This is a genomic window from Alteribacter natronophilus, from assembly GCF_006007885.1.
GTDB lineage: Bacteria > Bacillota > Bacilli > Bacillales > Salisediminibacteriaceae > Alteribacter > Alteribacter natronophilus.
The window spans coordinates 189,445-242,459 of sequence record NZ_VCRO01000006.1 but is presented as its reverse complement, the minus strand read 5'-3'; the positions used below and the strand labels follow the sequence as shown (position 1 = coordinate 242,459).

At 48.6% G+C, this 53,015-nt stretch carries 40 protein-coding genes (1 of these 40 running past the window's edge); 35 read left to right on the top strand and 5 right to left on the bottom strand.

The window, feature by feature from the left end:
• The first annotated feature begins 283 nt into the window (after positions 1-283).
• From FGB90_RS17535 to FGB90_RS17510, 6 genes are all read left to right on the top strand, one after another.
• A complete protein-coding gene (locus FGB90_RS17535; RefSeq protein ID WP_246056240.1) occupies positions 284-1,816 on the top strand; it encodes an AbgT family transporter in 1,533 nt (510 codons plus the stop codon).
• A 140-nt stretch (positions 1,817-1,956) separates the two neighbouring features.
• Positions 1,957-3,162, top strand: coding sequence for a M20 metallopeptidase family protein (locus FGB90_RS17530; protein WP_138812159.1), 1,206 nt, complete (start codon positions 1,957-1,959; stop codon positions 3,160-3,162).
• Positions 3,159-4,493 (top strand): amidohydrolase, encoded by a 1,335-nt coding sequence (locus FGB90_RS17525; RefSeq protein WP_246056238.1) that lies wholly within the window; start codon positions 3,159-3,161, stop codon positions 4,491-4,493. Before FGB90_RS17530 ends, FGB90_RS17525 begins: the two co-directional genes overlap by 4 nt.
• Entirely contained in the window at positions 4,490-5,740 is a 1,251-nt protein-coding gene (locus FGB90_RS17520) for a M20 family metallo-hydrolase (RefSeq protein ID WP_138812158.1), read from the top strand. Before FGB90_RS17525 ends, FGB90_RS17520 begins: the two co-directional genes overlap by 4 nt.
• A 3-nt stretch (positions 5,741-5,743) precedes the next feature.
• Entirely contained in the window at positions 5,744-7,051 is a 1,308-nt protein-coding gene (locus FGB90_RS17515) for a helix-turn-helix domain-containing protein (RefSeq protein WP_138812157.1), read from the top strand.
• A 478-nt stretch (positions 7,052-7,529) separates the two neighbouring features.
• Positions 7,530-9,173: a glutathione ABC transporter substrate-binding protein gene (locus tag FGB90_RS17510; protein WP_138812156.1), complete on the top strand. Its 1,644-nt coding sequence runs from the start codon at positions 7,530-7,532 to the stop codon at positions 9,171-9,173.
• Positions 9,174-9,346: 173 nt separating this feature from the next.
• Here FGB90_RS17510 and FGB90_RS17505 read toward each other — a convergent pair whose 3' ends face one another.
• Positions 9,347-9,799 carry a hypothetical protein gene (locus FGB90_RS17505; protein ID WP_138812155.1) on the bottom strand — a complete coding sequence of 151 codons (453 nt, stop codon included), beginning with the start codon at positions 9,797-9,799 and terminating at the stop codon, positions 9,347-9,349.
• Positions 9,800-9,983: 184 nt separating this feature from the next.
• On the opposite strand from FGB90_RS17505, the gene FGB90_RS17500 reads away from it, so the two are divergent.
• Together FGB90_RS17500 and FGB90_RS17495 are read left to right on the top strand one after the other, a co-directional pair.
• Complete coding sequence (locus FGB90_RS17500; RefSeq protein WP_246056236.1) at positions 9,984-10,601, top strand: YpjP family protein; 618 nt, start codon at positions 9,984-9,986, stop codon at positions 10,599-10,601.
• Positions 10,602-11,338: 737 nt separating this feature from the next.
• Entirely contained in the window at positions 11,339-12,457 is a 1,119-nt protein-coding gene (locus tag FGB90_RS17495; RefSeq protein ID WP_138812154.1) for an NAD(P)/FAD-dependent oxidoreductase, read from the top strand.
• Between the two features lie 283 nt (positions 12,458-12,740).
• Here the strand turns inward: FGB90_RS17495 and FGB90_RS17490 are convergent, their stop codons facing one another.
• Complete coding sequence (locus FGB90_RS17490; RefSeq protein WP_171051900.1) at positions 12,741-14,036, bottom strand: acyl-CoA thioester hydrolase/BAAT C-terminal domain-containing protein; 1,296 nt, start codon at positions 14,034-14,036, stop codon at positions 12,741-12,743.
• Positions 14,037-14,473: 437 nt separating this feature from the next.
• On the opposite strand from FGB90_RS17490, the gene FGB90_RS17485 reads away from it, so the two are divergent.
• The 4 genes from FGB90_RS17485 (at position 14,474) to FGB90_RS17470 (ending at position 18,638) form a co-directional block, all read left to right on the top strand.
• Positions 14,474-14,779: an antibiotic biosynthesis monooxygenase family protein gene (locus FGB90_RS17485; protein WP_138812152.1), complete on the top strand. Its 306-nt coding sequence runs from the start codon at positions 14,474-14,476 to the stop codon at positions 14,777-14,779.
• A 293-nt stretch (positions 14,780-15,072) separates the two neighbouring features.
• The gene (locus FGB90_RS17480) at positions 15,073-16,968 is read left to right on the top strand and encodes a PrkA family serine protein kinase (protein ID WP_138812151.1); all 1,896 of its coding nucleotides are present in this window, start codon (positions 15,073-15,075) and stop codon (positions 16,966-16,968) included.
• Positions 16,969-17,526: 558 nt separating this feature from the next.
• Positions 17,527-18,126: a signal peptidase I gene (lepB, locus tag FGB90_RS17475; protein WP_246056234.1), complete on the top strand. Its 600-nt coding sequence runs from the start codon at positions 17,527-17,529 to the stop codon at positions 18,124-18,126.
• A 167-nt stretch (positions 18,127-18,293) separates the two neighbouring features.
• Positions 18,294-18,638, top strand: a complete 345-nt coding sequence (locus FGB90_RS17470; RefSeq protein ID WP_138812150.1) for a CHY zinc finger protein — start codon at positions 18,294-18,296, stop codon at positions 18,636-18,638.
• 145 nt (positions 18,639-18,783) lie between these two features.
• Here FGB90_RS17470 and FGB90_RS17465 read toward each other — a convergent pair whose 3' ends face one another.
• On the bottom strand, positions 18,784-20,286 hold the full coding sequence (locus tag FGB90_RS17465; RefSeq protein WP_138812149.1) for a BCCT family transporter: 1,503 nt from the start codon (positions 20,284-20,286) through the stop codon (positions 18,784-18,786).
• Positions 20,287-20,884: 598 nt separating this feature from the next.
• On the opposite strand from FGB90_RS17465, the gene yhbH reads away from it, so the two are divergent.
• From yhbH to FGB90_RS17420, 9 genes are all read left to right on the top strand, one after another.
• Positions 20,885-22,048, top strand: a complete 1,164-nt coding sequence (gene yhbH / locus FGB90_RS17460; protein ID WP_138812148.1) for a sporulation protein YhbH — start codon at positions 20,885-20,887, stop codon at positions 22,046-22,048.
• Positions 22,049-22,519: 471 nt separating this feature from the next.
• Positions 22,520-23,491: a phosphate/phosphite/phosphonate ABC transporter substrate-binding protein gene (locus FGB90_RS17455; RefSeq protein ID WP_138812147.1), complete on the top strand. Its 972-nt coding sequence runs from the start codon at positions 22,520-22,522 to the stop codon at positions 23,489-23,491.
• A gap of 419 nt (positions 23,492-23,910) precedes the next feature.
• Complete coding sequence (phnC, locus tag FGB90_RS17450; protein ID WP_138812146.1) at positions 23,911-24,684, top strand: phosphonate ABC transporter ATP-binding protein; 774 nt, start codon at positions 23,911-23,913, stop codon at positions 24,682-24,684.
• A complete protein-coding gene (gene phnE / locus FGB90_RS17445; RefSeq protein WP_138812145.1) occupies positions 24,684-25,499 on the top strand; it encodes a phosphonate ABC transporter, permease protein PhnE in 816 nt (271 codons plus the stop codon). Before phnC ends, phnE (FGB90_RS17445) begins: the two co-directional genes overlap by 1 nt.
• Positions 25,499-26,302, top strand: a complete 804-nt coding sequence (gene phnE, locus FGB90_RS17440; RefSeq protein WP_138812144.1) for a phosphonate ABC transporter, permease protein PhnE — start codon at positions 25,499-25,501, stop codon at positions 26,300-26,302. Before phnE (FGB90_RS17445) ends, phnE (FGB90_RS17440) begins: the two co-directional genes overlap by 1 nt.
• A 126-nt stretch (positions 26,303-26,428) precedes the next feature.
• On the top strand, positions 26,429-27,229 hold the full coding sequence (locus tag FGB90_RS17435) for an inositol monophosphatase family protein (protein WP_138812143.1): 801 nt from the start codon (positions 26,429-26,431) through the stop codon (positions 27,227-27,229).
• Positions 27,230-27,248: 19 nt separating this feature from the next.
• Positions 27,249-27,974, top strand: a complete 726-nt coding sequence (locus tag FGB90_RS17430; RefSeq protein ID WP_171051899.1) for a GntR family transcriptional regulator — start codon at positions 27,249-27,251, stop codon at positions 27,972-27,974.
• 98 nt (positions 27,975-28,072) lie between these two features.
• Positions 28,073-28,435 (top strand): DUF2188 domain-containing protein, encoded by a 363-nt coding sequence (locus FGB90_RS17425; RefSeq protein WP_138812141.1) that lies wholly within the window; start codon positions 28,073-28,075, stop codon positions 28,433-28,435.
• A 299-nt stretch (positions 28,436-28,734) separates the two neighbouring features.
• Positions 28,735-29,271 (top strand): LOG family protein, encoded by a 537-nt coding sequence (locus FGB90_RS17420; protein ID WP_138812140.1) that lies wholly within the window; start codon positions 28,735-28,737, stop codon positions 29,269-29,271.
• Between the two features lie 280 nt (positions 29,272-29,551).
• On the opposite strand, the gene FGB90_RS17415 is transcribed toward FGB90_RS17420, so the two are convergent.
• Together FGB90_RS17415 and FGB90_RS17410 are read right to left on the bottom strand one after the other, a co-directional pair.
• The gene (locus tag FGB90_RS17415) at positions 29,552-29,782 is read right to left on the bottom strand and encodes a hypothetical protein (RefSeq protein ID WP_138812139.1); all 231 of its coding nucleotides are present in this window, start codon (positions 29,780-29,782) and stop codon (positions 29,552-29,554) included.
• A gap of 125 nt (positions 29,783-29,907) precedes the next feature.
• Positions 29,908-30,564 (bottom strand): SDR family oxidoreductase, encoded by a 657-nt coding sequence (locus FGB90_RS17410; protein WP_138812138.1) that lies wholly within the window; start codon positions 30,562-30,564, stop codon positions 29,908-29,910.
• A gap of 140 nt (positions 30,565-30,704) precedes the next feature.
• On the opposite strand from FGB90_RS17410, the gene FGB90_RS17405 reads away from it, so the two are divergent.
• The 14 genes from FGB90_RS17405 to FGB90_RS17345 form a co-directional block, all read left to right on the top strand.
• Positions 30,705-31,598, top strand: coding sequence for a DUF1028 domain-containing protein (locus FGB90_RS17405; protein WP_138812137.1), 894 nt, complete (start codon positions 30,705-30,707; stop codon positions 31,596-31,598).
• Positions 31,599-31,825: 227 nt separating this feature from the next.
• The gene (locus tag FGB90_RS19785) at positions 31,826-32,002 is read left to right on the top strand and encodes a hypothetical protein (RefSeq protein ID WP_171051898.1); all 177 of its coding nucleotides are present in this window, start codon (positions 31,826-31,828) and stop codon (positions 32,000-32,002) included.
• A 147-nt stretch (positions 32,003-32,149) separates the two neighbouring features.
• Complete coding sequence (locus tag FGB90_RS17400; protein WP_138812136.1) at positions 32,150-32,710, top strand: hypothetical protein; 561 nt, start codon at positions 32,150-32,152, stop codon at positions 32,708-32,710.
• Positions 32,711-32,820: 110 nt separating this feature from the next.
• Positions 32,821-33,531: a DNA/RNA nuclease SfsA gene (gene sfsA, locus FGB90_RS17395; RefSeq protein WP_246056247.1), complete on the top strand. Its 711-nt coding sequence runs from the start codon at positions 32,821-32,823 to the stop codon at positions 33,529-33,531.
• 133 nt (positions 33,532-33,664) lie between these two features.
• Positions 33,665-34,612: a polysaccharide deacetylase family protein gene (locus FGB90_RS17390; protein WP_138812134.1), complete on the top strand. Its 948-nt coding sequence runs from the start codon at positions 33,665-33,667 to the stop codon at positions 34,610-34,612.
• Between the two features lie 218 nt (positions 34,613-34,830).
• Positions 34,831-36,162, top strand: a complete 1,332-nt coding sequence (locus FGB90_RS17385) for a short-chain fatty acid transporter (protein ID WP_138812174.1) — start codon at positions 34,831-34,833, stop codon at positions 36,160-36,162.
• Between the two features lie 495 nt (positions 36,163-36,657).
• The gene (locus FGB90_RS17380) at positions 36,658-37,557 is read left to right on the top strand and encodes a manganese catalase family protein (RefSeq protein ID WP_138812133.1); all 900 of its coding nucleotides are present in this window, start codon (positions 36,658-36,660) and stop codon (positions 37,555-37,557) included.
• Between the two features lie 381 nt (positions 37,558-37,938).
• Positions 37,939-39,771, top strand: coding sequence for a PAS domain-containing sensor histidine kinase (locus FGB90_RS17375; RefSeq protein WP_138812132.1), 1,833 nt, complete (start codon positions 37,939-37,941; stop codon positions 39,769-39,771).
• 106 nt (positions 39,772-39,877) lie between these two features.
• Positions 39,878-40,339 (top strand): hypothetical protein, encoded by a 462-nt coding sequence (locus tag FGB90_RS17370; RefSeq protein WP_138812131.1) that lies wholly within the window; start codon positions 39,878-39,880, stop codon positions 40,337-40,339.
• Between the two features lie 293 nt (positions 40,340-40,632).
• On the top strand, positions 40,633-41,058 hold the full coding sequence (locus FGB90_RS17365; protein ID WP_138812130.1) for a hypothetical protein: 426 nt from the start codon (positions 40,633-40,635) through the stop codon (positions 41,056-41,058).
• 515 nt (positions 41,059-41,573) lie between these two features.
• The gene (locus FGB90_RS17360; RefSeq protein WP_138812129.1) at positions 41,574-43,667 is read left to right on the top strand and encodes a hypothetical protein; all 2,094 of its coding nucleotides are present in this window, start codon (positions 41,574-41,576) and stop codon (positions 43,665-43,667) included.
• Positions 43,668-43,684: 17 nt separating this feature from the next.
• On the top strand, positions 43,685-47,056 hold the full coding sequence (locus FGB90_RS17355; protein ID WP_138812128.1) for a tubulin-like doman-containing protein: 3,372 nt from the start codon (positions 43,685-43,687) through the stop codon (positions 47,054-47,056).
• A gap of 18 nt (positions 47,057-47,074) precedes the next feature.
• Positions 47,075-49,225 carry a hypothetical protein gene (locus FGB90_RS17350; protein WP_138812127.1) on the top strand — a complete coding sequence of 717 codons (2,151 nt, stop codon included), beginning with the start codon at positions 47,075-47,077 and terminating at the stop codon, positions 49,223-49,225.
• Positions 49,222-53,015 carry the 5' portion of a hypothetical protein gene (locus tag FGB90_RS17345; protein ID WP_138812126.1) on the top strand. The gene runs 76 nt beyond the window's last position, so the window shows 3,794 of its 3,870 coding nt (coding positions 1-3,794); the start codon lies at positions 49,222-49,224; its stop codon lies off the right edge, out of view. The genes FGB90_RS17350 and FGB90_RS17345 overlap by 4 nt, the downstream gene beginning before the upstream one ends.

Below are 53,015 nucleotides of genomic sequence, written 5' to 3'. Positions count from 1 at the left end.
CATGGTCCCAGAGGCTGGTCGGCCTTTCTTCACTTCTACTATAAAAAAATAGTAGCACAGACCATGGCCTTGGTCTGTGCTACTAATGTTAGTATGTTTTTTCTGTCAGGATCAAAAGAATGGCGATTTGTTTCCTTCAGGGGAGCGGTTACATATCTGAAAACTGAATCTAGTAATAAAATTTCCTGTTTACTTTCCTCTCTGTTGATGATAGATTTCTAATACGGAACATAAATGGCCAATGTCCGAAAAATACAGCCAGATTAGACAGGGAGTGATTACATTGTCCGTTTCAAATGATACGACAAATAAGAAAACCATTTTTTCGAAATTTCTTGATTTTGTAGAGAAAGCCGGTAACAAACTTCCGCATCCATTTATGCTGTTTGTTTACCTTGCTGTCGGGATTATCGGTCTGTCCTGGGTTATCAGCGCTTTTAACGTTACTTTTACAGACCCTGAGACAGGGGAAACGGAAGCGGTTCGCAGTATGCTCTCGGCGGACGGTGTAGAGTTTATCATTTCCTCGATGCTCGATAACTTCACTGGTTTTGCACCGCTCGGACTTGTTCTTGTTATGATGTTCGGGATTGGGCTTGCCCAGAAAGTCGGCCTTATAGAAACATTCATGAAAAAAACGATTCTTAAGGCGCCGAAAAGTCTCGTCACTTATGCGGTTATTGCCACGGGTATTATCGGAAACCTTGCATCAGACGCTGCCTTTGTTATTGTACCGCCGCTTGCAGCGATGGTCTTTTACGCACTCGGCCGTCATCCGCTTGCCGGTATTGCTGCCGGTTTTGCCGGGGTTGGTGCCGGATTTACGGCTAACGTAATTATTACCGGGACGGATGCACTCCTGTCGGGAATTACAACGGAAGTAGCCCGCGGAGTTATGGTTACACCGGTTGATAACTGGTATTTCATGCTGTTTTCTGTACTGATGCTTATGTTTATCGGTACGTGGATTACGGAAAAGATTGTTGAGCCCCGTCTTGGAAAGTTCGATCCTTCCAACGCTGAGGAAGGTGTGGTCGATCAGGAGCTTGAGGCGATTACACCTGAGAAAAACAGAGGACTCCGGAATGCAGGGATCGCTGGTGCCATCTACCTGGCCCTTGTCAGTCTGCTCATTGTACCGGGGAACGCAATACTGCGCGGTGATGAAGGTCAGATCGTGCCGTCACCGTTTCTTTCCAACATCGTTCCGATCATTCTGTTCTTCTTTATTGTCGTTGCGATCGCCTACGGTCTAACCGTGCAGGCAATTAAATCCACGAGGGATGTGCCTGAATTCATGGCAGAAGCCATGAAGGATATGTCAGGTTACATTGTTCTGATTTTCGCCGCGTCCCAGTTCATTGCCTACTTTGACTGGACAAACATCGGCTCCCTCATTGCGGTCAGCGGAGCGGAGACACTGACAAATATTAACTTTACAGGTCTTCCTGTCATCGTTGCCTTTATTCTGCTGGCAGCAGTTCTGAATATGTTCATTTTCAGCGGCTCAGCCCAGTGGGTACTCATGGCCCCGATTTTTGTACCGATGTTTATGGCACTTGACTACAATCCGGCTTTTGTTCAGCTTGCCTACCGGATTGCGGACTCGTCCACAAACATCATTACACCGCTCAACCCGTACGTGCCGATGGTACTTGCGTTTATGAAGCGGTATGACAGGAATGCAGGATTTGGTACGCTGTTTGCGATCATGCTTCCTTACAGCTTGATATTCCTCGGCGTATGGATTGTGATCCTGATTGCGTGGACCCTCATTGGTCTCCCAATTGGACCTGGAGTGGGTATGCACCTGTAATGGTATAATTTCGGGAAAAGGAAGTTGCATGATGCAGCTTCTCTTTTCTCGTTGACAGGAAAAACCCTGACTATGTACATCAAAAAAGAAAATAAGTATGTGGAAATCCAATTTGCCTTTAATAGGGAGGAGAAATACTTATGACTATTAGCGTTAAAGGAAAAGCACAGAAGCTTGAGGACATGCTCATCGGCTACCGCCGTCATTTTCACCAGAACCCGGAACTGAGCCGGGAAGAGGAACAGACATCCCGCACCATTCAGGAGTTCCTTAAAGAGGAGGGAATCCCTTATGAATCCGGTTTTGCCACGCACGGTGTACTCGGCGTGATCGAAGGGGGAAAGCCGGGGAGTACGGTTGCCCTTCGTGCAGACATTGATGCTCTTCCGATCCGTGAAAAAAATGATGTACCATATAAGTCCGGAACAGAAGGAAAAATGCACGCCTGCGGCCATGATGCCCATACGGCGATGCTGATGGGAACTGCTAAACTGCTGAATGAAATAAGAGAAGACATTCCGGGGAAAGTGCTGCTCGTTTTCCAGCCCGCTGAAGAGCTTGCTCCGGTTGGCGGTGCGGCAGATATGATGAAGGACGGCGTGTTTGAAAAACACAGACCTGATGTCATCTTTGCCCAGCATATGTGGCCTGATCTGCCTGTAGGCCAGCTTGGTGTGATTAACGGACCCGTGATGGGCAACTCGGACCGTTTCAGCGTTACGATCGAAGGAGCGGGCGGACACGCCAGCATGCCGCACCAGGGAAAAGACGCCATCGTCATCGCGGCACAGGTGATCAGCCATCTGCAGACAGTTGTCAGCAGAAACGTGGACCCGATGGAATCGGCGGTCATTACGTTCGGGGAAATCAAGGGTGGAGACCGGTACAACGTAATCGCAAGCAGCGTGACAATTGAAGGCACGGTACGCACAAACAAGGATTCTGTGAAGAAGAAAGTCAAGCACCGTCTCAGGACAACTCTCGAAGGTCTTGCTGACGCAAATGAAGTTACAATTACACTTGATTACAAGGACGGTTACCCGGCGACAGTCAACTCCCCGGAGTGGGTCGATACAGTAACGGAAACGGCTCATGACCTTCTTGGAAAAGAGTCGACTCCACTTGTAAATCCAAGCCTTGGCGGAGAGGATTTTGGCCGTTTTCTCCTTGAATATCCGGGTTTTTATTACTGGCTGGGAACAGCCATTCCCGAACGGGAAACACAGAAGCCTCTTCACGATGCGGAGTTTGATATCAACGAGAAATCGCTTGTAATCGGAACCGAAACGATGGCGCAGCTGGCCCTCAATGCCATTGAGCGTCTGAACAGGGAGCACAGTGAATGATGAGGGGAAAACAGAAGTCACTGGACACGTATGCAGATGACCTCTTTCCGAAAATGAGGGAATGGCGCCGGGATTTACACCGGCATCCTGAAACCGGGTGGACGGAATACAGAACAACGTGGAAGATCCATGAGGAACTGAAGCCTCTTTCTTTTACCCTTTATACAGGAGAGGAGGCTTTGTGCGCCGAATCACGGATGGGCGTACCTGGTGATGACGAGCTGAAGCAGGCAGAGAAACTGGCATCGGAAGCAGGTGTCCCGGGGGAATTTCTGAGCAGGATCAGCGGCGGGATGACCGGCGTTGCTGCTGTCATGGATACGGGGAGACCCGGTCCTGAGACAGCCATGCGTTTTGATATTGATGCGCTCCCCGTAGAGGAATCCGATCAGCCGGACCACCTTCCGGTTAAAGAACAGTTCCGCAGCTGTGAAGACGGCAGGATGCATGCGTGTGCCCATGATGGGCACACCGCCATCGGTCTGGCGGTAGCGCATTTTCTGCACGATCACCAAAAAGAGCTTACAGGAAAATACGTACTCCTGTTTCAGCCTGCCGAGGAAGGAAGCCGCGGGGCTGCTGCCATGGTGGAAAAGGGATGGCTTGATAGTACGGATTACTTCCTGGGTGGCCATATCGGCATTGAAAATCTTCCTGTGGGGACCATCAGTGCCGGATCGGACCGGTTTCTGGCTACCTCAAAGTTTGATATTACTTTCACAGGTACAGCTGCACACGCCGGTAAAAGGCCTGAAGAAGGGAAGAACGCCCTGCTCGCAGCCGCTTCGTTTATCCAGAGTTCAGCGGGGGTAGCCCCCCATTCAGGCGGTGCAACAAGGCTGAATATCGGTCAGCTTAAAGCCGGATCGGGAAGAAATATTGTACCTGACCGGGCTGTTCTGTCCGGTGAGACGAGGGGAGAAAATGATCGTCTGAACCGTTATATGCTCGAGGAAACAGAAAGGATGAGCCGGGCTGCGGCGTTCATGCATGATGTGAAGGTTGAGTTTTCGACAGTTGGAAACGGAACCACCGCCGGCTGCGATCATGATCTGAAAACGATCGTTACCGGTGCGGCAGAAAACACAGCCGCGATCTGCGAGGTACTGGACTCTGTTTCCCTTGGTGCTTCGGAGGATGTGACCCATATGATTAATCGTGTCCAGAGCTGCGGAGGAAAAGCAACCTACATGATTTTCGGTACTCCTCTTACAGCAGGACATCATCATCCGGCGTTTGATTATGACGAACTGGTGCTCAAAACCGGATTTCTCGCATTTGCAGCAGCAGTTACAGAGATCAGCAGAATAAACGAGGAGAGATACAGATGAGAGAATGGCTTGAGCGGACGTTAAAAGAGCTGAATCTGACTGAGACTATGAATCCAGCTGAAGGGTTTACCCGTCTCAGCTACACAGATGAAGAGTGGGCCGCGCTCGCCTGCTTCAAGGAAAAAGCAGAAGAGCTTGGACTGAGCGTCAGACAGGATGAAGCGGGGAACGTCATTGCCAGATGGGAGCCCGAGCGGGATGAAGAGCGGCGTCTCCCTGCCGTGGCAACAGGTTCCCATCTCGATACGGTTGCAAACGGCGGTGGATATGACGGGGCAGCGGGAGTTCTCTGTGCTCTTGGTGCCGTAAAAAAACTGCGTGATTCCGGGTTTTCCCCAAGGCGCCCAATCGAAGTAATCTGTTTTGCATCAGAGGAATCCGCACGTTTTGGCGTATCAACGATAGGAAGTAAGGCGATGTCAGGACTTCTTGATGCCCTCAGCCTTAAAGATGTTACGGATAGAGACGGTGTAACGGTTAAGGAAGCGGTCGAATCGAGAGGGCTGAACTGGGACGGTATAGGTTCTGCTGAGCGCGCCCGGGATGAAATTGCGTCCTTTCTCGAACTTCATATCGAACAGGGAATGCGGGTGGAAGAGGCCGGTGCACACTTTGGGGCCGTGACTGCGATCGCCTGTCCGATCCGTCTTCATGTAAACATTTCGGGAAAAGCGGGGCATACGGGTACAACCCCGATGAACCGGCGTCAGGATGCTTTTGCCGCAGCAGCGCCACTGGTTACGTTTGTTTATGAACGTGCAGGTGAGCTGTCTGAGCAGAATGAACTGCCGATTGTGGCTACATGCAGCACAGTGGATGTTACCCCAAATGTGATGAACGTGATTCCCGGCAAAGCCGATATCGGGGTGGATATCAGAAGCGTGGATGACAGCATTAAGGAACAGCTGGAAGGGGAAATCCGCAACAAGTGTGCGGAGATCGAGCAGTCCTACGATGTAGGCATAGCAGTGGAAAAGCTCGTTCACAATCCGTCTGTTTTTCTGGACGCTGATGTGCACGGAAAAATTCTCGCTGCAGGAGAAGAGACAGGCCTCACACCATACGTGCTGGAGAGCGGGGCCGGCCATGATGTCATGAACATGCAGGCAAAATGGCCATCCGGTATGATCTTTATACCGTGCCGGGATGGACTCAGTCACCACCCTGATGAACATGCAGATCCCGATGATCTTTTAAAGGGTGTAAAACTGATTTCCGCTTATTTAGTGAAAGAAACAGGTGAGTAAGCAATGATAATCAGACTTGGGGCTATAGGCCCCCGTGATTCAATTGAAAAGATTAAGCGTGAAGCCGCTTCTTTTGAGGATATTGATCTTCAGACGTTTCCCTATGAACAGACAGAGGAAACAAAAGAGATTCTTGATCAGAACAGGGGGAAAGTGGACTACTGGCTTTTTTCCGGTCAGGCTCCCTACCACTATGCCATTTCCCGGGGGCTTGTGAGCGAACAGGAAGCCGGATATCCGCCCCTGTACGGCTCCAGTCTGCTCGGGAAGCTGCTCAAAGCCCAGTACAGACACGGCAATATTCTTCCTGCTGTGAGTCTTGATACGATCAGCGATGCAGAAGTGGCTTCGTTTAAGAAGATGTTTTCACTTGAGGAGCTGACGATCTACAACCTGCCTTATGAAGGCTATCTCCCTGCAGATGAGTTGACCCGCTTCCATGAAGATCTGTATAACGAAGGAAAGGTTAATGCTGTTTTTACGGGTCTCCGCTCTGTATACCTGGAACTTAAGGAACGGGGCATCCCGTGTTACAGAATTACACCGACGGAGCTGGCGATTCAGCTTACCATCAAGTATCTGCGGGAGCGGATTCACTCTGCCTTTTACCGTAAATCTCAGATTGCCATTGTCGGAGTGGAGCGGGTGCTCGCTCTGGGGCATGCAGATGAGGAATATTACTCGTTTAAGACGAAGCATCTCGATCTGGATCTTAAGAGGCTTATTCTGCAGTATGCGGAAAAAGTGCACGGCTCCTTCGTACAGATCGGGGACGGTCTGTTCTTTATCTATACTACACTCGGTGAGCTTGAGCTGCAGTCTTATCATCCGCTGTTTGACCTCCTGTCACAATCGGAGCTCCAGACGGGGCTCGCTCTGAGGACAGTGGTCGGGTATGGACGTACCGCTATTGAGGCCGAGGAGCATGTGAGGATGGCACTCAGAGAGGCGATGGCCCGCAAAGACCGGGTTATTGTTACTGTGGACGAGGACCAGGCTGTAAAGGAAATCAGGGAAACAGAAGAGGTGCTTTCCGTTAATCAGCGTGAGTGGGGACCGGAATGGGCGGACCGCTTCAAAGAAGCCCACATCAGCCCGGCGATTGTATCAAGAATTTCCTCCATCTCCCGTTATTACGATCAGACAACAGTGACGGCTAAGGATATCGCCACCTGGCTTAACAGCTCTGACCGGAATGCCCGCAGAATTTTAAACGCGCTGGAAGAAGTGGGAATAGCAAGCGTCTATGGTGAGGAACAGCCGGGACAGAGAGGGAGACCCCGTAAAATCTATAATCTGCGTTTTCCCTGACCGGCAGCGGAGGCTGGGACCGGCCCAGCCTGCCTGCCGTCTTAAGTAAAGGGGGGGATTTCCTGAAATATGCATGAAGAAAATACTGGTGGGTTCAAAATTACATTATTTACATATAGTAAATGAGTTATAGTCAAAGAAATTGTATAAAAGTGGGAAATAACTTTGAGAAAGATTGTTTAATTGTGTGTTTTTTTGGAATTTTGATATGGGTAAAAGGTATTGGTTCCTCAGTTTAAATAGTGATAAAAGTGCGAAAAATAAAATGTTAAAATAATTTTCCTCTTTACAAAAACTCAAACCTATAGTAGTTTTATACGTACAGTTTTCGCGGGAGATTTGCCGGGGGAACGGGGACTTTCTGCAGTTAAATTTCTGACTATTTGAAATGTATGGTATTTATTGAATTTACTATTAATAGTCGCTTCTGCAGAAAAATGCCTGAATATTATAACGATTGCCAAGGGGGACTTTTTACATGTTTAAGAGCAGAACATTGAAAACAGCTGCTGTTTCTGTTGCCTTGACCGCTGCGCTTGCAGCCTGTGCAGCAGAGCCGGACGAAGACGCCGGAACTGACGCTGATACCGGTGATGGTGGAACAGATACCGGAGAGGAAGATGACGAAGCAGCCGGAGAAGAAGGCGGAGAAGAAGGCGGAGACCTCGTTATTGGGGTAAACTCGGACCTTAACTCACTGGATCCACATACGTCTAATGACGTGCCGTCCGGGCAGATGCAGACACAGATTTACGAAACGCTTGCGAAATTTGATGAAGACATGGAGCTTCAGCCGTACCTTGCCGAAAGCTGGGAGGACGTTGAAGAGGACGTCTGGCGCTTTAACCTTGTAGAAGGGGTTACGTTCCACGACGGGTCTGAATTTAATGCTGAGGTTGTGGCAGCAAACGTGGAACGGATTCTTGATGAGGAAATCGGCTCACCGCGTGCGATTCTTTTTGATGTAATCGAGGAAGTGAACGTGGTGGACGACTACACAGTCGAGTTCCGTACGGAGGTTCCTTTCGCTCCGCTTCCATCTCACTTTGCACATTATGCGGCAAGCATGATTTCAAAAGAATCCATTGAAGGCGACTATGAAGCAATGGAAGAAGGCGCGCAGCCAGGTGAATACATTAATGATCACCCATACGGGACAGGCTATTTTGAATTTGAAGAATGGGTGAGCGGAGACTACTCCCGGGCTGTTAATTTCGAAGACTACTGGGGTGAGAATGCGAAAGTGGACAGTGTTGAGCTTCGCGTCATGCCTGAGTCCTCCTCCCGTATCGGTGAGCTGACAACCGGCGGTATCCACATTGGTGACCCGCTTGAAGCAACTGATATTAACCGAATTGAGGGTACTGACGATGTTGGCTACTTTATGACTGAAGGTGCAAGTATTTCCTACCTCGGATTCAACATGCAGAAAGAGCCATTTGATGATGCGCGCGTGCGTAGGGCTCTGAGTCTTGCTCTTGATACCGGGTCCATGGTCGACAGTATCCTTGAAGGTACAGGAGAGCGTGCCAACGGTCCGATCAACCAGACTCAGTTCGGCTACACCGAAGACATTCCGGTAGTGGAGCAGAATCTTGAAGAAGCCCGTGAACTTCTTGCCGAAGCAGGCTATGAAGACGGCTTTGAGACGACTCTCTGGACAAACGACTCTGCTGAACGTGAGCAGATCGCCCAGGTTGCCCAGGCAAACTTTGAGGAGATTGGAGTAGATGTAAATATCGAGGTTGTAGAATGGGGCGCGTACCTTGATGCAACAGGTGCCGGGGAACACGATATGTTTATCCTTGGACTGTCTCTCGGTACTGGTGACGCAGACTATCCGATGCACATGCTCTTCCATTCTGAGAACGTAGGTTCAACAGGAAACCGTTCGTTCATGGAAGACGAAACATTTGACGACATTCTTTACCAGGCACGTACCGAGCAGGATGAAGACCAGCGTGCCGAGCTTTACAAGGAAGCTGTAGAATATCTGCAGGAGGAAGCACCAATGGCCTTCCTTTACCACCCGGCACAGATTATGGGTGTCCATGACAGCGTGCAGGGGTACTGGGCTGACGGATCCGGACTCTATCAGCTTCAGGACGTAACAATTAACTAAAAATCTGACACATTCTCCTCGGATCGGAATAGAATAACAAAATAACTAACGTGCCGGGCACTGCAGATGCTGTGTCCGGCACGTTTTCTGTGTTCAGGAGAATGAGGTGCGGGCTAGGGGACTGGTCTGCCGGTACAAAAAAGCGCGCTGCCGGTAAGCAGCGCGTCTTTAAGTTATATCCTTGAAAAACCCTCTTCCTCGAGGTAATTGGCAGCCTCACCGTAGGAGTTAAACGTACCGTCCAGACCGGTATCAGCGTAGACATTCCAGTTCTCTCCTTCACGGATAAGAGAGAGGGTGTGGGAGTCCCTGTTGATCCAGAACTCTTCCTCCTCGTCAGTTTCCAGAGCCGGAGACAGGGAGGATATCGACTTTTCAATGACCGAGCGAAGCGCCCTCTCGGTAAAATTCCGGATGTTCACCATACCTTTATCGTTCACCTCATAACCGGTCAGTTCACCGGCATAGACAAAGCCGTTCCCGTTCGGGTGAAGATGATATACAACGTTTTTTTTATCTTTTACACTGCCGGGGAAATGAAAGTTCACTCTGCCGAGAGACACATCGTGACGTTCCAGTTCAGGAAAGGATTCAATAATCGCCAGTTTTTCTTCAAATGAAAGCATGGGTCAGGACCTCCAGGTTCTTGTATTCATTCTGCTTATTATATCAATGATCCTGTTCCGTGAAAATATACACAGGCGTAAAAGTCCTTTATGTGACATTTATAAGAATAGTCTTATAGTTCAATAGATTTTCCCGCTGATCATGTTACAATGGAAACAGGATAAGCAGAGGGAGAGTCGGATCATGAAGCGCTGGTTTAAAAAGCTGTCAATAATCATGATGACATTTATCACAATGGGCACTTTCATCCCGCCCGGGAGCATTGATGTGGATGCGAAATCAGGCGGCGAGGCGCTGCCGCCGGACGGAGACGATGATTTCTCCGGTCTGGATGAGGACGGGCTTGATGAAGACGAAGCGTCTGAGCTGGATGAACCGTTAACGGACTCGGAGTCCATTGACGATGTGATTGACCGGATTACCGAGGAAGCACGTGAACATACACTGCGCAAACTCGGTCCTAAAATATCCAGACAGATTGAAGATGAAGTGATGTCTGCCATCATGCCGAATATGGAAGATGTCCTGAATACGATTATTGAGGAAGCAGGGGAAGACCGCTACTCCGGATTTACAGTGTCAGAGGAACCATCAGCCGGTTATGGTGAACGGATCTTCAACATTCACGATACCGAAACTGACGAGGACGTAGCGAAATTTCACGTCCGCCGGGACAACCGTCCCCGCGACGGCTACTGGTTCAATTTCCATTATCACCTGAGCAGGGACAATTTCGAAGAGCATCACCAGCTTGGGGAAGTATACTGGGACAAGAACACACCGCCAAAGTGGATGTCATAGCTTTAAAGAAAAGCTGTGCTGGTATAATCGTATAGAGATTGCTGCTATTGACCAGATTAATTATTTTTTGGAGCGAAAGGTACAGTTTAAAGAAAAGATGAGGATGGGACAAAACAGTCTCTAACTAAGTAAAACACGGTGCCAATGATCGCTTTTCGGATGGTAGGCAGGACAGCTGGTTGAACGGAGGAAGCCATTGAAAGCTTCATCCGGTATGGCTTCAACGAGATCATTGACCGCAAAAGCAACATCATTTTCTTGCAGTTTATATGAAAGGTCCATTGGCAAAATCTTTAAACATAAGGAGACCTCCGATTCTGTTAGGATGTGGTGATATAACTTTATCAGAAGGTATCCTTTTTGTGTTCATATTCGTTGATTGTTCAAAATCACGAGACGCCTGCGGGAAAAGCAAGAGCTGAAGATCCACCGGGGTGATCTTCCCCGGTTAGCTGAAGCCTTGCCCGCGGCAAGCGAGTGAATTTTTGAACAATCAACCGTTAAAATACTTTCTACAGCAAAAGGCCCTCACCGACGGTGAGGGCCCTTCTATTTAGCTGAGTTTTGTCCCATCCTCTTTATTTTTCTGAATGCCGGGAGCCTTACTCCACTCGGCGTGTCAGTTAATGAAGCAGGTGGAGTCGTGCAGCGATGCCTTCCTTTCCAGCCGTTTGCTCCGGATGCAGCTGTATAGTAAACTGGGCAGAGAAAAAGCTGAGAAGAAAAGGTGTGAACGTATGAATTCATATATCGTGATTGGGGCTGGTATTTTAGGGGCTTCCACTGCCTATCATCTTGCCAGATCCGGTGCGGATGTCACTGTAATAGACAGGGAGGACACCGGCAGGGCAACAGACGCCGCTGCCGGGATCATCTGTCCCTGGCTGACCCAGAGGCGGAACAAACCGTGGTTCCGTCTCGTAAAAGGCGGCGCCGCCTACTACCCTGAGCTTGTGAACATGCTGAAGGAAGACGGGCAGACCGAGACGGGATATTCCAATGTAGGCGCCATGCTTCTTCATTCGAAAGAAGACGTAGTGGATAAAATGGTTGCACGTGCTGCGGAGCGGAAACCGTCGGCTCCGGAGATGGGAGAAGTAACCCGTCTGTCACCTGAAGACGTCAAAGCCCGTTTCCCGGTAATTGCCGAAAAATACAGCGGTGTTTTTGTAAGCGGAGGTGCCAGGGTTGACGGCCGTCTCATGCGAAAGGCCCTTATCAATGGTGCGAAGAAGTACGGAGCCCGTTTTATAACAGGTGACGCAGCTATTATTTACGAAGGAAACCGTGCCATCGGGGCAAAAGTGAAGGAACAGGTATATGAGGGAGATGCAGTGATCGTTACCGCAGGTGCGTGGGCAAGAGAAGTGCTGGAGTCCGCCGGCGTCCCGTTTCAGGCAACGTTCCAGAAGGCGCAGATCGTACACCTTGAGCTGCCGGATGCGGATACGGAAGACTGGCCGGTGATTATGCCGCCGGGAAGACTGTACCTCCTTACATTCGGCGGCGGCCGGGTAGTGGTTGGAGCTACTCATGAGGATGAAACCGGATTCGATCCGCGTGTTACGGCAGGAGGCGTGCAGGAAGTGCTGTCAGGCGGACTGGGAGTGGCACCGGGACTGGCAGATGCGACTCTGGTGGAAACGCGGGTAGGATTCAGGCCTTTCACACCGAACTTCCTTCCTGTAGTGGGCTCCATTCCAGGAAAAGAAGGGCTGTACGCAGCTAACGGACTCGGGTCTTCCGGACTTACATCCGGCCCGTTTCTTGGAGCTGAGCTTGCGCGAAAGGTTCGGGGTGAAAGTACGGAACTGGACTTCGGAGACTACGATCCAGCCGCTGCGATTGAAGAATAAACAGAATTAAAAAATGAAGAGGCCGGGACATAAAGAAAGTATTTTGATGAGAATCCGAACAAAAAGCTGACAAGCGGATGAAATATTCGCCGACTCCTGCGGGAGGAAAAGCGCAGGTGAGACCCCTTAAGTAGCGAAGCACGCGGAGGCTCAGCCGCTTCCCGCGGAAAGCGGCGTATATTTCAGGAGCGATTTATCAGCATCGCATATTATTTGTTCGGATTTTCGTCTGTAAAAATACTTCTGTCCCAGCCTCTTCTCATTATACGGTGAGATTTTCTGTTCACTGCGTCTGCTGCTGTCGCTGCATCGGAACCGTTTCAATTTTTGCCCTGGACGGAGAAAAGTGACGATCCAGGAAAGCAACAGTTTCTGTCCACGCTTTTTCCCCGCCCAGAGCATTCGCTTCTTCCGTCCCGCCGGTTAAAAACGGCCTGCCGGACGGCTGGTGGGCCGGGAGGTAGGGAATTGTGATGACATGACCTGCACCCTCAAGTGCCACATGTCTTTTTTCGTGTGGAAAAGAACTGCCGGACAGCCTTTCCATCATCGATTCACACATTGGCCCGGATGGCCAGAGAGAATCCTCCTTGCCGCTGATCAGAAGGATTGGTCCGTTGATTTTCTCCACAGGTATGGCCGCCGCGGAGGCATCTTTCGCTTTTTCAAGGCTCCGTTCGTATACCGGCCGCATACTGACAGCTTCATTTTTCCACTGAGTTACAAGCTGCTCAAGACGCATTCCCAATGAAAGAGAATAGGGAACGAACGGTATAGGTTCCCCGTCTTTTGTCCAGGAGGAACTTTTAAGGCCCTGTCTGTGACTCTGAAACACGTGACTTGGGGGCATTTCCCCGATTACAGCTTTAATCCGGCTGTTTTGTGAGGCAGCCAGGAGTGCCAGTTCCCCGCCTTTGGAAATTCCCAGACAGGAAATTTCGTTTCCGTTAATGTTTGGCTGCTCACTGAGCCATTCCACTGCTCGGTCTACCGTTTCAAGGGGGATTTCGTGAAGATCATGCGGCAGAGGCGGGTAGCCGAAGTACCCGAGAGCAAGTACCCCGTAGCCGTGGGACGCCAGGAGAGCAGCTGTTTCATCGTAAGTGCCGCCTTCCGAACCACCGAGAACAATAACAGCCGGAAGAGCCAGTTCATTTTCCGGAAAAAAGAATGTTCCCTGGCAGTCAGGCGTGTCCACTTCCTCCCGCTGAACGTGCTCTTCCCTGAACATACGTGTCACAACTCTTTCTGCCACCATGTCCCCATCCTCATTCAGGATCGTTATCGTGATATGAAACGGTGCGAGGGTATTCCTCTGCAGAACGGACTGGTCTGAATCACCGGAAGCCGGTTTTAATTCTCTTAATAATGTTCGAAAATCAGGTTCCTGTGAGTCGCCGTTAATCTGCACTTTTCCTTCTTCATCAGCGTGAACGGTAATCGCAGAGTGCCATGGGTGCTCCAGAGCATCCCGCCAGAGCGCTTCAATGGTAACTTTTTCTCCCGGAGAGAAGCCATCCATGTGAAAACGGATTGTTTCATCCACGCGTCCAATATCGGGGTATAAAAAACATGTCAATCTCATTCACCTGCCGTCAAAGTAGTCGGCGAACCGGGAGCGGATGTCATGAAGTAAACAGTCTGTCCGCCTGTCTCATCTATATTCGATATAAGAGGAAAAAACACATTCATTTATTTCAATTCTCCTGTAAATGAAGGCATCCGGATAGAGCATACTTAAAAAAGCTGTCTCCCTTTACGGGAAACAGCTTTTTAAGTTTCTTCCTATTGACGGTTCGGATTGGAGTTATATCCTCCTGTAAAAATCGCAGCAAGAAAGGCTGCGCATACGCCCAGAATTAATAGCAGGTTCATGAACTGCCGCCTCCTTCAAACGTCTTCTTAAAAACAATATACCACGAAAATAATACAGATGCACGTCCAAATTCTTTCCCTCGTACCGCCCTCTCACTTATAATGGTAAAAGAACGCAGAAAATATGAGGAGGCAGGTACAATGTATGTTGTCATGAATGAACTTCACGTACCAAAAGAAGGCCGGGAAAACGTATCGGGCCGTTTTGCCGAGAGTGCAGAAAGAATGAAGCAGGTACCTGGATGCCTGGACTTTATGTTCCTGGATCCGGCCGATGACGACAACTACCAGGTAGTGCTGACAAAGTGGGAATCCGAAGATGACTACAAAGCCTGGGTGGACAGCCGTGCTTTCAGGGAATCCCATAAAAAACGCCGGGAAAACCTTGATAAAAGTCCAACATCGGGCAATAAAGTCTACGAATACAAAGCGACGCATCACCTCTGATTGCCGGAAGCCATCCTTCAAACTGAACAGTAAACCAGGCCTGTCTCCGTCAACCGCGGAAGGCAGGCTCTTTTAATGGCTGATTCCCTGCAGTTTAGACTGATGTGCCGGGGACGGCTGAGTTCCGGAAATAAAGCAGCTCATTCCGGAGCGTTACTTTAGCAGAATGTCGCAAAATCGCGGATTTTACGAGCATGTCTTTTTAAAGAGAGTGAATGATCCCCAAAAGACACGCATAGTATGAACCAAGATATCTGGTTGTTTCCCCAGCCAGTATTGGGAGGAGGCCCCAAATGGACATTCTTAATAAAATTGCGCATTACCGGGAAGAGGAAGAGAACCTGAAATGGGAAGGGACATTCGCGGAGTACCTTGATATTGTGAGAGAAAGACCGGAAGTGGCACAGACTGCACACTCCCGTATTTATAACATGGTAAAAGATGCGGGTGTGGAAGAGGTTGACGGTAAAAAACATTACCGCTTTTTTGACAATCAGATTTACGGCCTTGAAGATGCACTGGAGCGCCTTGTTGAGGAGTATTTCCATTCCGCAGCCAAACGTCTCGACGTGAGAAAACGGATCCTGCTTCTTATGGGACCTGTCAGTGGTGGTAAATCGACCCTTGTAACAATGCTGAAGCGCGGGCTTGAACAGTACTCCAAGCATGATAACGGAGCTGTTTACGGTATTAAAGGCTGTCCGATGCACGAGGACCCGCTTCATCTTATTCCTCATCATTTAAGGGAGGATTTTAAGAAGGAAACGGGCATCCGGGTGGAAGGGAACCTGTCTCCCCTTAACCTGATGCGCCTTGAAAAAGAATACGGCGGAAGAATTGAAGATGTCATAGTAGAGCGTGTTATTTTCTCCGAGGACCGCCGCTGCGGGATTGGAACATTCAGCCCGTCAGATCCAAAATCCCAGGATATTGCCGATCTGACAGGAAGCATTGACTTTTCCACCATTGCCGAATACGGGTCCGAGTCCGATCCGCGTGCCTACCGCTTTGACGGGGAGCTGAACAAGGCAAACCGTGGCCTGATGGAGTTCCAGGAGATGCTCAAGTGTGATGAAAAGTTCCTCTGGCATTTATTATCCCTTACTCAGGAAGGAAACTTCAAAGCAGGACGATTTGCCTTAATCAGCGCGGATGAAATGATTGTGGCACACACGAACGAAGCCGAATATAAATCGTTTATTGCAAACAAGAAGAACGAAGCCCTGCATTCAAGGATTATCGTTATGCCGATTCCATATAACCTCAAGGTTAGTGAAGAGGAGCGGATCTACGATAAGATGATCCGGGACAGTGACATTTCGAATGTTCACATCGCTCCGCATGCCCTGAAGATTGCAGCGATCTTTACGGTGCTCACCCGTCTGAAGGAGTCCAAGAAAAACGGTGTGGACATTCTGAAAAAGATGAAGCTTTATGACGGGGAGAGTGTGGAAGGTTTCAATACCCAGGACGTGGAGGAGCTGAAGAAGGAGTACCAGGATGAGGGAATGAACGGGATTGACCCGCGTTACGTCATCAACCGGATCTCCAGTGCGATCATCCGAAAGGAACTCACGTCTATTAACGCTCTTGACGTGCTCCGTTCAATCAAGGATGGCCTTGACCAGCACGCCTCGATTTCGAAGGAAGATCGTGAACGGTATATGAACTACATTTCCGTTGCCCGTAAAGAGTACGATGAAATCGCGAAGAAGGAAGTGCAGAAAGCGTTCGTCTACTCATACGAGGAGTCTGCCAAAACTTTAATGGACAATTATCTCGATAATGTGGAAGCTTACTGCAACAAAAATAAGCTGCGCGACCCGCTTACCGGGGAGGAAATGAACCCGGACGAAAAACTTATGCGGTCCATTGAAGAGCAGATTGGTATTTCCGAAAATGCGAAGAAAGCGTTCCGCGAAGAGATTCTCATCCGTATTTCCGCCTACGCACGCAAAGGGAAGAAGTTCGACTACCAGTCCCACGAGCGTCTCCGTGAAGCGATTCAGAAGAAGCTGTTTGCCGATCTTAAGGATGTCGTAAAAATTACAACGTCCACCAAAACGCCGGATGAAAACCAGCTGAAGAAAGTGAATGAAGTAATCGCAAGGCTCATTGAAGACCATGGCTATAATTCAACTTCAGCCAACGAGCTGCTCCGCTACGTCGGAAGCCTGCTTAACCGCTGATCAAAAAAACTCCCGGGGAAAAGAGGCCCCGGGAGTTTTTTGTGCTTCAATAAGGTGGCAACTCATGAATAAATTCTGAGGGTGCGAAAGCGAGCGTAAGGCGTGGAGCGAAGCTTTTGTCCAGCAAACTCCCTATGAAAAACATTCATGCGTAAATGAGTTTCATAAAGTAAGAAGTAATCCTAAGTTAATATGATGAGCGCCTGCACACGAACAGGAGCTCCCGAAAGCACACAGTTCAGGCCATCATGAGCATAATTGGTTTTTATATTCCGGCAGACGGGAATACACCACGTAACACCGGTTTCATCCCCTTCCCTCCCCTTCCCTCCCTTTCCCTTACATAACTCCATTTTCATTTACTAAATAATATTCTCAATAAGAAGCTTGCATCCTTTGCTTCAAAATAACGGAAATGTCGTTGTAAAGCCCAATCAAATTTATCCCTATTAACTATAATTATAATCTGATAACCGTTTAAAAAATACAAATCCGGCTAATATGTTAGTAGAAACCAACTGAGGATGCCATCAACAAAAAATGGAGGAGAACAAAAGGATGAAAACAGAAGACAAGATAAGTCGCAGAGAGATGAAGGAGCCTCTGAAGCGGAAAAACTGGAAGCTTGAACTGTGGAGCTGGACCAAAACATTTGCCATTGTATTCATCATTGCGGCCCTTGTCAGGGGTTTCATGTTTACCAACTACGTCGTTTATGGACAATCCATGATGCCGACGATCAATGACGGAGAACGCATTATCGTCAATAAAATCGGCTATGAAATTGCAGAACCCAACCGGTTTGATCTGATTATCTTTCATGCAACGGAAGATACCGACTACATTAAACGGGTCATCGGACTACCTGGAGACACGCTGCGCTATGAAGAAGATACACTTTACATTAACGATGAGCCGCACGATGAAGAATTTCTTGCACAGTTCAGGGAAGAACAGGGCGGGGGCATATTAACTGACGACTTTACACTTGAGGATATAACAGGAGAACTTGAAGTACCGCCGGGACACATATTCGTTCTTGGTGACAATCGTCAGAACAGTATAGACAGCCGCCAGATCGGATTTGTTCCTATGGAGCATATCGTTGGCCGTGCCAATATGGCATACTGGCCCCTTGAAGGGTTCCGCCTGTTTTAGGTAACCGTCAGTCCGCGGTTGACTCAGAAGGAAATTGCACGCCGACCAATTGGACGGCGTGCTTTTTTTCTCATAAAGTAGACTTTTCACATAATCATCCCGGATCAGGGTTGAGCCGGTTCCAAACCCGCTGTAAACTGGTTGTACACGGTCGGAAGGGGGATGCCATGCGCAGAGTTTACGGGATTTCGGTAGCAGGGAAAATAATTGACGGTCAGACGCGCTGTACACACTACCACTCGGAAAACGACATACTCGCTATTAAAATGAGGTGCTGCGGAACCTATTATTCATGCATCACATGCCATGAGGAAACAGCCGGTCATACTCACAGGAGGTGGCGCACAGATGAGTTCGACGAAAAAGCTCTTCTGTGCGGGAGCTGCGGCCACGAGATGACGATCAGGGAATACCTCGCAGACAGCAGTGTCTGCCCCCATTGCGGGAAGCGGTTTAACCCGGGCTGCCGTCTTCATCATCACCTTTATTTTGAAACAGAGAAAAAAGTATAGATGCCAGTCCTGTTTGCTGTTCAGACGGCTTAAAAAGGCATAAAGGGATTTGGAAGCTTTATTATCACCTCAGGAAGCTGATAAAGGAAGAAAAAAGAGCCGGTCAGGGACCAGGCTCTTTTTCCGTACATAATAATTACAGTTGCTACGCCTGCTGTTTACTGCGGTCCGATTTTCTTTCCTGCCTGAGTGCTTTCATCATGGAGAAGATCATGAGAATCATGATAATGGAAAACGGCAGTGCTGCGATAATCAGGGCATTTTCCAGAGCCTGAAGGCCACCTGTATACAGAAGAATCAGGGATGTAGCAGACAGCATGATTCCCCAGACGAGTTTAATGACCCTTGACGGGTTCAGATGTCCGCCGGTCGTCTGCATACCGAGAATAAATGTCCCGGAGTCGGCACTTGTGATAAAGAATGTGCCAATCAGCACGATTGCCACGTACGACATGATCGTCCCGATCGGCGCATACTGTTCGAATACCCCGAACAGCGCTTCTTCGGTTGCCAGTTCGGAAATCGCAATAATGCCGTTTGTTTCAAGCGTGATTGCGGTACCTCCGAAAGCCGAGAACCAGGCAAAACCGACAAGGCATGGTACCAACAAAACACCGAGGACAAATTCACGAAGCGTCCGGCCTTTTGAAACCCTGGCAATAAATGAACCTACAAACGGCGCCCAGGCAATCCACCACGCCCAGAAGAATATTGTCCAGCCATCGATCCACTCCCGGGCCTCGGGATCGTTAGGCGCAAGGCGGAAGCTCATGGTTGGAAGCGTCTGAAGGTACGTTCCCAGTGTGTTCGTAAAAACGTTAAACGCGTAAAGCGTTGGTCCTGCAATGAGGATAAACAGAAACAGTACCGCAGCCAGAATCATATTTACATTACTGAGATATTTAATGCCGCGGTTAAGCCCTGTATATGCTGAAATCATAAACAGCACGGTAACAACGGCGATGATCATAAACTGTACCCAGAAACTGTTGCCGACAGCGAGCAGATAATCGAGCCCGCCGTTAATCTGAACGGCACCGAAACCGAGGGTACTGGCTACACCGATGACGGTAGCTGTAACGGCAGTGATATCAACAATTTTACCGGCAGTGCCTTCTGCGTATTTACCGAGGATCGGCGTCAGTGTACCGCTGATCAGCCCCGGTGCACCTCTCCGGAATTTAAAATACGCAAGAATTAAAGCGACAATCGCATAAATTCCCCAGGCATGTACCCCCCAGTGAAAATAAGTAAAACGCATCGCATCACTGATTGCCTGGTCGGTCCCGGGTACGGTTGTAGGTGAACTGATCATTGAGTGCGAGATCGGTTCAGCTGCTCCCCAGAATACGAGGCCGATCCCCATCCCGGCGCTGAACAGCATGGCAAACCATGTGGCATAGTTGTAATCCGGTTTGTCTTCAGGTTTTCCAAGCTTGATTTTTCCGTAAGGTGTAACAACAAAAAACAGGCATACCAGGACGAATCCGGAAACGATCAGAAGATAATACCAGCCCATAGTCTCGGTTATGACTCCCCTGATCTCGCCGGTAAGCTGCTCTAGTGTGCCGGGAGCCAAAACCCCGAATAATACGATAAAGATAAGAATTCCCAATGCTCCCCAGAAAACAGGTGTGACTTTGTTCACGTTCAATCCTCTCCTTAGTAACGAAGGTTGTTACGTTATCTTCCCTTAATTACGTTAAAAACATGACTAAATATGAAAAAAGAACCAGTTTTATTTTCCTGGTTCAGTAAAATCCCAGTTGCCACAGGCATTACAGCTTTTTTACGCCTGCAGAAAAGCTTCCGGAACATAAGCCTGTCCGGTGAAAGGCCTGTCCGACCCAAAGGGGGTGCAAGGAGATGTAGGGACTTGTATATTTATCAGATTTTTTTGTCAACTACACGAGCCTTCTGCATAGGATAAAGTAAGCTATCCAAAATGGATGGCGTGTCGGCAGACGGTTGACAGTTCACGGGATGTCGTCACTCTTATATGTATGTGCATGAGCAGAATATTGTGCCTGTCCGATAAGATTTTTGTACGACTGCGTCGAATTGATTCCTGTTAATAAAGCAGACTGAACCAAAGCAACGGAAAGAGTGACAGTGGTAAAGGGCCGGTGAGCCCTTCATACAGATGAGCCGGATGACTCAGCTTAGTGAAAGAGCCTGATTATTTCCGTTACTTGAGTGACGATGGAAAAGATGTTTAACACTGAAATGAAGGAGGGAGTAAGACAATGAAAAGTAATGTCGGTAAAAACTATGTTGTCTCTCAGGATAATTGGTCCCTCCACCGAAAAGGCTATCAGGATCAGCAGCGTCACCAGGAAAAAGTCCAGGAAGCGATTAATAAAAACCTCCCTGATCTGGTGAGCGAGGAAAGCATTGTTATGTCAAACGGCCGGGATGTCATAAAGATTCCAATCAGATCTCTTGATGAATATAAAATCCGCTACAATTATGACAAAAACAAACATGTGGGCCAGGGAGACGGTGACAGTGAAGTCGGTGATGTGGTAGCAAGAGACGGTTCTCCGCAGCAGGGGGCCGGAAAAGGTGAAGGCGCCGGGGACCAGGCCGGTGAGGACTATTACGAGGCGGAGGTTGCGATTTCCGAACTGGAGGAGCTTTTATTTAAGGAGCTTGAGCTTCCGAACCTGCAGCAGAAGGAAGAAGACAATATTGTCATTGAGGATATTGATTTCAATGATATCCGTAAGAAAGGTCTTATGGGTAACATCGATAAGCGACGGACAATTATCCAGGCAATCAAGCGGAACGCCATGAGCGGGAAGCGGAGTATTATGCCAATCTACAACGATGATCTGCGTTTTAAGACTTGGAATGAGAAAGTAAAACCCGAATCCAAAGCCGTTGTTCTGGCAATGATGGACACAAGCGGCAGTATGGGTCGCTGGGAAAAGTATATGGCCAGAAGCTTTTTCTTCTGGATGACCCGTTTTCTCAGAACAAAATATGAAACGGTTGATATTGAATTCATCGCCCATCATACCGAGGCAAAAGTTGTATCCGAAGATGACTTCTTCATGAAAGGAGAGAGCGGCGGTACCATCTGTTCCTCTGCATACAGAAAGGCACTTGAACTGATCGACGGCAAGTATTCACCCGAACGTTATAACATTTATCCTTTTCATTTTTCCGACGGCGATAACCTGACATCAGATAATCAGCGGTGCCTGAAGCTCGTAAAGGAGCTGATGGAGCTCTCCAGTATGTTCGGCTACGGCGAGGTCAATCAGTATAACCGTCCGTCAACACTGATGAGCGCCTATAAAAATATCCGGGACGATCGCTTCCGTCACTATATCCTGAGGGAGAAAGCCGATGTGTACCAGTCTTTGAAATGGTTCTTCAGAAAAGAGGAGGAAGTTCTTCAATAGGGAAAGCTGCCGCTTCTACGGTCGGGGGAACCCGATTGTGAGGGGCGGCTGCACCTTTGTATTCTGTTGTCGGACAACCTGAACAGGCTGCATACTGAAAGCGCTGTCAAAAAATCCGGTCTTTTTTCATTTCCATATTCCAGGTGATCAAAGCTATAGAGAAAAAACAGGCCCTTTTACGCGGTAAAGGGGCTTTTTTCTGCTGAGGGGTTGTCTTACAACCTTAATAATCTATTTACAAAATATGAAAGACTATGAGAGGAACTATTGTAAAATAAGGGTTTTATTCTACTAAGTATGATGAATTGTGACACAATATATTAATTATTTGTAAATTGCGTAGACAACGAATCGACATAATTGTATACTAGGAATCGTTCAAGTTGTTAGACAACTGATTCTTTATGTCTACATATTGAGGGTTGGAGTCGAGGGCTTGAATAGTAAAACACATATTTGGGGGGAATTACCTTGTTTAAGAAGAAATTTCTTTCTGTAACACTTGGTCTTGCAGTTGCTACAGCGCTTACAGCGTGCGGCGAAGGTGACGATGCTGAAGGCGGTGCCGACAACGGAACTGACGACGGCAACGGAGAAGACACTGCTGAGGAAAATGGCGATGAAGAAGCAGCCGATGACATCGACGAACTGATCATGGGCTTCGTACCGTCCCAGGATGCAGGCGAAATTGCTGACACAGCTCAGCCCCTTGCAGACCGCCTTTCCGAGGAGCTCGGCGTTGATGTTGAAGCTTCAGTTATGGTTGACTATGTAGGACTTATTGAAGCAATGAGAACGCAGCAGGTTGACATCGGTTTCCTTCCTCCGTTTGGATTTGTTCAGGCCGAAGATCGCGCCGGAGCAGAGGTAATCCTGAAGGCCGAGCGTCACGGAGAAACTTCTTACAAAGCACAGTACACTGTGCCGGCTGATTCTCACCTTGAAACAGTAGAAGATCTTGCAAACGAAGAAGGTCTTACATGGGCATATGCAGATGACCTGTCCACTTCCGGCTTCCTTTTCCCTGCATCCCAGCAGAAAGAATTTGGAGTTGAGGACCTTGACGCCCACTTTAACCGTGTGACTACAGGTGGACACGACAACGCACTGATTGCGCTTTATGACGGTGCTGCTGACTTCGCTACAACATTTGATGATGCACGTGACAATCTTGCGGACGAGTTCCCTGATGTATACGATGACCTTCGTGTTCTCGGGTACACAGATCCAATTCCAAACGATACAATCTCTGTAAGAAGCGAACTGCCTGAACAGTGGAAAGAAGACATCAAAGCTGCTTTCCTGAGCTTCTCGGATGATGAGGAAATGCTTGAAGTGCTTGACGAAATCTACAACTGGACTGGTATCGCGGAAGCTGCTACAGAAGACTACGATATCGTACGTGAAGTATTCGCTGAGTTCGAAGACGAGCTTTCTGAATAATAAAGACTGAGAATAAAACTGGTTGAAACCGGGAGTCTTCTCCATAAACCGTTCGGAGAAGACTCAAGGTTTCATTGATTAATATAAAAAATATGTGAACTTATAAATCAAATGCGGCCAAAACGGATAATTGCCACGGTGTTCCTGGTCGCTGTTTCTTTATACTTTGCACCACGAGGACTGACGTCAGACCTTTGTAGGTTCGATATAAATATTCACTCCGGTTATTTTATCGGATTCTCAATTTAAACATAGCCGGGCCTTATGTGTCAAGAGCTATCTGTCAAATCCTCTTTAAAATGAATGATCATCCAATAGTACATAACTATTGAATTTCATAATAAATGAACGCAAACAGCGGAAACAGGACCATTGCATTCATATTGAATTATGTGACAAAGGGGAAGGAGAACGCAATCATGCTAGAGTTTAAGGATGTAAGTTTAACGTATCCGAACGGTCATCAGGGGCTGAAAAATATTAACCTGAAAATCAACGACGGGGAGTTTGTTGTTGTAGTCGGTATGTCAGGTGCTGGTAAATCAACATTGATCCGCAGCATTAACCGTCTTGTTACACCAACGTCAGGGGAACTTCTCATCGATGATGAAAACATTCTGAAATACAAAGAAAACAACCTTCGGAAACTCCGCACAAAAACAGGGATGATCTTCCAGCAGCACAATCTCGTTAAGCGGATGTCCGTTCTCCGTAACACACTGTCCGGCCGACTTGGGCACATGGGGACACTGCGAAGTCTTCTGGGGATGTTTCCGCAGGATGACGTAAATCTCGCTATGTCCAACCTGAACCGGGTGGGTATTGGTGAAAAAGCCTATACACGTGCCGACCAGCTCAGTGGAGGACAGCAGCAGCGTGTCAGTATCGCCCGCGTTCTCACACAGAAACCGAAAGTTATTCTGGCTGATGAGCCGGTAGCAAGTCTTGACCCTCCTACAGCACACAAGGTTATGTCCGACCTTAAACGAATCAGCCGTGAGGACAACCTTACAACTCTGGTCAACCTTCACTTCATCGATATGGCGCAGGAGTTCGCCGACCGGATTATCGGTTTAAGGGATGGAGAAGTCGTATTTGACGGTCCGGTAAGCGAAGTGAGCGATAAAACCTTCGAGGAAATCTACGGCCGTCCGATTAAGGAAGATGACCTGCTCGGAGGAGATGAGGACTAATGGAAACAGGTAAAAATCTGCAGAAAGGAAAAGGACGTATACCAGTAACTCCAACCGGGCTGAAATGGTATCTTTCCAGCAGCATTTTCCTGGTTCTTGCTCTTTACGTTCTCTCTGCCTTTTATACAGATGCTTTTCCAAACCGTGTTATAGAAGGATTTCCAATTATATTCGATTTTATATTTGATGATCTGATCCCGCCAAACTGGAGCTACGTGGGGACGGTATCAGCCGCCCTTCTTGAAACATGGAACATCGCTCTTCTCAGTACAACTTTTGCAGCGATCATAGCGATTCCGTTCTGTGTTCTTGGTGCAGCGAACATCAATACGAACAAATATTTCTATCAGTTTATGCGTGCTTTCCTTAACCTTCTCCGTACGATACCAGAGGTTATCCTTGCAGTTCTATTCGTTGCGGTAGTTGGTCTTGGAGCACTTTCCGGGGTGCTTGCCCTGACGATCTTCTCACTGGGGATCTTTGCAAAGCTCATGAGTGAGACTATCGAGACGATCGATTCCGGACCGCTTGAAGCGATCCGGGCATCCGGAGGGAATGTAATTCAGGTTATTGCCTACGGCGTTGTTCCACAGGTGGCGCAGCAGTACGCCTCTTATGCTCTTTACGTCCTTGAAATTAACGTGAAAGCATCTGTTGTATTAGGTTTCGTAGGTGCCGGGGGAATCGGTCTGATTCTCCGTCAGCAGCTGAACATGTTCAACTATGCGAACGTATCAACTGTTATTATCCTGACATTTGTCACAATCACAATTATTGATTACGTTAGTAATAAGGTAAGGGAGGGGCTGAACTAATGAGTAACGATGTGAAATTCCCTCCAAAACCGAAACGTACGAAGCTTAAGATTAAACTCGGAATAACACTGGCTGTACTGGCAGCGCTTTATACTGTAGCACTCACAACAACCGGATTCGAGGTTCGCCCATCGGCATCATCTGCATGGCATACGCTTCAGCGGATTTTTATTGCCCCTCTGTTTGACGCTGATACAAGAGCGGCTTTCCCTGAGCTTGTGGGCTACATGCTTGAAACGATCGCAATTGCCTATGCCGGACTTTCCATTGCGGCTATTCTCGCAATACCGGTCGGATTCCTTGCAGCCCGTAATATGACGGGAAATAATCTGTCATACATCGGAAAAGGAATTCTTAACGCCATCCGGGCAATTCCGGAACTGATTTTTGCGATCATCTTTGTAGCAGCAGTAGGGATCGGGCCTTACGCCGGAGTGCTTGCCATCAGTATCAACTCGATCGGAATGCTCGGTAAACTTTACGCAGAAGTGATTGAGACGATTGATATGTCCAAGGTTGAGGCGATCAAGGCGAGCGGGGGTAACCGCGTTCAGGCTATGTGGTACGGCGTGCTTCCGCAGGTAGTGCCTGAGTTCAGTTCCTATGCGATTTACCGTTTTGAGATTGACGTTCGTGCTTCAACCGTACTCGGAATCGTAGGTGCCGGAGGAATCGGGTTCCCGCTTCTTCTTGCTACGCAGCAGCGTAACTGGGAAGACGTCGGTATGATTCTCTATGTTGTAGTCATCTTCGTAACAATTATTGATATTGTCAGTGGTAAGATCCGTAATAAACTTGTTTAAACCGTCAGTCAGTGCCTGAATTAAATATCTGGCTGGACTAAAAGGATACAGAAACGGAACGGGTTCAGCCTGCTTTTTGAAGCGGCTGGACCTTTTCTGTGACTTTTTTGGGGGAGGGATGCGGAAATGGAGAGGACAGAGATATACCGTTCTGCCTGTAACTGGGCAGAGCAGGCAGGAAAGATGCTTACCGCATCACTGGAAAACGAGCGTAAAGTGGAATATAAAACATCGGCAGCAGACCTGGTAACTGAAATGGACAGAGCTGTTGAAGAGTTTTTCGCTGAAAAAATAAAAGAAACCTATCCGGATCACTTTATTCTTGGAGAAGAGGGGACGGTTTCCGGACAGAAAGATTATACATGCGAACAGGAAACCGTCTGGCTGATCGATCCTGTTGACGGGACGACGAATTTTGTTCACCAGAAAAGGAATTTTGCCGTTTCTGTCGCTGTTTTTCATAAAGGGACGCCGGTGGCCGGTGTGATTTACGACCCGGTGGCAAAAGAAATGTTCCATGCACTTAAAGGAGAAGGGGCATGGCTGAATGAAAGAAAAATGCCGGGTTTGAAGGAGGTGTCGCTGAAGGAAGCGCTTGTGGCAATGAATTCCCTTTGGCTGGCACCGAATGATTATGTGGACTGTGAAAAAATGCAAAGGCTTACCACCACGGTACGTGGTGTCCGCTGCCAGGGTTCTGCGGCACTGGAACTGGCCCATGTTGCCTGCGGCAGGCTGGATGCCTCAGTCGCTATGGGACTTGGCCCGTGGGATTTCGGCGCGGCTCTGGTCATTTTAGAGGAAGCAGGAGCGACCGTAACTGCAAAGAGCGGCGAGGCTGTTTTCCCGTTTGCCCCTTCTTCCGTTATTGCAGCAAGGCCGGGGCTTCATGAAAAACTGATTTCAGATTACTTTATTCAGCCCTGAATGAGAGTGGAGGATGGCAATGTCTGTATCGAGTGAAAAAGAACTGCTTTATATGAAAGTTGTCAACCAGCTGAAAATGGATTTGAAAACGAGAGTGCTTCCTCCCGACATGAAGCTCCCGTCCGAACCGGAGCTTGCGAAAAAACTCGGTGTCAGCCGCACGACCCTGAGGGAAGCTCTCGTTATTCTTGAAAGTGAGAACATCGTCAAAAGAGTCCACGGCAAGGGTACATATGTGAGAGGCCAGGCACTGATCGAGAGCGGAATCGAAGAGCTTTCCAGTATATCGGAGCTGATCATACAGAACGGAAAGGAACCGGGGACCAGCATGTATACGCAGGAGACGGTGAACGCGAGCGAGGAGGAGCGTACCCGCTTCAAGCTTAAATCGGGCGAAAAAGTGAAGGCGATCAGACGGATCCGCACAGCAGACGGCGATCCTGTTGTGTACTGCAAAGATACACTGCCCGCCTCTCTTTTCGGGAAAAATCATCAGTTTTCCGACGAATCGCTGTTTTCCGATCTGGAAAACGCAGCCGGCATTGAGGTGGATTATGCCGTCTCAAAAATAAAATCCCGGGGCTACGTTCCCGAAGTTTCCGATGCTCTAAACTGTACGGGCGATATGAGCCTTCTTGTACTGAGCCAGATGCATTTTGATACGAAAAACCGGCCGGTCCTCTATTCAATCAACTACTTCCGTTCTGATCTCTTTTCATTTACTGTTCTGCGCACAAAAAAATAAGACATACAGCAGCCTCCTGTGAGTGAGGGCTGCTGTTTTTTATTGCGAAAAAAGGGAACATAAGAATAATAAGACTACTGAAAGGAGAGGATTTCTTCATGCCATGGACAAAAAATGATTACCCGGATTCGATGAAAAATCTTGATAAAGAGGTAAGAGACAAAGCAATAGAAATTGCCAACTCACTTCTGGAGGACGGGTACGAGGAAGGGCGTGCAATTCCCATCGCCATAGACCAGGCAAAGGAAGTAGGACCCGAAAGTGATGTCACCTATCACATTACCGAAAGTGACGGAACGTGGGAAGTGAAGAAGGAAGGCGCAAAACAGGCATCAGATTCGTACGATACGAAGCAGGAAGCAATGGACCGCGGTGACGAGCTCATCGAGTCCAGGAACGCGAAGCTCGTAATTCACCGAATGGATGGATCGGTGGAGAAAACAAAAAAAGCAACGGAATAGGTGCAGTGGTCAGGGAAAGAGGCTGGGATTAAGTAAATTGTTTAACTGATAATCGGGACATATAGCTGACAAGCGGAGTATATTTAAGGAATAAATTTACCTGGTCAGCATATTGACTGTTCGGATTTTGGTCTATAAAAACACTTCTGTCCCAGCTTATTTTTATGATTTTTGCGACATGTGGTTTTAAATGGCTGTAAACCAGGCGACGCGATATGGGCCCGAAAGAAAAATAAATGACTCTCCTCCCCGATTCTCTGGTACTATACTAATACAACATAATCAGGAGGGGAGTCAGGATGAAACGATGTGCAGTATTCTGCGGCTCAAGAGCAGGACGGCACCCGGAATACACCGCCTCAGCCAAAGTGCTTGGACGGGTGCTGGCCGAACGTAATATCGAACTTGTATATGGCGGTTCAAGTGTGGGAATTATGGCCGCAGTGGCAGATGGGGTACTGGAAAACGGAGGCCGCGTAATCGGGGTGCTCCCGGAATTTCTCGGAAGCAGGGAAGTCGCTCACCGGAAACTGACGGAGCTTCACATGGTGAACACGATGCGGGAGAGGAAGAAGATGATTTCCGATCTCTCCGACGGGTTCATTTCCATGCCCGGAGGCATCGGAACGATGGAGGAATATTTTGAAATGCTGACACAGGAGGTCCTCGGACAGCACATAGGGAAAAATGGACTGCTGAACATAAACGGTTATTATTCGCCTCTTATCAGTTTTTTTGACCATATGGAGGAACAGGGATTTCTGGATGCAGAAGTACGCAGAAAAATTGTCGTCGAGGAGGATCCGGAAATACTTATCGAGAGGATATTCGAGTGAGTTCCGGCGCTATGGGGACCGGAAAGTACCCATTCCACAATAAGCAGAAGCCCTGACTGCAGGATGCGAGTGAACAATCAGCCAATATAAGATTTTAAGGCTGTTTTCATAAAGGTTGTTGGATTTTTTTAGAGGCTGAGGCGTTGCCCGCGGAAAGCGTCCGCCTGCAGCGTCATAGAATATAATCTTTTCGAAAACAGCGTATTAGAAACACGAAGGGGCCCTCACAGATAGTGAGGGCCCTCTCTTTAGCCGGGTTTTGTTCCAGCCTCTTCGCTGTTTATTGTTCGGCTGACTTATTTTTATTCAGAAGTCCGGAGATCCACAGGTATAAGCTGTAAATGACAAGACAGCTTAAAAGCGATCCGGCCATATATCCGGCGGAAAAGTGGTTTGGATGCACCGATGTAAAGGCGGCTGCCAGGCCAATGCCTATGGCAATCAGAAAAATTATGACGGCTGTAACTTGTTCGTTTTTTTCCTCTTTTGTTACATTTTTTAATTTAAACACTGCTGTTTCCCACCTTTATAATGAACTGCGGTACCCAAATTATACGGTTTTCCACCCGGGAAAGCAATGGATGAAACTGCCGTATGCCGGACCTTCCTTCCGGACAGTCAGGATGAAAAATTTCGTCAGACCGACTGTTTCAGACCTTTAAGAGCCGTTCCGATGCTCGTATCCCCTGAGAGCAGTTCAAATACCTGATGCTCGGTTTCTTCAATCGTCAGTGAATTGACAGCGGCGGAGGCCACATCCTCCCGTGGTATCTCTCCGGAATGGTCTTTCAGCTCCCGGGCTGCGGTAATCGTTCCCTTGGCGTCATCGTCTGACAGGGCACCGGGACGGAGAATAGTGTAGTTCAGACGGCTGTTGATAAGTGCTTCATCGGCAGCACCTTTGGCTTTCATGTAGTGACGGATGCCTTCCGGTGTTTTTTCAGGATTGCCTGCACCGACAGCGCTGATTATGATGTAGCGGGCCATCCCGTGCTTTTCGGCTTCTTCAATGGACCGGATAGCTGCCTCGCGGTCGATTACTTCAGTCTGTTCACTGGATGTATGTCCTCCGGAGCCGGCGGTAAATATGACGGCATCGACACCTTCGTAAGCGTGGGAAAAGTCCTTTTCCAGATCGGCAATAACAATTTCGTCAGCACCGAGTTCCTCCATCTTTTCACGCTGATCCTCAGACCGGATCATTGCTTTAACTTCGTGCTCGGTACTCAGACCGAGCATTTTTACCATATGACGGCCGACCTTTCCGTTTGCTCCGATAATAAGTACTCTCATTCATAATCCTCTCCTCTTCAAAGTCGCTTTTCACGGTATATAATTCCCCCGCACCCTGAAACCAAAACGTCTCGTGCGAGCACCGATTTCCTTGACTGACCGTTGTCTGAATTTTATGATGAAAAAAAGGAGGCGTTCAGATGCAATCACGAAAATACAAGGAACCGCCGGTGGCCACATTTTCAATTATCGGGTACGATCCGGATACAGAAGAATGGGGGATTGCGGTACAGTCCAAATTCCTCGGAGTCGGTGCGGTCGTGCCATGGGCCAAAGCCGGTGTGGGAGCTGTTGCGACACAGTCTTATGCGAATACTTCATACGGGCCTGAGGGACTGGCAATGCTTGAAAGCGGAATGACCCCCGGGGAGGTGGCTCAGGAACTTGTGAAGGACGATGAGGACCGGGCGCTGCGCCAGTTTGCCGTAATGGACAAAAACGGTGACACTGCAGCCTACACCGGAGACGACTGCTACAGCTGGGCAGGTCACAAAGCAGGAAAGTACTGTACAGCTCAGGGAAATATTCTTGTAAGTGAAGATACTGTGGCAGCGTTGACCGAAACATTTGAAAGCACAGATGGAACCCTTGCAGAGCGTCTGCTCAAGGCTCTCGATAAAGCCCAGGAGGCCGGTGGGGATTCACGGGGCAAACAGTCGGCAGCGCTGTATGTTGTCCAGGAACGCGGGGGATACGGCGGATACAACGACCGTAAATTCGATCTCCGGGTGGACGATCATCCCGAGCCGATCAGGGAGCTGAAGCGGCTGTTTGAGCTTCACAGCCTGTACTTTTCCCGTCCGGATGAAAATGAACTTCTTGATATTGAGGAGGACGTGCTTGCCGAAGTACAGGAGCTTCTCCGGGCGGAAGGCCTGCTGGATACAAGTTATGATACTTACAATCCTGCAGTAAAAGAAGCCCTGAAAACGTACTTTATGCAGGAAAACTTTGATGAACGATGGCAGGAAAGCGACAGAATCGACCCATACGTCCTGACCTACATGAAAAACAAACCCGGATTGTCGCGTTAAAGTAAAGAGGGGAAGGCTGGGCATCAGGCGAAGACCCCGCAGGGACGAGCGTTTACATCGTGAGTTTGCTTCGAGCTGCTTCGACGCAGGTGCTCCGAAGCGATTCGGGCAGAGGAAGAAGCATGGTAACTACTCTGCCGACTGAAGCGATGCCCGCAGAAAGCGTCCGCCTGCAGCGTCATAAAACAAACTTTCCGAAAACAGCTTAAATGAAGGAGGAACCGGCTTTGGAATTAATTCAGCCGCTCCTGTTTATTCTGATGGCTTTTCTGCTTGTGGTTGTTTTTATAAAAAAGGTTCCCCGTGACAGAAAGCTGAGAAAGCAGGCGTGGATCTGGGGGACAATTGTCCTTGTAATTACCGCCGGTGTTCTTCTGGCAGGCCTTCTGCCGCTGTTCTTTTAATATATGGGAAAAAAGCCGGTGGTCTTTTGCCGGCTTTTTTTGTGCAGAAACATGTGTATACTTACATTAATTCCTAAAAGGACTTAAGTTGTCTGTGAGCGGGTATATATAAATTAAAGGGTACATAACCGGAAAGGGGGCGTCGGGGTGAAGGGGCTTATGAAAATGATGGTGCCGGCAGGAATCCTGTTTCTCTTCCTGTCAGCCGCCTGCAGTGGACAGGAGTATCTGAATGACAAGGCTGACGCTGCCCATCCGGTGGTTTCGGAAACACAGTCAGGGGACTTCCTGATCAGGCTGGTGTCTGACCGGGCGGTGTATGAGGAAACAGATCACGTAGAGCTGAAGGCGAAGCTGAAATATATCGGTGATGAGCCGCAAGTAACGATTTCCCACCGGACTTCACCGTTCTGGTACCGGATTCACGAAATCACGCGTGGTGTTGATATTCCGTACGTTCAGGATTCCCCCGGGTCGGTTATGACACTTGAGCGCGATGTATGGTACGAAGAACAGTACGTAAGAAGAGGGGCAACTGAGGGAGAAAACGGTGATCGTGATCAGGAATTTATCCGAAGCTTTACCCAGGGACCTCACTTTCCACCAGGAGAGTATGAAATTGAACTTAATTCCGACTTCTTCATTGAAAAGGACGGGGAGCGGAAAAAACATATCATGGCTACCGGACTTGTTTTGACGGTGGAGTAAGCAGACGGCCCTCATCAGGAGGCCGTCTTTTCCCGTTTAATTCACTGGTTTTACGTGACGTTACCCGGTAAAATGAAGGAAATGTCCAAGGAGGAGTATGCGTGGTTGAAATGAAGTTTGGTGAGTTAACGGAAGGGTATTTTATTGAACGTCCCAACCGTTTCATTCTGATTTGCGGATTACCGGACGGGGAGGCTGTGCGGGTCCACCTTCCTGATCCCGGCAGGCTGAAGGAGCTTCTTGTTCCCGGTGCCCGGGTCATGCTCAGGTATACAGATGATCCGAAGCGAAAGACAAAATGGTCTGCGGTACTTGTGTCCCGTGACGATGGCGGCTGGGTATCGGTTAATACTCAAATACCGAATGTCCTGGCTCGTCAGGCGGTGGAAAAAGGACTGCTGGAGGAATTATCCGGATGGCAGTTTGTAAGAGCTGAATACAAGAAAGGCGGCTCAAGATGGGATCTGCTTCTTGAAGAAGCCGGCGGAACAAGAAAGATGGCGGTTGAAGTGAAGGGCGTTTCCCTCGCTTTTGAACAGGGGCGCGGAGCCTTTCCTGACGCAGTCACAGCCAGAGGGGCACGCCATGTGAAGGAGCTGGCACAGCTGGCTGGGGAAGAGGGATGGGAAGCTGCTCTCATGTTTGTCGCACAGCGTGATGATATTTCCTCCATTGAACCTGCCGGGTGGATTGACCCTGAATTTGCAGACGCTATATCCCAGGCTGCCGCGGCCGGTGTACGGATTTTAGGCCGTAAGTGTGAAGTATCTACAGAACGAATACGAATGATAACCGGCGATCCGCTGCACATAAAAGTGTAGCGGGCTTTTTCTTTTCTCTCTCCTGCATGATTATGGAGAATTTTGGCATACTACATCCTATGTGTACATGAACGGGTTAAACAGGCCGTTACCTTATTGTACATGGATCAGACTGTGAAAGGGGAAAAGGAAAATGTACAAAACCTGTAACAATAAGAGAAACCTATGGCAAAAAGGGTTCCTGGGACTGATTCTTGCAGTGACCCTCCTGCTTGGTGCCTGTATGACGCCGGATGATTATGGAAGAGGACCGGCAGACAACGATATTGGAGGTATGGGAAGCGGAGCCCCGGATGGTCCTGAAGCAGGGACCACAGCGGAGCTGGAAGACGGTCCCGAGTCGGACCACCGTGTGGAAATGGAACCTGACAGTCCGTCGGCATTCGCGGCAGACGAAGATGCAGTGGAAGAAGGAACCGAGTCGATCGGATTTGGTGAACTGCAGCGGATGTTTCCGGAGACCGTTGTTTACCGGGGACCAGACAATGTGAAGCGGGTGGCGCTGACATTTGATGACGGTCCGGATCCAAGGTTTACACCCGACATTCTTGATATCCTGGAAGAGAACGATGTAAATGCAACATTTTTTGTCATGGGGGCACGGGCAAAGGGTAACCCCGAACTGCTGGACCGGATTGACAGGGAAGGACACGTGATCGGTAATCATACCTACTGGCACCCCAACCTGGATGGAGAAACCGTGGGGCAGTTGCGGTGGGAAATCGAAGAAACAGATAACATTATTAACAATATAGTCGGCTACCGGCCTGCACTTTTCCGTCCGCCATACGGGAACTTTGGGTCCGCTCATACGGAAAGCCTTGCTTCCTACGAAGAATCCGCTGTGTTCTGGACGGTGGATACCCGGGACTGGGATGGACCGCCGGCCGATGAAATTATAAACACGGTTACGGAGGAAACAGGAAACGGGTCAATCATTCTGATGCATGACGGAAGCCACTGGACTGTGGACATGTCCAATACAGTTGAAGCACTTGGACCGGTAATCGAAAGTCTAAAAGATGATGGATACGAATTCGTCACTATTCCAGAGCTTCTTCAGATCAGAGCAAAGAAATAGCACTTCAGCACCTGGACAGAATCTGTCCAGGTGTTTTTTTTGTCGAAAAAGAAATTCGTCCCATTTTCATTGAACGTAAAACATGCCATACTATCCATATCTGAAATTTCATACAATTTAATTGAAAGGAGGCATCCAGAGACAGACCTGCAGGATAATATGTAAAACCTGCATCAATGAACTAATAGATATTTATTTCCAGGGAGGCAGAAGTGAAAATGAATGCGCTTACAAATTTTTCGACACGGATAATGCAGCGATATCTTCCCGATCCGTTTTTATTTGTTATTGTGTTAACCTTCGTCGTTTTCGGGATGGGTCTGATTCTTACGCCGAGTACACCGCTGGACATGGTAAGTCACTGGGGAAATGGTTTCTGGGATCTCCTGACTTTCGCCATGCAGATGGTGCTGATCCTTGTTACGGGGTACGTTCTGGCCTCGAGTCCCTTCTTTAAACGTATCCTTCAGAAAATGGCCGGTTTTGCCCGGACACCGGGGCAGGCAATTGTCATCGTGACCCTCGTGGCCCTGGCGGCAAGCTGGATAAACTGGGGCTTCGGGCTCGTAATCGGTGCCCTTTTTGCAAAGGAACTGGCAAAAAAGGTGACGACAGTTGACTACAGGCTTCTGATCGCAAGCGCCTACAGCGGTTTTATTGTCTGGCACGGCGGTCTGGCGGGTTCCATTCCGCTGACGGTCGCTACGAGCGGTCACTTTTCCGAGGACATGATCGGTCTTATTCCAACCAGTGAAACAATCTTTTCTCCGTTTAACCTGGCTATTGTGGCAGCTCTTTTCATTTCTGTACCTATTCTGAACCGTCTGATGATGAATCAGAAAAATGCCGTCAGTGTGGATCCTGCCCTGCTGGAGGATAATGAGACTGCTGCCACCACGGATACGGATCTTCTTGGCTCCGACGAGCTTACTCCGGCAAAACGGCTTGAGAGAAGCCGTCTCGTGTCCCTGGTGACGGGTGTCATGGGGATCGCCTTCCTTGTTTATTATCTGGCGGAAAACGGATTCGATCTTAACCTTAACATTGTTAATTTCCTGTTTTTATTCCTTGGAATCCTGTTCCACGGAACACCGGAGAACTTCCTGAACAGTGTGGCAAGTGCGGTGAAAAATGCAGGAGGAATCATTATCCAGTTTCCTTTTTACGCAGGGATCATGGGAATGATGGTGGCATCAGGCCTTGCAGCGGAATTTTCCCAGTGGTTTGTCTCCATCTCAAACGGCACCACGTTCCCGCTCTTCGCTTTCCTGAGCGCTGGTATTGTAAACTTCTTTGTCCCTTCAGGCGGGGGCCAGTGGGCTGTACAGGCGCCGATTATGCTTGAGGCCGGAAGCGCTCTTGGCGTGGACGCAGCGAAAACCGCTATGGCCGTGGCCTGGGGTGATGCATGGACGAACATGATTCAGCCGTTCTGGGCGCTGCCGGCCCTTGCCATAGCAGGTCTGAAGGCAAGGGATATCATGGGCTTCTGTGTAATCGTCCTTTTCCTGAGCGGGATTATTATCAGCCTCGGTCTTGTATTTCTGTAAGAAGTTCGTTCGGATTAATAAAAATCAGGATGTGGGGAGCTGCAGTTGCAGCTCTCTTTTTTTAATGGGAAGGCTCTGTTAAAGGCTATTGTTGATTTTCGCCTACTTCGCTCCCTTTCCGCGGGCACCACTGCAGCCCGCACAGATGTTATCGTGCTTCTTCCTCTGCCAGTATCGCTTCGAAGCAGCCTGCGTCGAAGCAGATCACAGCATACTCGTGAAGCAGATGTTCTTTGCTGTTCCCGCAGGATTGTCGCGCGTTCGCTCCAATCAACTTTTAAAAATCAAGATTAAGATTAAACAGAGCCGATGGGAAAAATCAGATGCTCCTCCGCTGATGCGTTTCCTGGTATTAGGACAATCCGGAGGGTGCATAGGATGAAATGAGCTGCACGGAAAGGCACATCCCGCATGTCCGGAAAGGGGACGATGCAAGGCACATCTGCCTTACGTTCAAAATTGAGAATGAAAAGAAAAGAACAGGAGGTCTGCTGCTTGATTACACGCATAGATAAACTGCAGATTGAGCTTCCGATGCCCGACTCTCCGGATGCCAACGGTGCCGCTGCCGTCCAGGAACTGCTCGGAGGGAAATTCGGTGAGATGTCGACGCTGAACAACTATATGTTCCAGTCGTTCGCATTCAGACAGAAAAAGAAACTCAAGCCGTTTTATGACCTCGTGGCAAGCATTACCGCGGAGGAGTTCGGTCACGTGGAGCTGGTTTCAAATACGATCAATCTCATGATTCACGGCACCACATTCCCGGGTGATCCCGACATTACACCGATGCAGAACGCCAAAGATAAGCGGAATTCCTACCACTTCATCGATACCGCCCAGACAGCGAAACCGTTTGACAGCATGGGTGCCGGGTGGGACGGTGCGAAGTATGTGTTTAACAGCGGAAACCTTGTTCTCGATCTTCTTCATAACTTCTTTCTTGAGTGCGGGGCACGTACGCACAAAATGCGGGTATACGAAATGACCGATAATCCTGTTGCGAGGGAGATGATCGGGTATCTTCTTGTGCGCGGAGGTGTACACGTTATAGCCTACGCGAAAGCCCTTGAAGTGGCAACGGGGGTGGATATGACGAAAATGGTGCCGATCCCGAGCCTTGAAAACAAGCATTTTGAGACGACGAGGAAATTTGAAGCCGAAGGCGTGCACCGTAAACTTTATACTTTCAGCGCGCGTGACTACAAGGATGTCGTGAAAATCTGGAAAGGGAATCATCCGGAAGATGGAGGCAAACTGGAAGTCATTCAGGGGACACCTCAGGGAGGGCCGATTCCTGATCTTCCGCCGGTACCGGAATCATTTGCCCCGGGGATTTCCCAGGAGGATTTTATGGAAATAGCCAAGCGGCTGCAGCGTTCTGCAGGTATATAACTCGGCGGTGTCATCCTTTAAGTGAAAGGGAACTTTCAATCTCAACAGCCATCTCCGGCTCTCACACAGGTGGGGGCCTCTTTCTTGGGCCCGGTGCAATTCCGGGCTTTTTAGCAGGTTAAGGAATCTGAATCGGGGGACTTCTGTTAGAGAAGGAGCTGTTCCAGGAATCCCTGGACCGTCGAGACGCGATAATCTGACAAACAATCACATGAAATTGAATGAATCTAAAAAAACTTTCGGCAAATTCCAAATTTTTTGCTAGAATAGTAACCAGATGCTATTTTAGAAGAGTGTTACTTCCGTAATATGGAATTTAAGCAAATGAACAAAGGTTCGATAAACATGCAGTTATAAGCTCTGACAAATGAGGTGAAACCGTTGGCAGATCGAGTTGATGACAGTTCTCTGTATGAAAAACTCGTCTCTCCCCGCGGAGAGGGTTCGGGAGAAGTTAACACCTCTCCAATTCTGGATGGATTAAGCGATGCAATACTGGCACTGGATCGGAATTTTACAGTCGTCTACGCAAATAAAGCCGCCTGCAGGCACCTTCTTACAGATAAAGAAGATTTAATCGGTGAAAATCTCTGGAAGCTGTATCCTGAAGTCGTCGGGACCCGTGTGTATGAAGCTTACGAAAAAGCTCTGATGAAAAATGTCCCGGTGGAAGTGGAGTACGAGTACTTTCCTGCTTTTAAAACCTGGTTCAACATCAGGGTTTATCCTTCAGAAACGGGTCTGACAGCCATCTTCAGGGATGTGACGCAGCGTCAGCTTGCACTCCTGGCTGTCGAGGAAAGCTACCGGACGCTGTTTGATGAGCATCCCGATGCTGTATGTTCCATCGATCTTGACGGCCGTTACATTGCTGTTAACCAGGCATTTGAAAAGATGTTCGAGACCAGTGAATCGAGACTGATGGGCAGGGAATTTAAGTCTCTTCTGCCGAAGAAAGCAGGTGAGGAGGCCGAACGGCTTTTTTCCCTCGCCAGGGATGGAAAACCGGTTACAATGGAGTTCGATCTCAGTGCAATGAGGGACAGGCTTTTTTACGTACAGTGTACAGCGCTGCCGATTATTGTGGATACAGAAATTATTGGCGCCTACGGTATTGTGAAAGATATTACAACTGAAAAGCAGAAAACATTTGAACTCAGACGGATGAATCATATGAACAAGCTGATTCTCCAGTCGGTGGAGGATGCCATCCTCGGCATAGATAAGGATTTTAACGTTGTCATGTGGAACGATGCTGCAGAGAAACTTACCGGGTTTCGAAGGGAAGAATTGGATCCGAACGTATTCATCCAGCTTTTCTCCACCCTTTACGAAAGTGAAATGAGCGACCTGAAACACAGTTTTGATTCTGAAACAGATCCAAAACGTTATGAAGTCATTCGCAAAACAGACGTAACTCTGTACAAAAAGGACGGCACACCGTACCTGGCTGAATACACTGTTACACCGATGGTTTCTGATCAGGAAGTGGTCGGTACTGTTTTTACATTCAGGGATATTACGGAGAAGAAGAAGTCTGAGGAAATGCTTCATCAGTCCGAAAAACTGTCAGCTGTCGGCCAGCTCGCTGCGGGTATTGCCCATGAAATCCGCAATCCCCTTACATCACTGAAAGGTTTTCTGCAGCTGATCGAAATTTATGGGAACGAAAAGAAAGAGTACTTTAAAATCATGAAGTCCGAATTTGGCCGAATTGAGCAGATTCTTACTGAGCTGCTCATTCTTTCAAAGCCTCAGTCTCTGGATAAATCTTCCTTTGAATTAAACGAACTGCTTGTCCACATTACAGCTCTTCTCGAAACTCAGGCAATCATTAAAAATATCGGCATTGAAAAAGAGTTTACCGGCAAACAGCTTCACGTCCACTGTGCCCAGCATCAGATTAAACAGGTATTCGTCAATCTTCTTAAAAACGCCATCGAGGCCATGGACGAAGGGGGAACGATTACGGTAGGTTTAGCTGAGGAAGAGAGAAGGGCAGTGGTTAAGGTGACAGACGAAGGCTGCGGGATTCCCAAAGAGCAGCTGAAACGCGTTGGCGAACCGTTTTTTTCCACTAAGGAAACAGGTACCGGTCTGGGATTGATGGTCACATTTAAAATTATAGAAGAACACGGGGGAACGGTCCAAATAGACAGTGAGGAAGGAGTAGGAAGCACCTTCACAATTACGTTCCCATTAGCAGAAGATTGATGCAGAGGAAGCCGCACGCCCGGGTTCCTCTTTTGTTTTTTGAAATTTCATAGTAAAATCCCGGTGAGGAGCGAACTGTCTGTGGAGGGGAAAAGGAGGGAATGGGATGAAAAATACATATACTTTTATGGTGCTGATTGTACTGATGGTTTTTATTGCCGCCTGCAGCCCCGCCGTGGAAGAGGCTGAAGAGAGTTTTGAAGGTTTTATCGGTGTTTTTGATGGCGGGGGCTTCAGTGAGATTACGAAATACATAACGGATGACTTTGCACAGCGGGAATTCGGTGTATCTCTTGAACAGATCGAAGAGGACTCAGAAGTGATCGATGAACAGATGGGAGAAATCATTGGAACATATGATTACACCATCGTAACTTTTGATGTGACAGAGGAAACCGAAGAGCAGATAAAGGCAGTCTACGAAATATACATTACCGAAAGAAATGGTGACGAAAGTCAACCTGCAGACGAACAGGAATACAGTCAGGAGGAGCTGGAAACCGGGATCGTGACGATTGTCAATGAGGACGGAAGCTGGCTCGTGGATGATATGGATGAAAACCCATAAGAAAAATCTGCATCTGAACATCAATGCAAATTCCCCGGCAGCCGCGTATGAAGCAGTATGGCGGGTTTTTTGCTGTTTTATGGTGTTATTGTTTCAACGACTTAAGAAAAGAGTTTTATGATGGGACTTATGCAGTTTCCCGATGAAACCCCAGCTGTGAAAAAACGTCGTATAATTAAGAGCTGACGGGGTTAACAATGGCTGTAACGGAGCTTTTGAACCCGCCCGGCCTAAATAGTTCCTAAGTTTTAAAGGGGTTTTAGTTAAAATAAGGGAAAAGAAGTGATGAAAAAATGATCGGAAAATTTGTCCTGCTCCTCGTTCTGCTTGGTGCATTCGGCTACCTTTCATATAATTTCGCTCTGGATTACATGTCGCAGCAGATGACGGACCAGGTAAAGTCCGGGATGATTGCAGACGGTGATGCAGAGGCGCTCCTTGAAGACCCGCGGGTTAAGGAACTTGCGGAAAAGTACAGCGGGGAATTAACTGCCGAACAGAAAGAAAGTCTGCCGTTTACGACGAAGGAGGAAGCAACGCGTGTGCTTTTCTCGAAGTTTTCCGTCAGTGAGCTGTACGACTTGGCCAGTAAAGCGTCCGGCGGGATGAGTGCAGAAGACCAGGCACAGATTCAGGAACTCCTTGAAAGCCGTCTTACGGAGGAGGAGCTGGAAGCGATTATGGTGATCGGCCTCGATGAAATCAGGCGGGGGTTTTAATTAAATATTGTATGATCAAAGAACCGTCCGGGGATGATGTCCGGGCGGTTCTTTCTGTTTACCGGTATCTTTTCGTGAACGGCCCCTCTGTACCTCTGCAGTTGACGTTTTTATTAAACCGCAAGAAAGTCTTTCAAATCAAACCTTTAATTTCCACTTTAATGCCCAAAATCTTCTGAAAAAATGGTACAATTTAACCCCGAACCATCTACCTATGTGGTATTAAACACAAAATAGACTGAATCGGGAGACTCATTAAAAGTACATAAGAAACAAAATTATGAAGTATTTTCCATGGGGTGGCCCGAAATTATACGGAACACATTTTCCCCGAATTTCAAACATACAAAAGTACGGGGGTATTTTAATCACGGGAGAGGATTATCATCAGAAGAACAGTCTGCCTAATTATTACTTTCCTTTTTTTATGGGGCGTTTTACATCCATTTCAAACCGGGGCTGAAGAGTTTGAGGATAGACGAAACATTACGCTCATCTACGATGACTCCGGAAGCATGTGGTATTACGATGATGAAGAAAGCGGTGAGAGAATTGACACCGACAACTGGAAGTTTGCAAACTATGCTCTTCAGAGCATGACAGGGCTTCTTGGTGAGAATGACATCCTCAATGTGATCCGGATGAGCAGCGCGGATGAAGTCCTCCCAATTGAACTTACATATTCAGAACGCCAGAAGGAAATTCAGAACATTGAACAGTGGGAAGAACGTGGAAATACACCTTTTGAAACGGTGGAAACCGCTTTTGAGCACATCCGGACATCGCATGACAGCGATCCGGAGGACGATTACTGGTTCATTATCGTAATGGACGGGGCATTCAACGATCTGGACTACACCATGAGAAACGACACGGAGCTTGAACAGAACCGCCGTCACGCTCTGGATACCATGCAGGATTTCCAGGAGGAAATGGAACAGCGTGAGGCCTCATTTCACGCTATTTTTGTCACATTTGAAGCTTACGTTACTAACGATGAAAGAATCATGATGCAGGAATTTAAAGAAGATTTCTGGGATGTCACACTCCAGGGAGAGCACCTTCAGGCATCAAACGAACAGGAGATCATTGACAGGATCAATGAGGTGGCGGCACTTATTACAAACCGCGACCCCGATTCGGACCGGTCCGGCAATATCCTCAATCCTGCTATTGAAGGCAATAAGGTCACGATTGAGTCACCATACCCGTTAAAACGTCTCACAGTGCTTCATCAGGACATGGGAGATCCAGCAGAGCACGGAATTACTTCGGTGGAAGTGAACGGATCGTCAACCGGATATGAGGCAGACGGTCCATATGCAATCGAATCGCCATACGATCCGGCCGAGCTTAGAGAAACGCTTTACGGTGCTGTATCCCATGTAAGTCACGACTCTGTGGAAGGGGTAATTCCGGAGGGGCGTTACACGCTTACTTTTGCAGATGATGTGAACCCTGAGACGATGAACTTTATTGCAGAGTCATCGATCGACTTTAACATTTCGACTAAGCGAGTAGAGGCAGACGGAGAGTTAACCGATGACCCGCAAACGTTCTTTGCCGGAACAGACATGAAGCTCATCGTCCGCTTCACTGAGCGCGGGGGAGCGAGGGAAACCCTGACTCTTCCTGCCAGTCGGGCAGAGGAAATGGATGTGACGGCTGAGATCGGTGAAGAAACCTATACCCTCTCCTGGGATGAGCAGATGCAGGCGTTCACTGCTGCCTACGAAATGCCGGATGATTACGGAAGAGCCGCCGTTACAGGGTACATCCCAGGCTTCTATCAGGAAACGAAGGAGCTGAATCTTCACGGTCTTGAAGCGAGAGAATGGACACTCCAGGCAGAAAATGAAAACTGGAGTGCTCCTATGGATGAAATGGGAGAAGCAGAACCGATTGTGTTTATCCCTTACATTAACGAGATTCCTATTTCAGAGTCTGAGCTTGCCTCCGTGTTCGATGATATTGAAATGTCAGTAGACGGAGGAACCTTCGATGCTTCACTCAAGCAGCATGGTTCTCAAATCAATGTGGTTCCTGAGAGTCCGAGATTTCCGTTTCTGACAAATGACGGTGAGCGGACGATTGAGCTTACTGTCTCAGGACCATACGAAGGGGAAACAGCCTCCGCCACAGCGTCGGCGAATGTGGAACCGATCGGATTCTGGCGGCAGTATGGAATTTATCTGTCCTATCTCCTTTTAGGGATTCTGGCAGTCTGGTATCTGATCGGAATTTACAAAAAGCCGCGGTTTGATAAGAAAAATACAAACTTCATAGTGAAGGAGAACCATTTAAGAGGCAGTATGGCAAGAAACCGGGATGAAGGGGAGACTGAGTTAATCAGGACCGGTTTTCTGCAGCGCTGGCTCGTACCGTATAAAGCCGAGCGGACCAATATAAGAAACCTCGAGTTTATCGCCGGCAGAACCCGCAACACCGTTTACCTTTCCCATAAATCCAAGACTGAAGGGATGAAAGTGGACAGATACCGCCTGACGCAGGACGAGGCGGATGATAAGAAAGATTTGCCGGTCATACTTGGAGCAGAGGTTGTTGAGCAGCTCCATGATTACGAAGTGGAGACAAAATATAACGGTTAATAGAGAGGGGAATCACGATGTCAAAAGGTGTACCTACAATACTTATCGGACTCGGCGGGATCGGAAGCGGGGTAGTAAATGAAATTTATGGAAATATTCCGCTCGACCGCCGGGAAAACACAGCGATCCATGCCTTTGATACAGACGTCAACACCATCCGGAAAATGGAGCACATGGCAGGGAACATTACACAGACAAGTACAAGGAAATCGGTTGGCGAATACCTCGGGGAAAACGAATCGCTGAAAAAGTGGTTTCCCGATAACCAGCACCTGCGCAACAAAACGATGACTGAAGGGGCGGGGCAGATTCGTGCCGTATCCCGCCTGGCCTTCCGGGCAGCAATGGGTGAAAAGAAGCTCAATCAGATGGAAGAAGGAATTAAACGGATTTTTCCTGTGGACGGCGACCAGATGGAGTCCGGTGTCAGGGTCATCATCATCAGCTCCCTTGTAGGGGGAACCGGCTCCGGTATTTTCCTTCAGGTAGCCATGTACCTTCGTGAGCTTCTGGAAAAGAAATTTTCCCAGAGCAGCGTGCTCATCAGGGGAGCCTTTATCCTTCCTGACATCCTCGTGCGAACGAACACTCTCGACCAGCGGGAATGGGAATCGGTGCGGGCGAACGGCTATGCAGCCCTTAAGGAACTGAACGCGATCACGGAAAGTGCCCAGGACCAGAGCGGAGATAAAAGTTCGGATGTCACGATTGAACTTGAGTACCGCCCAGATCAGGTGGATGTGGACGGCAGGACGACACATGCAATCACGAACCGCCAGCGTCCTTTTGATTTCTGTTTCCTTTATGACTATGAAAATACGAGAGGTCAGAACCTCCCGAGCGTAGGGGAATATATCAGACAGATGTCCCAGACGATTTATCTGCAGCTGTTCAGTCCTCTGTCAGCAAAACACTTTTCTCAGGAAGACAACCAGATTCTTGAGATCATCAGCTCGGACGGAAAAGCGCGTTACTGCGGCGCAGGTACTTCCTCCCTTGTCTACCCTTATCAGGATGTACTTGAATACTGCTCGCTAAAATGGTCGGTTAACGGTCTTGATGAATCATGGCTGAAACTCGATGAGATTTATGACAGTGAGCGCCGCAGATACGAGCAGGATCTGCGGCGTGGGATTAACCGGGAACGCCCTGACCGTGGAGAGCGGTTCATGTCAAACCTCAGTCAGTTTGTTCATGACGAGAAACCGAACCCGTTTTATCAGTCTGTTTACAGACAGACGAAAGAAGAGCTCGAAGAAGGACGCCTCGGCAGGGAAAAGGCAGACCTGTTTCTCCAGGCAGTGGAGGAGCGCCTTGAAACCGCTCTGGAAAAAGATGATGAATTAGCTTATGCAAGACGGAACTGCCGTATAGATGAATCGGGACTCGGTCAGAAAACACAGGCCAGGCGCATTGTAACAAACAGCGAAAACAGTCTGCGCCGCTACGAGTCGGAAATTGAGAAGAAAGTGTATGAATTCAGAACGTTCCTGGCACACCAGATTCTCGACCAGGATGCTGATTCTCCTGACGGTGCTGAAGGACAGGAATACCGGATCAACACTTGGTTCCTTAAAAAAGATAAGCCGCTTCATCCCGTGGCCGTACGTTATATGCTTTATAACATAAAATCGATCCTGAAGGGGGAATCGGAGCGTCTGCGCACAACATGCTCTGAGCTGAAGGAACGGATAAAAACGTACGACCGGGTGTTTAATATTCAGGAAACAGATCAGGTCGAAACAGCAGCCATGCGTGTAGATATGGCGCTCAGCAAAGGTTTTTTCAGCAACCTGTTTGCCCGCGACTACAAAAACTTCATTGAAGATTACAAGCATAAATTCGGACGTCAGCTAAGAAGTCTGGATGAGTATAAAACAGCCCTTCTCAAGCAGCTCGTGTTTAATTCAATCGAGCAGGCTGTAGACAGCATGATCCAGGACTGGGAGCGTTTCTTTGAAAATCTGAAAGACACACGTGCGTCCCTGCTCCGTGAAATTAACCAGCTGGCTGTCAAGTTTGACGAGAACCGTGATCCGACAGTGGAATACGTGCTGGCTGAAAAAGAAATGCTCGAAAAAACGTGGGAATCCCTTCGCGGCACAGTGGATCAGGGAGAGCTCCCGGATGCCATTTCCCGTCAGATTTACCTGAGTCACTACCGTCAGTACGCGAAACGGAACGAACAGACATTTGGTACTTTCAGAGAGGAAATTAAAGTAGAGCAAATGTATCGGGAGCAGGTCGTAAGTCACTGTCGTGAGGAGCTGAGCACCCGTTATCAGGACCGTCTGGATATATCAATCGTCACTGCCCTTCGCAGGGAGGCGGATCTAAAAGGTGCAAATCCGGACGACCATATCGCTAAACGAATCTCGACAATCGACCACGTCGGTCTCCCGTTTGTCCCAAGCATTGAGAACAGTCGTGAACTGAAGTTCTTCGGGATCCACAGTGATCTCGCTGATGAACTTGGTGAAACGGCTGTGAATGACCTCTTTGAAGGCAAAGAAGAAGCGGACGAAGCTTTTTCAAAATATGAAATTCTGTCCTACCGGGCTCATTACGGTCTGAAAGTGGAAGATTTCGCCAAGTTCAGTTCCGGAACGAAGTCCGATACGTTCGAGCGGCTCCCTGGTGCATACTACGAAGCTTACCGCCGCCGGGTCGACAAGCTGAACAGAGGGGAAGCTACTGTTACGCCGCACCTTGACCGCAATTGGCATCTTCCGGCCTTTATGCCTGATCTGAATTCAAGCCAGGTAGAGCTTGATTCGGAGAAAAATGACAGAGCTCTCCTGCTTGGTCTCATTTACGGATGGATCCAGCTTGTGAGAGAAGATGATGGACGTCTGGTTTACCAGTACAACGGTAAAAGTGGGGCAACGCTAATCAGAAAAGGCGGCGCGAGTGTCCCTGAAGAGACATTCCGCCTTCATCACGCCCTTGCTCACAACCCGAACATTTATGAAGAAATCCTTGTTCGTGCCGAAGAGCAGCAGCTGGCGGAGAGACGCAGCAGCAATCTTGATGTAGATCAGCATGACTTTGTGAAAGGCTGTCTCGATGTAAGCCGGACGAACAAGGAAGGCGTGAATAACATTCTTGATTTCACGCTTGGCTATGATTTTGAAGGGATGAGCGACGAGGTTTCACCTGAAAAGGGAAGAGCGCTCCGTCAATGCCTCCTCAACGAGATTGAAAGCTACTATGTTGGGATGAGCGGCGGCCGGTACAAAAAGTCCGCCCAGAAAAAAGCGGCGGATCTGATCGACCGCCTTTGGGAGGAATCATTGGTTAAAGGCAACGTGGACCCTCTTTCCCAGGATCATAACGACTGGCGCTACACCATTGAAAATAAGAAGAAGACACTGATGCAGCTGACGTAATGAAAGGGTGGGAGATGGATGCATACCATACTTTTAAATGAAAATACTCTTCACCCTGAATGGAAGCTTTTTGATCCCTTTTTCTACAGTGAACAGGCAGAGGGTCGTTTGACGACGATTTCCTACGGGCAGCGGGACGGATTTGCTGCCCTTCTGGATGTCGTTTACAAAGAGGTGACGGAAAAACGGGCAGACGACTGGCATCTGGTCGTTTTGCTTCATCTGGATTATCCGGTCTCTCTGAAAGAGCGCCTGACTGCCAAACTCACAGACTTAAAACAGACCCTTGTCGCAGGTCTGAAAAGAAAAGAAGCAGCGCCGCGCAAGGTTACCGTTCTTGTCATGGATGCCCTTTACGAATACGACAAAGGCGAAACGTGCGACACCGGGAGCAGCCTTGCTGTGGAGATGGATTTTCAGGGGTATTTAAGCAGTGAAAACCTGTTTGAGCGGAAAACGAACCTGTGGACCCGGCACGATTTTGATCTTCTCGATGAAGCATGGGGTCCGCCGGTGGATACGGAAAATATCGGCAGAATTGACCACCCCGACCCGCAGATTTATCTGGAGCTGGAAAGCCGCGCGGAAAGCGTTCGCCGCTGTTTCAGCGAACTCCAGCTTGAAAAGCAGAATCAAAAAGGGGCCGGGGCTTATGCAGATGAGTGGATGACCAGGACGTCCCAGCGTGTGGAGGAACTGTTCAAGGTCCGCCTGAACCAGGAAATTACCCCGCCTCTAAGCCGGGATCTTGCTGGTTTCAGACCTTCTTCATCCCTTAAGACCATCCTTAAGAAAAACCTGTCTCTCGACGGAGCACTCTCGAATCTTACGCTTATTCGTCAGACGATGCCCCGGTATGCCAAAGATAAAAAATACGGAAAGTGGCTGGAAGCTGCCGCATTCCTTCAGGTGATTATTCAGCGACCCGATCTGATTACAAAGTCAATTGACGGTCAGCAGTTCTATCTGAACGCCAGGCTCAACGATCAGGAAGTGGATACCCTGTTTTCGAATTACCGGCTTACGCTGGAAACGGCGAGAGAAACCCTTCAGACGAGACTGGACTCACGGGCGGAAATGCTCATAAAGCGGTTTGAAAAAGTGGATGCGAACCCGCAGTCGTCAGAGCCGCTTGAAGAGGACCTGGCAAAACCCGGTCCATTTGTGCCGTCCCAAGTGAAGAGTATGGCGGATGACTGGACTCAGTTTCTGAACGAAACCGGAGTGAAACTGAAAGAGCGCGAGGAAGTGATGCAGCAGAGTGCCAGAAAAGGGATTGAGACCGTTAAAGTCCATCAGCGCGCTCCGCTTAACACAGAGAGTGGAAAGGTGCTGATTGGACAGTATCTTGAGGAGATTGAACGGGACAAAAATGATCTGCTTCTGGAACTGGAGTCGAGCACCAATCCCCCGGGAGGTGCCCTGGAAACGTGGAAGACGTTCAGGGAAAAGCACACCCGCCCGCTTCACGCAGACTTAAAAGCGTATCCCGACATGAAAAAAAGAATTGTGACAGCTCTTGTTTTATGGATCGGTCTTGCTTTTCCCCTATTCTATTCTCTGGGGACACCGGGGACGTGGCCCCAGTGGCAGGAGTGGGGTCATTATCTTCTTATTGTCATTCTGCTCGCAGCTGTAACCGGTATATCCTTTACAGGCGTCAGACAGCTCACGCTCCCGATTACACAAACCCTTGAGGAAACAGGTGAAACAAAGAACGATTTATTTTCAGAGCAGCAGAACCGGCATGAACAGACGAATAGATATCTGAATGGTATTTTCAGAATCGAACGCCTTCACCGTGAAGAGAAGAAAGTAAAAGAAGAGCTGGACAGAAAACAGCTCAGTAACCAGCTCGATCATTATCATCACCGTGAAGTAAAAGACGCCCTTGATGCCCTCAGTCACCTGGAGGACCACCTTCATGTCCAGCAGAGGAAAACAATAGCCGCAACGGCGATTCAGCAGTTTGTTAATGAAAAGTTCGATGCCTCAAAAGATGTGGGGGAATGCGTGATCTATTCGCCGCTGAAGTGCGGAGAAGCCGGCAGAAATGACTATGAACCTGTCACTTTTGTGGTCGGACAGACAAGAACTCAGGTAGAACCTGGGAAATGGAAGCTCCTTGACGAAGCGAAAATTCAAAAGGATAAGGTGTTGCACGTATGAACGGATCCATTGCGGTAATTACAGGAGCACTCGTGCTCACAGGCCTTGTTCTTCTGCTTTTATACCTACTCAACTACAAAACAAAAGACCGGTACAGGCAGGTGTGGGGGCCCCTTCTGGCCATTCTTTTCTGTGTGGCTGTGCTCAGGGTGGATATTTTATCCCTTCCCCCGGCAGTCTGGCTTACAGATCAGCTTCCTAATACAGCTTTTATCGGAGCTCTCGTGTTAAACGTCATGCTCCTTGTTCTGTTTCTGGGACTTAAGTTCATCTGGCGCGCAGGCGATACCGGGTTCAGGCTTGTTACAGCATTTGTCCGAAATAAATTGCCTGCAGTTGTAAGAGGGATTAATTTCCTCATTGCCCGATTCCTGAATCAGTTTCCCCTGGGCTTTAGAAAAAAGCTGATTACAGGGGGAAAAGGCAGCAGAATGGTTTCTCTTGTGTATGAGCGGAATGAACAGGGGGTAGTGCTCAGACCTGCCTGGTATTACCCGGCAATCTGCACCTTCTATGCCTCTCTCATCGCCGCAGGTCTTTTCCTGGCTTATATTTTGGTGCTGCCATTTGAGTGGCGTACGCAGGTGGGACTGCTGCTGCCGCCGTACCCGGCACTTTCGCTCCTCCTGTTTCTGGAGCTTGCCTGGTTCCTTGGAGGACGGCGCCACGACTTCAGCGGCACCCAAATCCACGGGGATGACGTGGATAAACGGAAAATCAGCGAGCAGGATGCGCTTTTCGAAGGCTATCTTGAAAAATGGCCTGACAAAGTTCTCGCAGCAAAAACAGAGACAAACTGCCCTCTGAGAAAAGGTGAGGATACCGGCAGTGCGTATACAGAACTGAACAGTGAGGATGTACCCGGCGGGGAAATGAATATTCATCAAACGATCCGCAGAATCCGCAGTCAGGGCTTTCAGGTAAGGGACGCACATGTGGATATGATTACGGCAATGGCAAGGGAGGAGCATGTGATTGTCAGGGATCCGGTATATGGTGAAATCCGGCCCTACCTGATGGCGGCTCTATTGAACCGGCTGATTAATCATCATAGAATCGTGTTCATTGTCAAAGATGCGGAAGCTGCTGCTGAAGCGAAGAAATGGCTTTCCGACGGTCTGCGGGAATCAAGCGGATTTGAGCAGCTGTGGACGTTATCCGGGGTTACGGAAGCCTTTCAGCAGGGACGTGCCCCGCATATGATTATTGCTACCATTCAGGAACTGAAAAAAGAGAGCACGATATCGCTTCTCACGGAAACGTTCCACGGCAGTCTGTTTGATACATACGTTATGCCGGAAGCAGAGCGCAGTCTGGCTTTTCATGCAGGGGCTTTAAAGAACATCGCCCTTCAGCTGGACGAATGCCTCCCGGTAAAACCTGTGTACTGGATTTTTTCCCAGTGGTACGAAAAGATCGAAGCCCTCGTGAGGCAGACATTCCGGGTAAACCTTACCGAAGTGGAAGCCAAACTGACCTCCCCGAGTCCCAAATGCTATTACATGGTCTGGAAAACAGAAGGGGAAAAATTTCAGAAAGGGCTTTTCAGCACGCTCAGTTCACACCGTTACATTACCGGTGAAGTGTCTCTTGCCATGTATGCCCAGCGCCTGAACACAGGTGACATGATGTTTGTCAATCAGCAGTCCCTTCCTGTAAAAGAGAGCATCAGCGACCTTCTGGATAACCGGGAGCACCTGATGACCGACATGGAAATGTCCGGTGCCCAGGTCAGGGGTATTAAGGATTGCACGAAGATGTATTCCCAGTACTGGAGTGTACCGATGACCGATTATTCGTTCCTCCTTGTCCGGGACACCAACTATAATCTCGTGGATACGCTCAAGCACTGGTGGGGAAACGGAAGAAACAGCTCTTTCGTCCACATTATTTCTCCGCCATACCTTTTAAGAGACTACCTGGCAGCGAAGCTTGACTATCATATGCAGTCGAGCCGGACGATTGCGCCCCTTGCTGTCAGTCAGCCGTCCACACCGTTTGGAAGAGTGCAGCCTCTTCTTGATCTGATGCTGAATAATTACGTGAGTGAAGACAAAGTAAGAGAGTTTCTCGCTTTTACAGACGATCAGGGTGAGGACGATGGAAAACCGGTCATTGAAAGGCTGGAAGACTGCTTTATCAGTCTTTTCGGGGCAAACAGACAGGTGATCGAAGCTGTTAAAGTAAAGAAGGAACGGGTGTTTGACACAGAAGAACAGCAGTTTGTGACACGTACGGCATACAACCTCACAAAAAAACTGAAAGAGCTCATTCCTTCCATGGTTGTAAACGAGATCAAAATCATGAAACAGTCCGGTGAGGTTGTGGAACAGCTCAATGAAGGACAGTTGTATCAGCGTTATCTTCCGCACCAGGAACATACGTTCAATGGAGAATTGTGCAGAGTGGAGCGGATCAGCCCCAATCTCAGCAGAATGGAAGTGGCTCTGACGTCCAATCGTCAGTCAACGGTTTACAGGCAGGATCGCACGTACCGGATTGAAGCGGATCTATGGCCAGTACAGTCAGACCGGATGAACATGAGCAGTTCCGATAACAGGCTTTACTTTGAAACTGCCGAACTGCCATTCAGCGTCTCTACAGCAGGTTACTCGTCTTTTGACCGGGAAGTAAATGTGCGCGATGTCCGCTACGTTACTCTTGAGGAAAAGGATCGTAATATGGCAGCAAGAAGATACGAGAGAGGCAAAGTTGCCAGATTGACTTTTGAGCTTGAAAACCGGGCAGCGGATAAAGACCGGATTGCCTTTACTCTGTCCTTCCTGCTTAATGAACTGTTTGTAACGCTGTTTCCCGATATTCATGACTATATCCGTGCAGCCGCCGTCCTCCCGGAAGAGTTTTATGGTGATGACAAAGAAAGCCGCATGCTCAGACGGATGCATCCGGAGCTTGAAACGACGATCAGTGATGATGACGACAACAGAATTACCATTTACCTGCTCGAAGATTCTCCCTCCCAGCTCGGGGCGGTTGAAAGTATTCGAAACAACATCGATCAGATTTTTAAGGTTCTTGAAGATTACCTTAAATGGCTGATAGAGGAGCCGGAAAATGGAGAAACGTACCTGCGGTTTGGAGCCGGCAATCTGCTGCCGTTATTCGCCGTCGAGAAAACTTGGGATGTGCTGAAACTGTACCTTACCGGCGAATCACTGAGCGACATCAGTGAACGGGTTTCCCGGGAAACAGCAGCGGTGGACGAAGAGCGGATTACAGAGCATGAATGTGTCTTCTGTCAGAAGACCTACAGAGCTGTATCAACAGAGGAAACCGATGACCGGAGAAAACGGTGTCCTGAATGTGCGGCTACTGCGGTAGACAATAAGGAAATGCTGGAACCGATGTACAAAAAAATGAGGCTGTACCTTTCAGAACAATTCGGCGTGAGGCTCCGCCGGGATCATCTGCGTGTGACGATGGTTTCTGCCGAGGACCTTCACAAAGAGAGCGGACTCGTTCTTAATCCCAAATCCGGCCGGCGGATGATCGGCAAAGCGAGCCGGGACGATGACAATACGATCACCGTCATGGTTGAAAATGGTGCTCCTCGCCTGCAGACGTACATGACCCTCGTACACGAACTTACCCACGTCTGGCAGTTCGATAACCTGAACCTCGCGTTCATGACCATCGATGAAATTGAAGGCTTTGCCTCATGGGTCGAAATCCAAATGCTTCGTCACTTCGGCGAGCACGACCATGCAGGAGCGTTTGAAGACAACCTTAAAAACAGGGACGACGCCTACGGACGCGGGTACGTGCAGAC

Coding starts and splice junctions, on each gene's coding strand:
- FGB90_RS17530 (WP_138812159.1), top strand. CDS start 1,957: ATGACTATTAGCGTTAAAGGAAAAGCACAGAAGCTTGAGGACATGCTC.
- FGB90_RS17525 (WP_246056238.1), top strand. CDS start 3,159: ATGATGAGGGGAAAACAGAAGTCACTGGACACGTATGCAGATGACCTC.
- FGB90_RS17520 (WP_138812158.1), top strand. CDS start 4,490: ATGAGAGAATGGCTTGAGCGGACGTTAAAAGAGCTGAATCTGACTGAG.
- FGB90_RS17515 (WP_138812157.1), top strand. CDS start 5,744: ATGATAATCAGACTTGGGGCTATAGGCCCCCGTGATTCAATTGAAAAG.
- FGB90_RS17510 (WP_138812156.1), top strand. CDS start 7,530: ATGTTTAAGAGCAGAACATTGAAAACAGCTGCTGTTTCTGTTGCCTTG.
- FGB90_RS17505 (WP_138812155.1), bottom strand. CDS start 9,799: ATGCTTTCATTTGAAGAAAAACTGGCGATTATTGAATCCTTTCCTGAA.
- FGB90_RS17500 (WP_246056236.1), top strand. CDS start 9,984: ATGAAGCGCTGGTTTAAAAAGCTGTCAATAATCATGATGACATTTATC.
- FGB90_RS17495 (WP_138812154.1), top strand. CDS start 11,339: ATGAATTCATATATCGTGATTGGGGCTGGTATTTTAGGGGCTTCCACT.
- FGB90_RS17485 (WP_138812152.1), top strand. CDS start 14,474: ATGTATGTTGTCATGAATGAACTTCACGTACCAAAAGAAGGCCGGGAA.
- FGB90_RS17480 (WP_138812151.1), top strand. CDS start 15,073: ATGGACATTCTTAATAAAATTGCGCATTACCGGGAAGAGGAAGAGAAC.
- lepB (WP_246056234.1), top strand. CDS start 17,527: ATGAAAACAGAAGACAAGATAAGTCGCAGAGAGATGAAGGAGCCTCTG.
- FGB90_RS17470 (WP_138812150.1), top strand. CDS start 18,294: ATGCGCAGAGTTTACGGGATTTCGGTAGCAGGGAAAATAATTGACGGT.
- yhbH (WP_138812148.1), top strand. CDS start 20,885: ATGAAAAGTAATGTCGGTAAAAACTATGTTGTCTCTCAGGATAATTGG.
- phnC (WP_138812146.1), top strand. CDS start 23,911: ATGCTAGAGTTTAAGGATGTAAGTTTAACGTATCCGAACGGTCATCAG.
- phnE (WP_138812145.1), top strand. CDS start 24,684: ATGGAAACAGGTAAAAATCTGCAGAAAGGAAAAGGACGTATACCAGTA.
- phnE (WP_138812144.1), top strand. CDS start 25,499: ATGAGTAACGATGTGAAATTCCCTCCAAAACCGAAACGTACGAAGCTT.
- FGB90_RS17435 (WP_138812143.1), top strand. CDS start 26,429: ATGGAGAGGACAGAGATATACCGTTCTGCCTGTAACTGGGCAGAGCAG.
- FGB90_RS17430 (WP_171051899.1), top strand. CDS start 27,249: ATGTCTGTATCGAGTGAAAAAGAACTGCTTTATATGAAAGTTGTCAAC.
- FGB90_RS17425 (WP_138812141.1), top strand. CDS start 28,073: ATGCCATGGACAAAAAATGATTACCCGGATTCGATGAAAAATCTTGAT.
- FGB90_RS17420 (WP_138812140.1), top strand. CDS start 28,735: ATGAAACGATGTGCAGTATTCTGCGGCTCAAGAGCAGGACGGCACCCG.
- FGB90_RS17410 (WP_138812138.1), bottom strand. CDS start 30,564: ATGAGAGTACTTATTATCGGAGCAAACGGAAAGGTCGGCCGTCATATG.
- FGB90_RS17405 (WP_138812137.1), top strand. CDS start 30,705: ATGCAATCACGAAAATACAAGGAACCGCCGGTGGCCACATTTTCAATT.
- sfsA (WP_246056247.1), top strand. CDS start 32,821: ATGAAGTTTGGTGAGTTAACGGAAGGGTATTTTATTGAACGTCCCAAC.
- FGB90_RS17390 (WP_138812134.1), top strand. CDS start 33,665: ATGTACAAAACCTGTAACAATAAGAGAAACCTATGGCAAAAAGGGTTC.
- FGB90_RS17385 (WP_138812174.1), top strand. CDS start 34,831: ATGAATGCGCTTACAAATTTTTCGACACGGATAATGCAGCGATATCTT.
- FGB90_RS17370 (WP_138812131.1), top strand. CDS start 39,878: ATGAAAAATACATATACTTTTATGGTGCTGATTGTACTGATGGTTTTT.
- FGB90_RS17365 (WP_138812130.1), top strand. CDS start 40,633: ATGATCGGAAAATTTGTCCTGCTCCTCGTTCTGCTTGGTGCATTCGGC.
- FGB90_RS17360 (WP_138812129.1), top strand. CDS start 41,574: ATGTGGTATTACGATGATGAAGAAAGCGGTGAGAGAATTGACACCGAC.
- FGB90_RS17355 (WP_138812128.1), top strand. CDS start 43,685: ATGTCAAAAGGTGTACCTACAATACTTATCGGACTCGGCGGGATCGGA.
- FGB90_RS17350 (WP_138812127.1), top strand. CDS start 47,075: ATGCATACCATACTTTTAAATGAAAATACTCTTCACCCTGAATGGAAG.